We start from the raw sequence: 54,447 nt of genomic DNA on the forward strand, positions 1-54,447 counted from the left end.
CATGTGCCTGGAACGGGCCTGATTTGCAGAATTCTGCTGCAACTGCAAAATCGTATGCGCAATATTATTGCGCATACGCGGCAAATTCAGTAACAGGATTTCAAACGTATCTGATTTGAGGGGGAATCATGTCCAGAACAGCACTTGTCACCGGTGGGTCGCGCGGCATCGGCGCGGCGATCTCGGTCGCGCTCAAGACCGCTGGCTACAATGTTGCGGCAAATTATGCCGGCAATGACGAAGCGGCCGCGAAATTCACCGCCGAAACCGGCATCCCCACCTACAAATGGTCGGTGGCCGATTACGACGCATGCGCCGCCGGGATCGCGAAGGTTGAGGCCGATCTGGGCCCCATCGACGTGCTGGTGAATAACGCGGGCATCACCCGCGATGCGCCCTTTCACAAGATGACCCGCCAGCAGTGGCAAGAGGTCATGGACACCAACCTGTCGGGTGTCTTCAACATGACCCATCCGATTTGGCCGGGCATGCGTGATCGCAAGTTCGGCCGCGTGATCACGATTTCCTCGATCAACGGCCAAAAGGGTCAATTCGGCCAGGCGAACTATTCCGCCGCGAAGGCGGGCGATCTTGGCTTCACCAAGGCGCTTGCCCAGGAAGGCGCGCGCGCCGGGATCACCGTAAACGCGATCTGCCCGGGCTATATCGGCACCGACATGGTGATGGCGGTGCCGGAAAAGGTCCGCGAATCGATCATCGCGCAGATTCCGGTCGGCCGTCTGGGCGAACCCGAGGAAATTGCCCGCTGCGTGGTCTTCCTGGCCTCGAACGATGCCGGTTTCATCACCGGATCGACGATCACGGCAAATGGCGGTCAGTTCTTCGTCTGACCTCTTCCAAATTTCTCGAAAGGCCCGCATGGTGCGGGCCTTTCCTGTTTGGGGATACTCATGACCAAAACCCGCGCCACGGCAATCGGCTTTACCGCCATCCTGATGTGGGCCTTGCTGGCGCTGTTCACCGTCGGCGCGTCCGACGTGCCGCCGCTACAACTGAACGCGATCTGTTTCGCCATCGGCGGACTTATCGGCATTGTCTGGATCGCGCGCACCGACGGCTTTGCCGTGCTGCGCCATATCCCGCTGTCTGTCTATGCCTTCGGCACAGCGGCGCTGTTCGGCTATCACCTGCTTTATTTCTGGGCGCTGCGACTGGCCCCGGCGGCCGAGGCAAGCCTGATCGCCTATCTCTGGCCACTGTTCATCGTGGTGTTTTCCGGCCTGTTGCCGGGCGAGCGCTTGACGGGCCAGCATGTTCTGGGCGCGCTGACGGCCTTTGCCGGGGCGGCGCTGATCGTGACCGGGGGCGGTATCGGGCCTTCGGCCGCATCGCTTCCGGGTTATGGGCTTGCCTTCCTTTGCGCGCTGACCTGGTCGGGATATTCGCTGATTTCACGGCGCCTGGGTTCGGTGCCGACCGCGGCGGTGGCGGTCTATTGCCTGGCGACCGCAGCCCTGTCCGGCGTGGCACATATGGCCCTGGAACAGACGGTCTGGCCCGCCGATGCGATGGGTTGGGGCGCGGTGCTGGCGCTGGGGCTGGGGCCGGTCGGCCTTGCCTTCTACACATGGGACGTTGGCGTGAAACGCGGTGACATCCAGTTGCTGGGAACCGCGTCCTATGCCGCGCCGCTGTTGTCGACGCTGGCGCTGGTTCTGGCGGGGGTGACTGCTGCCAGCCTGAAACTGGGTCTGGCAGCAGCACTGATCACTGCAGGCGCGCTATTGGCCGCGCGGGCAAGTCGATCCGGTCAGGGAGTCAGGCAGTCTCGGACAGCCGGCTGATTTCTTCCTTGAGACGGAGCTTTTGCTTCTTCATCTCGGCGATCTGCAGGTCATCGAAGCCCGGGGTACGCTGCGCGCGTTCCACCGCCTCAGACAACGCTTCATGCTTCTTGCGCAGTTCGGTGATATGCGAACCAAGCGACATGGCAGTCTCCTCTTCTGTTGATGTTATCTGATCCCACCACAAGTTTCCCCACTTGTCACGGGATTGTCGCATCCCTGCGACACGATTGCAGTTTGCTGCGCGAAAAGCTGCGAAAGCGTTAACGGGGCATGGGCAAATCGGCGCCTTCGCGCAGAATCGCGCGGGCCTCGGGGGTCAGATCCTCACGGTCGCCATCATGGCGGGGGGCGGCGTGAATCACCAACGGCGCCAGCAGGCGGAATGGCCCGCGCCCGCCCTTGCGGCCCTGCACGATGACCCGCCCCGCTGCCCGCCCCTGCCGCGCCGCGATCGGCAGAACGGCGATGCTGCCGGCACCCACGGCCAGCGCGGTCAGCGCCTCGGGCAGGCGATCGGCATTCTGGATCAGGGTCAGCCAGCCCCCCGGGCGCAGCCGCTTCAGCCCCTGCTGCACCCAAAGCGAAAGCGGCGTCGCCTCACGCTGGGCGGTTTCGCGCCCCGGATCGGCGGCGGCGGTGCCCCCGCCGGGGGCGAAATAGGGCGGGTTGGCAATGACGTGATCAAAGCTGCGCGCACGCAAATCCGTCGGCATCCGCGCCAGATCGCCGGCCATCACCTCAAGCCCGATCCCGTTCGCCGCCGCATTGGCGCGCGCCAGATCGGCATAGGCGGGCTGCAGTTCAAGCCCCGTCAGCTGCAGCCCCGCCACCCGCGCCCCAAGGCACAGGCTTGCCACCCCGACCCCGCAGCCCAGTTCCAGCACGCTGTCGCCCGCTGCGGCCGGGCAGGCCGCAGCCAGCAGAACCGGGTCCATCGCCGCGCGATACCCCCGGCGCGGTTGGGCGATCTGAAGGCGACCACCTAGAAACCCGTCCCGGGTCAGATCTTCGGGGGCAAACATCAGTCGGACCCGATGCCATTATCGCCCAGAACCACGCGCGCCAGGAACAGATCGGCATCGCGCACCATCAAACGGCGCGGCAAAATGCCAAGGCTGCCTTCCAGCACGCTCATGTGGACGTCGATCTGAAAGGCGTCTATACCCTCGCCCTCAAGAAGGGCGGTGGCAAGGGCCAGTTTCACCGGGTCCGTGCTGCGCAAAAGCTCTTTCATGGGTCGAGACTTACGGGCATCTGTCGCGCCTGTCGAGACGAAGGGAATGGGGACGCGTGATGAGCCTGGATGACAAGGCAGTGAAACCGCACGACCGGCTGGCGCAGGCGCTGGCCGCGGATATGGAGGCCGTGAACGCGCTTATCCGCGACCGGATGGCCAGCGAACACGCCCCGCGCATCCCCGAGGTGACCGCGCATCTGATCGAGGCGGGCGGCAAGCGGCTGCGCCCGATGCTGACGCTGGCGGCGGCGCGGCTGTGCGGCTATGGCGGCCCCTATCATGTGCATCTGGCCGCGACGGTCGAGTTCATCCACACTGCGACGCTGCTGCATGACGATGTGGTGGATGAAAGCCGCCAGCGGCGGGGGCGGCCCACGGCGAACCTGCTGTGGGACAACAAATCCTCGGTCCTGGTGGGCGATTATCTGTTTGCCCGCAGCTTCCAGCTGATGACCGAGGCGGACAACATGCGGGTGCTGAACATCCTGGCCAATGCCTCGGCGGTGATTGCCGAGGGCGAGGTACTGCAGCTGACCGCGGCGCAGGATCTAGGCACGACCGAGGGGGTCTATCTGCAGGTGATCCGCGGCAAGACGGCGGCGCTGTTTTCGGCGGCGACCGAGGTGGGCGGCGTTCTGGCCGGCGCGCCCGAGGATCAGGTGCGCGCGTTGTTCGACTATGGCGATGCGCTTGGGATCGCGTTCCAGATGGTCGATGACCTGCTGGATTACGGCGGCACGGCCGAGGTGATCGGCAAGAATACCGGCGACGATTTCCGCGAACGCAAGCTGACGCTGCCGGTGATCAAGGCGGTGGCCCTGGCCGATACCGAAGAACGCGCCTTCTGGACCCGCGTGATCGAGAAGGGTGATCAGCGTGACGGCGATCTGAACCATGCGCTGGATCTGATGCGCAAGCATGGCACACTGGAGGCAACGCGGACCGAATCCGTGGCCTGGGCCGACCGGGCGCGCGCTGCGCTGGCGCCGTTGCCGGACCATCCGCTGCGCGGGATGCTGGACGATCTGGCCGATTACGTCGTGGCCCGCGTGCGGTAAGCGCGCGCCGGGGGTTTCACACCCCCGGACCCCCGTGGAGTATTTCCGCCAAGAAGAAGATCAGAGGACCGCAGTGTCGCGGACCCACCAGTCAGGCTGGGCGACCGACAGGGCATGCGCGGCGGCTGCGGCGGATTGCGGATCGGCGAAGAGGCCGAAGCAGGTGGCGCCCGAGCCCGACATCCGCGCGATCCGGCAGCCGGGCTGGGCGCCCAGCGCGGCAAGGGTTGTGCCGATGACGGGGGCCAGCTGGCGGGCAGGGGTTTCAAGGTCGTTGCGCTGGGTCCCAAGGAAGGCGGCCAGATCCCCCACCGTGGCACAGCGCGGTAGCGTCGCGGGCATCGGCGGGCCATCGCGGCGGGTCAGCGCGGCAAAGACCGCCGGGGTGGACAGAGGAACGCCGGGGTTTGCCAGCACCAGCCAGATCGGCGGCAGGGGCGGCACATCGGCCAGAACCTCGCCCAGGCCGGCCATGCGGCGGGGTGTCGGGGCCAGACAGACCGGCACATCGGCGCCAAGCCGGGCCGTATCGGCGGCGGGCGGCAGGCTGCGCCCCGTCATCCGCACCAGCGCGCGCAGGGTGGCCGCCGCATCCGACGACCCGCCCCCGATGCCCGAAGCGATGGGCAGGTTCTTGTCCAGAGTGATCGCCGCGCCGTTGACGCCCAGATATCGCGCCGCGCGCAGCACGAGGTTGGATTCATCGACCGGGATGCCCTGCGCGAAGGGGCCGGTGACCGTCAGCGTCAGGTCATCGGCAGGACGGGTCGTGATGCGGTCGCCCAGATCGGTGAAGACCACCAAACTGTCTAGCAGGTGGTAGCCATCGGCCCGCCGACCGGTGACATGCAGGGTCAGGTTGATCTTGGCCGGTGCGGGTTCAGTTTCCATTCGCGGACAGCGCCGGTTTCAGGGGTTCTGCCCCCTCTTCGCGCAGGACCTGGTCCAGCCCCACCTCGAGCTTGCGGCGAACACGGTCCATGTCGAGGTCTTCGCCGGGACCGAAGCTGATGGCGCGTTTCCACTGGAATTCCGCCTCGCGCTGGCGGCCCACGGCCCAGTAGACGTCGCCCAGGTGGTCGTTGACCAGCGGATCGACCGCCATCAGTTCCACCGCGCGTTCCATCTGAACCACCGCCTCATCATAGCGGCCAAGGCGGTAAAGAACCCAGCCCAGGCTGTCGATGATATAGCCGTCCTCGGGCCGGGCGGCGACGGCGCGTTCGATCATCGACAGCGCCTCATCCAGGTTCTGCTTCTTCTCAACGTAAGAATAGCCAAGATAGTTCAGAACCGCGGGCTGATCGGGGGACAGGTCCAGCGCCTTGCGAAAGCCGGGTTCGGCCTTGTCCCATGCGCCCGACCGTTCATGGGCAATGGCGCGGGCATACCAAACGAACCAATGCGCCGGGCGCGGTTCCCCCAGCAGATCAATGGCCTTGTCATAGGCGGTGGCGGCGTCGGAATAGCTTTCCTGACGGCGCAACGTATCACCAAGCGAGATCCAGCCGCCGGCCAGGTCGGGGCGGGTGCGGGTCAGTTGCCGCAGCACCTCGATCGCGGCATCGGGGCGGTCAGCGGCCACCAGCGCATCGGCGCGGCCGATTTCGGCCGCGGGGAACGAGGGGTGATCCTGCGGCACGCGGGCATAGGATTCGGTCGCAAGGTCGTGCTGTTCCTGCTGTTCCAGGATCGCGGCGCCAAGCAGGATCGCATCGACCAGATCGGGGCGCAGATATTCCGCCAGCCGGGCGTGCAGCAGGGTGAACACTTCGGGCGTATCGCCCTGCAGCGCGCTGGCAACCGACAGATAGACCTCGGCGATGCCGTCACGGGCGCTGGGGGCGATGGTGAAGGGCAGCAGCGCCCCGGTCTGCAGCGCGGCGCGCGCCTGCGCGAATTCTGGATCGACATCGGGACCAAGCGCCTGATCGAGCAGCGCCAGCGCATCAGCCGGGCGTTCCAGCTGGCTAAGGATCTGGACATGCGCCAGCAGGCCCCGACGCGTTGCACGCAGGGGCGCGCCGGACTTGTCGGCGAAGATCGCATCGGCGCCTTCGTAATCGCCCACCATCGCCAGCGCGAGCGCCTTGTGATAAAGGCCAAAGGCCCCAAGGCCGGATTCCGAAATTACCGTGTCAAAGGCGCGCATCGCCTGCGACATGTCGCCCTGCCCGGCCAGCGCCCAGGCGCGGAACAGCCCCGTGACCAGAACGCCCGCCTCGGCACCGGCGTCAATCCGCGCCAGGCCGCCCGCGAAATCCCCCGCCTGCGCATCCGCCGCCAACAGCGTCAGCGCCGCGATCTGGCTTTCATTGCCAGCACTGGCCATGGTCCCGGCCACCACCTTCGCACGGTCGAAATCCCCCAGCCCGAGATAGGAAATCAGCGCCGATTCCTGCAGGAACGGGTTGGCGGGATCGGCCAGCAACGCGCGGGCGTAATAGGCCGCAGCATTGCGATAATCGCTTTGCGCCCCGGCGATGCGGGCTGCCAGATAGGGCCCGGCCACATCCGCCTGCGCGGGGGCGGGTGCCTGCAGACCGATGGCAGCCAGCAACAGATACAGCGGACGCAGGGGCCGGAGGGAAAACACCACGGATCAGTTCCTTCTGTCAGTCCACCCGAAGGTAGCCGCGCGCCCCCGCCAAGGCAATGCGGGGGACGCAAGCCGCGCCCCCCGCCCGCCGCGTTACACGCGGATGTGACACCCCCGGCGTGGCCGGATCACATGTTGGGATAATTCGGCCCGTCGCCCCCCTGCGGCGTGGTCCAGTTGATGTTCTGGCTGGGGTCCTTGATGTCGCAGGTCTTGCAGTGCACGCAGTTCTGGAAGTTGATCTGGAAGCGGGGACCATCCTCGCCTTCCAGCACCTCATAGACGCCGGCGGGGCAATAGCGCTGCGCGGGCTCGGCATATTTGGGCAGGTTCACCGCGATCGGGATCGAGGCATCCTTCAGTTGCAGGTGGCAGGGCTGACTTTCCTCGTGGTTGGTGAAGGAAAACGCCACGTTGGTCAGACGGTCGAAGGACAGCTTGCCATCGGGTTTCGGATAGTCGATCGGCTTGAACTTGGCGGCCTCGCCGGTGGATGCGGCGTCGCTCTTGCCGTGGCGGATCGTGCCCAGCGGGTTCCAGCCGGTCAGGTTGGCGACCCACATGTCAAACCCGCCCAGCGCCAGGCTGGCCCACATGCCCATCTTGGACCACAGCGGCTTGACGTTGCGCACGCGTTTCAGGTCCTTGGCGATCGGGCCGGAACGCAAGTCGGCCTCATAGTCCACCAGATCGTCGCCCGCACGGCCCGCGGCGATCGCCTTGGCCGCCGCCTCGGCCGCGGCGATGCCCGACAGCATGGCGTTGTGGTTGCCCTTGATCCGCGGCACGTTCACCAGACCCGCCGAACAGCCCAGCAGCACACCGCCCGGGAAGGACACCTTCGGGATCGACTGCCAGCCGCCTTCGGAAATCGCCCGCGCGCCATAGGCCACGCGCTTGCCGCCCTCCAGCAGGTCAGCGACCATCGGGTGGTGCTTGAAGCGCTGGAATTCCATGTAGGGATACAGGTGCGGGTTTTCATAGTTCAGGTGCACCACGAAGCCGACATAGACCTGATTGTTTTCCAGGTGATAGATGAACGACCCGCCACCCGCGTTGCCGCCTAGCGGCCAGCCCATCGTATGGGTGACGGTGCCCTCGCGGTGCTTCTTGGGGTCGATCTCCCAGATTTCCTTCATGCCAAGGCCGAACTTCTGCGGGCACTTGCCCTTGGACAATTCGTATTTCGCCATCACCTCTTTCGCGAGACTGCCGCGCACACCTTCGGACAGGAAGACATATTTGCCGCGCAGCTCCATCCCCGGCTCATAGCCCTCGCCGATGCTGCCATCGGGGTTCTTGCCGAATTCGCCCGCGACAACGCCCGCGACCCGGTCGCCGTCATAAACCAGCTGGCTGGCCGACATGCCGGGGAAGATTTCCACGCCCAGCGCCTCGGCCTGCTCAGCCATCCAGCGGCAGACATTGGCCATCGAGACGATGTATTTGCCGTGGTTGTTCATCAGGGGCGGCATCGGCCAGTTCGGGATGCGCATCTGCCCGGCTTCGCCCAGGATGTAGAAGTTGTCCTGCTTGACCTCGGTCTTGATCGGCGCGCCCTTGTCTTTCCAGTCGGGGATCAGCGCATCCAGCCCGCAGGTGTCCAGCACCGCGCCCGACAGGATATGCGCGCCGACCTCGGACCCCTTTTCCAACACGACGACCGACAGATCCGCATCGATCTGCTTGAGCCGAATCGCGGCGGAAAGACCCGCAGGGCCGGCGCCCACGATCACCACATCATATTCCATCGACTCGCGTTCGATTTCGGCCATGTCCTCGTCCCTCCTGCTGGCGGTATGCGCGCTCTCAGGACGGTTCACTAGCCCACCTGCGCGCATGAGGCAATTGAAACGCCGCACTGCCGCGCAATTTTCTTGCGTCAAAAGGGGGGTCTTGCGACACATGCCTTGACCGGGCACAGGCATCACCCCGCCACCACCGGCAAGGAAAATCCGCCCCGCCCTTGACTTTGGGGGGGGAAGGCGGATTTACACAAGCATCCGTTGAATTTTACCAGTCACCGCGATCAAGGGCCTCCATGGAAAAGATACCAATGACGCGCGCAGGATATGACGCGCTGGATGAGGAACTGAAATCCCTCAAGACGGTGGAACGCCCCGCCGTGATCAAGGCGATTGCCGAGGCGCGCGAACATGGCGACCTGTCGGAAAACGCCGAATATCACGCCGCCCGCGAAAAGCAGAGCTTCGTGGAAGGCCGGATCAAGGAACTGGAATCGATCCTGGGCCGGGCCGAGGTGATTGACCCGTCACGCCTGTCGGGGGCGGTGAAATTCGGCGCCACCGTCACCCTGGTGGACGAAGACACCGAGGATGAGCGCACCTATCAGATCGTCGGCGAGGCCGAGGCCGATCTGGAACGCGGCCTGCTGAACATGAAATCCCCACTGGCCCGCGCGCTGATCGGCAAGGAAGCAGGCGACAGCGTCGAGGTCCGGACCCCCGGCGGCGACAAAAGTTACGAAATCCTCGCTGTTCGCTTCATCTGACGGGGGCGCGCGATGCCTGTCGTGAAACCGGCCAGCAAGCCCCCGGCGGACCCGGCGATCTCCCCGCGCGCCCGGCCCCTGCCGGGGTCGCGGCTTAGCGGTGTGGAACGCATCGCGCTGGCGCTGACGCTGGTCTGGTTCGCGCTGGTCCTTGTGTTCTTCCTGCTGATCCCCGACAGCGGCAGCGGCTTTGACGCGCTCTCGCTGACCATGGCGCTGGTGGGCATCTTTCTGCCCGTGGCGATGATCTGGGTGGCCGCCGTCACCGCCCGCACCGCGCGCGAAATGCGCGCCGAGGCGCAGGATCTCAAGCGCGCGGTCGAGGCGATGCGCAGCGCCTGGGTGTCCCAGCAGACGGTGCGCAGCGGGCAAACGGTCGAACGCAAGCTTGATGAAATCGCCGCCGCCGCCCGCCAGGCCGAAAGCGCCATCGTCACCTTCACCTCGCGCCGCGATGCCCAGGCCACGCAACCCTCGGCCGACCGCAAGGCGGCGCTGGCCGCCCCGCGCCCCGCCCCCCCGGGCGAGGATCAGCCCGCGCTTGCCCTTGGCACCCCGGCCGAGGATCTGCGCGCCCCGGTATCGGTGGCCGATTTCATCCTGGCGCTGAATTTCCCCGACAGCCCCGATGACCGCGAAGGCTTCCGTGCGCTGCGCCGCGCGCTGGAAGACCGCACCATGGCCAAGCTGATCCGCGCCGCGCAAGATGTGCTGAACCTTCTGGCGCAGGACGGCATCTACATGGATGACCTGAAACCCGACCGCGCCCGCCCCGAACTGTGGCGTCGCTTCGCCCGCGGCGAACGCGGTCGCGAGGTGGCGGCCCTTGGCGGCGTGCGCGACCGCTCGTCGCTGGCGCTGACCTCCGGGCGCATGCGCGGCGACACGATTTTCCGCGATGCCGCACATCACTTCCTGCGCCAATTCGACAAGACCTTCACCGAATTCGAAAAGAACGCCACCGATCAGGATGTGATCGACCTGGCCGACACCCGCACCGCGCGCGCCTTCATGCTGCTCGGCCGCGTCACCGGCACCTTCGACTGATCTTCTTCTTGGCCCCAATACTCCGGGGGTGAATTGGCCGGCACGGCCAAGAGGGGGCAGCGCCCCCGCGCCGCCACGCTGCGCGCTACAGCCGTCGCGCCATGACCAGTGCCGATCGGAAATCGAACATCACGCGCGTCAGCCAGCGGTCTGACCGGCGCAGCACCACAAAGCCCAGCCGGTCATACAGCGCGCGGGCGCGGATGTTTTCGTCCACCACATCCAGCCGCACCTCGGCATAGCCGCGCGCCGCCGCCTCGGCGCACAGCGCCCGCACCAGCGCCGCGCCAATCCCCTCGCCGCGCCGCGCCTGATCCACCGCCAACCCATCGACCAGCAGCACACCTTGCGGCAGATCCTCGGCGATCAGCGACAGGCATGTGGCCCGCCAGGCCGCACCAAAGCGGCCATAGATGGCGACCAGATCCGATCTTGTGCCCCCGACGAAAGCCCCCGCGCGGGTGCGAAATCCGATCACCCCCAGAACCTGGCCCGCGGGGTCGACCGCCGCCAGCGCGTGATCGGGGGCCAGAACCCGCTCGACATAGCGCATCGCCTTGCGTTCAGGGCCCAGGACACGGCCCAGCTTGCCGCCGAAGGCACGCCAGTAAAGCTGTGCGGCCTGCGCCCTTTGGCCCGGCGCGATGCCGCGGCTGATCCGAATTGACATGCCGCCCCCTCTGCGCGCGCCGGGACACGCCCCGATGACTTGCATCCGCGCGCCCATCCCGTATCACTGGCGCAGAATTCAAGTCCGGGCAAGGCCATGCAAACCCCCTCAGCAAACCGATCCGCCTTCTGGCGCGGCTTCCGTCAGGGGCTGCCGTTCCTGCTGGTGATCATTCCCTTCGGCCTGCTGTTCGGCGTGGCCGCGGCCGAGGCCGGCCTGCACATCACCGCGGTCATGGGCTTTTCCGTTCTGGTCCTTGCCGGCGCCTCGCAATTCACCGCCGTGCAGCTGATCGGGGAAAACGCCCCGGCCGTGCTGGTAGTGGTGACCGCGCTGGCCGTGAACCTGCGCATGGCTATGTATTCGGCCTCGCTTGCGCCACATCTGGGCCCGGCGCCGGCATGGAAGCGCGCACTGGTGGCCTATTGCATGATCGATCAGTCCTACACGCTGGCCGCGCAGGATTACGACCGCGCCCCGGATCAGACGGTTGCGGAAAAGCTGGCCTATTATGGCGGGGCCTGCTCGCATGTCTGCCCGGCCTGGGTTGCGGCCACTTGGGTCGGTGCCACGGTTGGCCAGGCCATCCCGCCCGAATTCGCGCTGGATTTCGCCATTCCGATCACCTTCCTGGCGATGCTGGCCCCGGCGATGCGCACACTGGCCCATGTCGCCGCGGCGACGGTATCGGTCGCGCTGGCGCTGGTCCTGGCCTTCCTGCCATCCGGGCTGGGGCTTTTGGTGGCGGCGGTAGCGGCGATGGCCACGGGGGCGCAGGTGGAACTTTGGGTCGCGCGGCGCCGCGCAGCGGGGAACGCATGAACTATTCAACAATCGAGATCTGGCTGATCATCGCCGCCCTTGGCGCGGGCACCTTCCTGCTGCGCTATTCCTTTCTGGGGCTGATCGGCAACCGCCCCCTGCCGGAATGGGCGCTGCGCTGTCTGCGCTATACGCCGGTTGCGGTGCTGCCGGGCCTGGTGGCGCCCCTGGTGCTGTGGCCGCAGGCCACCGGCGGCGCGTTTGATCCGGCACGGATGCTGGCGGCGGGCGCGACCCTTGCGGTGGGGCTTGCCACGCGCAACACGCTGGCCGCGATCGTGGCCGGCCTTGTAGCGCTTTACCTGGGGCTGTTCCTGTTCAGTTGAACGCCTCGTCCGGCACGCGGGCAGGTTGCTGCGCCTGGATCATCAGCACACCGGAATTGTTCGCCGGATCGCCGTCATAATGATCCTTGCTGGTCACACCCGGCAAATTCCCGAACGCCCGCGACAACCGCAGCGGCGAGAACGTGCCCGGAATCGATTCGAACCCCGGCGCCCCGCGCAGGATGGACGCGCTGGATGTGGCGCACAGCATCTTGCCCACGGCGCCATTCGCCTCGGCCCGGGCGCGCAGCAATTCGGCCACCTCCAGGCTGACGGGAACGGTCTGTTCGCGGACAAACCAGGTCTCACGCGCGTGGTAGTCGATGTAGAACTTCCGCATCCGCTCGGTGATGCCATAGTGGACATCGTTGCGTTCCGGAATCCAGGGGTGACGCCAGCTGCCGGCGGGGTCGAACATGATCCGTTCGCGCCCGTCGATCATCAGCGCCGAATGCCCGCCTTCGCCGGTGCGGGTGCCGATCACGGTGTAAAGCGTGACCGAGGGCGGCAGCCCGGTGGAATAGGACGCCTTTTCGACGGCCTCATCGCTGGCCCAGACGGATTCCGGCCCCAGGCCACAACCCGCAAGCGCGATGGGCACCATCAGTGCCAGGACAAATCCGCGAACCCGCCGCGCTGTTCTTCGCATGCCGCCGCCCACCACCGATCAGGCGTTTGCCAGCGCCAGGAACACCAGCGCCCCAATCAGGACGATCACCGACCAGGTGACGAATTTCGTGAAACCCGCAAAGGTCTTTTCCTGGGCACGGATGTCCATTTCGCCCGGCTTGTAGTCGGCCATAGCCTTCTCCCTACGCTATTCTCCCGCTTTCGGATACCCGATCCCGCGGGCAGTGTCACGCCCCCTCGGCATCCTGAAGCGCGCGGGCCAGATGAAAGCCGATGCGACGGGGTTCTTCGCGTTCCGGCGCCTTGGGCAGGGCCACAAGCATCACGTTCAGCTGGCTGACATGCTGGATCAGCTGGGTCCGCGCGCCATTGTCGTCGGTGCCGTAAAAGGTCAGCATGTCCGGCGCGAAATAGCCCAGGCCTTCAATCCGCAGCACGCCTGCTTCGGCGCCGGTCAGGCCCAGCGCCACCTCTTGATCCGGGTTCAGCTGGTCTTCAAAGTTGCGGATATACAGCAGCAGCCGTTCATAGGCCCATTGCGCGGGGCTTTTGGATTCGACCGACGCCCGCGCGATCTGGGGTGGCAGGGGCATCGTTTCGGGCGTGGGGGGCGCGCCCGCGGTGGTGTGGACGACCCCGGCGCAGGGGATGGCGCTTTCCTCATGCGCCTCGGCGGTGGTGCGGATATCGGTCATGCCAGCCCCCAAAGCCAAGGCTCATCCCCGGCGCGCCGGGTGCGGGTGACCTCGCCCCGGTGCAGCAGGTGGTTAAGATGGGCCACGGCCTCTACCAGCGCCAAGCCATAGTCCGCTTCGCCGATGGGACGCTTGAACAGCGGCGCAAAACATTGCGCCGCCGTGTGCGGCCCATGTGCCAGATGCCGGCGCAGCCGGTCCAGCGCGCCCAGATGGTTGTCGATCATCTGGCCCAGCCGCAGCGGCAGGCCGTTGAAGGGCAGCTTGTGCCCCGGCAGCACCAGGTGGCGCGGTTCGGCGATCTGCGCGAATCGGGCGCAGCTGGTCAGCCATTCGCCCACCGGATCGGCCAGCGGCTCGGTCGCATAGACCCCCAGGTTGGCCGAAATGCCGGGCAGCAGCTGATCGCCGCCAATCACAAGATCGTCCGACAGGCTCCAGAAGGTGGCATGTTCGGGGGCATGGCCATCGCCCATATGCACGCGCCATTCGCGCCCGCCCATCGCAAAAACCTCGCCCTCGACGATGCGGCGAAAGCCAAGCGGCATCGGGTGGACGACATCGGCAAAGTTGAACGGCCGCTCGGCCGCGCGCTTGTCGTAAAGGGCCGGGTCCATGCCGGCCGCGCGCCAGAAATCCAGCGTTTCGGCCAGGGGCTGATGCTGTTCATCCAGCACCAGCATCCGCGCGAACAGCCAAGCGGTGCGCGTCGTCCACAGCTCGGCCCCGCGGGTCTGGAACCAGCCGGCCATGCCGATGTGATCGGGGTGATGATGGGTCACGATGACCCGGCGCACCGGCTTGCCCGCCAGGGGGCCCGCCAGCAGATCCTGCCACAGCGCGCGGGCCTTGCGCGTATCCATCCCCGGATCGACCAAGGTCCAGCTGTCGCCGTCGTCAAAGGCGTAACAATTGACGTGATCCAGCGCCATCGGCAGCGGCAGGCGCAGCCACAGCACACCCGGCGCGATCTGCTGCACCCCACCGGGCGCGGGCGGTTCGGGCCAGGGCATCCGAATGGGGCTGCGATCCTGAACCGTCATGCGACCAGGTCTTCCACGCTCAGGTCATAAAGCCCCGCGGCACCCGCCTTCGCCTCGGCCAGGGCGGCGGCATATTGCGGCAGCAGACGACGGATATAGACCCCGGCCAGCGCGCTGCGCGGCCCGCCGCCGCCTTCGGCAATCGCCGCCTTCAGGTGGAAATGCGCGCCCAGCACGCGGGCAAAGGCCCGCAGATAGGCCACCGCGCCGGCATTGCGATCCTGCGCGCCCTGGGCCACCAGCCATTCGGTCGCCTCGCGCAGGGTTTCGGCGGCGGTCCAGACATCTTCGGCCAGATCGGGCAGCACATCGCGGGCAGCGGCGGCGTCATCCTCGATTTCTTGCAGCAGGCGGCATGCGGCGGCCCCACCATCCATCATCTTGCGCCCGACCAGATCCATCGCCTGAATGCCGTTGGTGCCTTCATAGATCGCGGCCACGCGAACATCGCGATAGAACTGCGCGGCGCCGGTTTCCTCGACATAGCCCATGCCGCCATGCACCTGCACGCAGGTTTCGGCGACGTTCATCCCGACATCGGTGCCGTAGGCCTTGGCAATCGGCGTCAGCAGCGCGGCGCGCGCCTGCCAGTCGGCTTCACCCGTGGCGCGGCCCATGTCCAGCGCCACCGCGCAGGCCAAGGATATGGCGCGGGCGGCAAAGACCTCGGCCTTCATCGTGGCCAGCATCCGACGCACGTCGGCATGATCGATGATCGCGCCCATCTGGTTGCGGTCGCGGGCATATTCGGCGGCTTTCTGATAGGCGCCCTCGGCGATGCCCACGCCTTGCACCCCCACGCCCAGACGAGCGTTGTTCATCATCGTGAACATCGCCGCCATGCCCTTGTGCGGTCCGCCCACCATCCAGCCGGTCGCGCCCTCAAAGCTCATGACGCAAGTGGGCGATCCGTGCAGGCCCATCTTGTGTTCCAGGCTGACCACGCGCAGATCATTGGCCACACCGGGGTTGCCCGCCGCATCGGGGATGTATTTGGGCACCAGGAACAGGCTGATCCCCTTGGTGGCCGGCGCCCCATCGGGCAGGCGGGCCAGCACCAGGTGGCAGACATTGCCCACGAAATCGCAATCCCCCCAGGTGATGAAGATCTTTTGCCCGGTGATCGCATAGGTGCCATCGCCCTTCGGTTCCGCCTTGGTGCGCAGCGCCCCCACATCGGACCCCGCCTGCGGTTCGGTCAGGTTCATCGTGCCCGACCATTCCCCCGAAATCAGCTTGGGCAGATACAGTGCCTTGATCTCATCGCTGGCGTGATGTTCCAGCGCCTCGATCTGCCCCTGCGTCAGCAGCGGGTTCAGCTGCAGCGACATACAGGCCGCCGACATCATGTCATGCACCGCAATATTGAGCGTTTGCGGCAGCCCCATGCCGCCATGCGCCGGATCGGCGGCCAGCGCCACCCAACCGCCTTCGGCAATGGCGCGAAACCCCTCGGCAAACCCGGGCGAGCTGCGCAGAACCCCGTTTTCCAGCCGCGCCGGGGCCATGTCCCCTGCCCGGTTCAGCGGTGCAAGCACCTCTTCGCACAGCCGGCCGGCCTCGGTCAGGATCGCCTCGGCGGTTTCGGGCGTCGCCTCGGCAAAGCGCGCGGTGGCCGCGACCGGGGCCAGCGGCACGACATGGTCAAGGATAAAGCGAAGCTCGGCAACGGGGGAACGGAACGGCATGGCACTCTCCTTTGCGCGCTGCCTTGGCAAGGGGGCGGGCGGCGCGTATGTCTGCAAAACGGTCAGGCTGCAGGTTACCGCAAGGTCATGCGCCTTCAACATCAACGCTGCGTCACGAATATCCGATGGATCTGGAAACCGAAACCCTTTGTCCCGATGCGGCCGGTCTGGCCCGGGCCGCAGCCCTGCTGCGCACCGGCGCGCTGGTCGCCTTCCCGACCGAGACGGTCTATGGCCTGGGCGGGGATGCGCGGTCCGATCTGGCCGTGGCGCGGATCTTTGAGGCGAAGGGCCGACCCCGATTCAACCCGCTGATCGTGCATCTGCCCGATCTGGCCGCAGCCCGGGCGATCGCGCGGTTCGATGACCACGCGTTGCGGCTGGCGGCGGCGTTCTGGCCGGGGCCGCTGACGCTGGTGCTGCCGCTGCGGCCCGATGCGGGCATATCCGAGCTGGTGACCGCGGGGCTGGACACGGTGGCGATCCGCGTGCCGGCGCATCCGGTGGCGCAGGCGCTGTTGCGCGCCTTTGGTGGCCCGCTGGCGGCGCCTTCGGCCAACCCCTCGGGCCGGGTCAGCCCGACGTGCGCCGCCCATGTGATTGAAGGGTTGGGCGGCCGGATCGCGGCGGTGGTCGATGGGGGGGCCTGTGGCGTCGGGGTGGAATCGACGATCCTGGCGCTGAACCCGCCCACCCTGTTGCGGCCCGGTGGCCTGCCGGCCGAGGCGCTGGAACAGGCACTGGGACAGCCGCTGGCCACGGGCGGAGATGCGGCCCGGCCCTCGGCCCCGGGGCAGCTGGAATCGCATTACGCGCCCGGCGCGACGGTGCAACTGGCCATGACGCAGGCCAGTGCCGATGCGGTGTGGATCGGTTTCGGCCCCGATTGCGCGGGCGCGGATCTGAACCTGTCGGCCACCGGCGATCTGGTCGAGGCGGCCGCGAACCTGTTTGCCATGCTGCGCAATGCCGACCGCATCGCCAAGGCCACGGGCAAGGCACGGATCGCGCTGGCCCCGGTGCCCGATCACGGCCTTGGCCGCGCCATCAACGACCGGCTGCGCCGCGCCGCGGCGCCGCGCCCCTGATCCCGATCAGGCGCGCCCCGCCGCCGCCGACAGCGTCTGCGGATCAACCCCGATCTTGCGCAAGGCGCGGGCCCATTTCGTCGCATGGTCCCGGTCCAGCGTCAGGGCGGCATCGCCCTCGGTAGTCAGCCAGCCATTGTCCAGGATTTCCCGCTCCAGCTGGCCCGGCCCCCAGCCGGCATAGCCCAGCGCCAACAGCGCCTGCGCCGGGCCACGGCCCTCGGCCATTGCATCCAGAATGTCGCGCGTGGCGGTCATCGACAGATCGGGCGTGACCGCCATCGACGCGGTCTGACCGGACCAGTCGGGCGAATGCAGCACGAACCCGCGTGAGGTTTCGACCGGCCCGCCGAACAGAACCGCGGGCGCGGGCATGTCACCCGCCGCCCCCGCCTCGGGGCGCAGGCGCAGCTGTTCCAACAATTCCGCGAAACTGGGCCGCGGCAGGGGCTTGTTCACGATCAGGCCCATCGCGCCTTCTGACCCATGGGCGCAGATGAAGACGACGCCGTGTTCGAATCGCGGATCGCCCATGCCGGGCATCGCAATCAGCAGCTTTCCGGTCAGGTCCATCGGCAACGCCCCCCTTTACCCCTATGTCGCGCGCCGGGCGGCCCGGCGCAAGCCCCGGGGCTGTGGCAAAGCCGCCCCACCCCCCGGCGCTGGCGCTTTTGTGACTTTGCCCGCGTCGCGCGGAGCGTTATCCGAAGATCATGAACCGGACGTTTATCATCGCATCCCTTGGCCTGCTGCTGGCCACGCCCTTGGCCGCGCAGGCGAACGACCCCCTGCCCCCGGGCATGGAGCGGGCAGAGCTGCTGGACGGCTGGCAAACGCCGTCGGGGGCACGCATGGCCGCCTTGCGCATCGCGCTGGACGATGGCTGGAAGACCTACTGGCGCGCGCCCGGCGATGCGGGCATCCCGCCGCAATTCGATTTTGCCGGATCGCAGAACGTGGCCGACATCACCGTGCACTGGCCCACCCCCGAGGTCTTTGACCAGAACGGAATGCGATCGGTGGGCTATGACAACGAACTGATCCTGCCGCTGGAAATCACGCCCGCCGACCCCGCCCAGCCGATCGCGCTGGCCGCCGGGGTGGATTTCGGCATCTGCCACGATGTCTGTGTGCCGGTGTCAGTGTCGCTGCAGGCCGATCTGGCGGGCCCCGGCGCCCCCGACCCGGCGATCCGGGCCGCGCTGACCGAACGGCCCCAGGCGTTTTCGGGCCAGGCGCGCTGCACGGTCGAACCCATTGCCGATGGCATGCGCGTGACCGCCGCGATCGACCTGCCCGAGACCGGGGCCACGCCGGGCGGCGAGGATATCGCGCTGTTCGAGCTGGCGAGCACGCCGGTCTGGATCTCTGATTCGGTGTCGCGCCGCGAAGGCGCCCTGCTGGTGGCGATGGCCGAATTCGTGCCGGCCGAGGCGCGCCCCTTCGCGCTGAACCCCGCCGATCTGCGCATCACCATCCTTAGCCCCGCGCGCGCGCTGGAAATCACCGGCTGCGGCGACTGACCCCCGGTCAGACCGCGTCCAGCCGCGCCCGCAGGTCAAGCAGATCGGCCCAGGCCTCGCGCTTGGCCAGTGGCATGCGCAGCAGATAGGCAGGATGGGTCATCGGCAAGGCGGGGCGCCCGAAGGCCTCGGCCCATTGGCCGCGCAGTTTTGCGATTCCGGTCTGGCCCAGCGCCGCCTGACAGGCCGGATTGCCCATCAGCACCAGAAAATCCGGATCGGCCAGTTCCACGTGTCGCGCCAGGAACGGGCGCATCATGTCGATTTCCGCCGCGTTCGGCGCACGGTTGCCCGGCGGGCGCCAGGGCAGGACATTTGTGATGTAAAGCGCCGCGCCCGCATCAGGGGCAGCGCGCGACAGGCCGATGGCCGCGAACATCCGGTCCAGCAAATGGCCGGCCGGGCCGACAAAGGGCTTGCCGGCCAGATCTTCCTCGCGGCCCGGGGCCTCGCCGATGACCATGACGCGCGCCGCCGGATTGCCATCGGCAAAGACCATGGACCGCGCGCCCTTCTTCAGATCGCACAGATCGAAATCGGCGATCGCCTGTGCCAGCGCGGGCAGATCGGCCGCCGCCCCCGCCGCCGCGCGGGCCAGCGCCACCGGGTCGGCCGCCGCCTGATCCAGGACCGCGGGCATCGCGGCGGCGGGGGCAGACGGGGACTGTGGCCGGGGCGCGGCAGCCGGGGCGCTGTCGGGCAGATCATACCGGTTCAGGGGGGCATCCAGAATCGCCTCATCCGCGCCCATTTCCAGCTGCCATTCCAGCGCGGCCAGGGCGGCAAAGTAATCCATCTCGGGGGCGGGCTCTGTCTGCATTGCGCCAAGCTAGGGCCGCGCCCCGCGAAGGTAAAGCCTTCGTGCTGGACGCCAGCCCCCCCTTTTGCGATAAGCGCGCCAAACCACGATAGGAGAGGCGGCGATGGCATTCCGCGCAAGGCACCTTCTGGGGATCGAGCACCTGACCCCCGAGGATATCCGCACCGTTCTGGACCTTGCCGACCGTTACGTCGACCTCAACCGCCGCACGGTGAAACGCACCGATGCGCTGGCGGGCATGACACAGATCAACATGTTCTTTGAAAACTCGACCCGCACCCAGGCCAGCTTTGAACTGGCCGGCAAGCGTCTGGGCGCGGATGTGATGAACATGGCGGTGGCGCAGTCATCGGTGAAGAAGGGCGAGACGCTGATCGACACCGCGCTGACGCTGAATGCGATGCACCCCGACCTGCTGGTCGTGCGCCACCCGAATTCCGGCGCGGTCAACCTGCTGGCGGAAAAGGTGAATTGCGCCGTGCTGAACGCGGGCGACGGCAAGCACGAACATCCCACGCAGGCGTTGCTGGATGCGCTGACCATCCGCCGCGCCAAGGGCCGCATCCAGCGCCTGACCGTCGCGATCTGCGGCGACATCGCGCACAGCCGGGTGGCGCGGTCGAACCTGCTGCTGCTGGGCAAGATGGAAAACCGCGTGCGCCTGATCGGGCCGCCGACGCTGATGCCCGCGGGCGTGGCCGAATTCGGATGTGAGGTGTTTGACGACATGCGCGCGGGCCTGGACGGCGCCGATGTGGTGATGATGCTGCGCCTGCAGAAGGAACGGATGGACGGCGGCTTTATCCCGTCGGAACGCGAATATTTCCACCGCTACGGGCTGGATGCCGAAAAGCTGGCCTTTGCCAAGCCCGACGCCATCGTCATGCACCCCGGCCCGATGAACCGGGGCGTGGAAATCGACGGCACCATCGCCGATGACATCAACCGATCCGTCATTCAGGAACAGGTGGAAATGGGCGTCGCGGTGCGGATGGCCTGCATGGACCTGCTGGCGCAGAACCTGCGGGCCGATCGCGGCCGCCAGGCGACCGAGGGCACCTATGTCTGAAATCCGGCGCGACGACGTTCACGACTATCGCCCCGGCCCCGCCGCGGAACGCCCGCTGGAAGACGGGGAACCGGTCAATGCCGTTTTCCTGGCCGACCGCCGCCGCTACTGGACCGATCATGCCGCGATGGCCGCGATCGGGGTGGCGGCGCTTCTGGCAATCCTGCCCTGGGTGGGCAAGGCCGACCAGATCCCAGTGGCGGCGCTGGCTGTGGTTCTGGGGCTGGGCCTGCGCGGGCTTTACTTCCGGTCCGAGGCTTTCGCCCGGCGCTGGCAGCTGACCGACCGGCGGCTGATCGGGCCGCAGGGGCGGCAGGTGATGCTGCTGGAAATCGCCGCCGTCCGCCGCCTGTTCGGCGACGTGCAGATCGTCACCAACGGCGGCGCCAAACATCTGATCAAGCATCTGGCCGATGCCGAGGCCGTCATGCGCCAGATCGAGGCGGCCAAGGCGGCGCGCGCGCTTGTGGCGCGATAGGACAACGGGGGACCCATGACGATCTTTCTCGAAAACGCCCGCCTGATCGACCCCGAGGCGCAGACCCAGACCCTGGGCAATGTGATCCTCGACAATGGCCTGATCGCCGCCATCGGCGAAATGTCCGCCCCCGCCGATGCCCAGGTGATCGAATGCCACGGAAAGTGCCTTGCGCCGGGTATCGTCGACATGGGCGTCAAGATCGGTGAACCGGGCGAACGACACCGCGAATCCTTCCGCTCGGCGGGCCTTGCGGCGGCGGCGGGGGGCGTCACCACGATCATCGCGCGCCCCGACACCAACCCCGCCATCGACACACCCGAGGTGCTGGAATTCGTCACGCGCCGCGCCGCGGAATCCGCCCCCGTCCACATCCGCCATATGGCCGCCCTGACCAAGGGCCGCGAGGGACGCGAGATGACGGAAATCGGCTTTCTTCTGGATGCCGGCGCCGTCGCCTTCACCGATTTTGACCATGTCGTGACCGATACCAAGGTGCTGTCGCGCGCGCTGGCCTACGCCCGCAGCCTGGGCGCGCTGGTGATCGGCCACCCGCAAGACCCCGGCCTGTCCAAGGGCGCGGCCGTCACCTCGGGTAAATTCGCCTCGCTGCGCGGTCTGCCCGGCGTCAGCCCGATGGCCGAACGGATGGGCCTTGACCGCGACTTGGCCTTGATCGAGATGACGGGCGCGCGCTATCACGCCGATCAGATCACCTGCGCCCGCACCCTGCCCGCGCTAGAACGCGCCAAGAAAAACGGGCTGGACGTGACTGCGGGCGTCTCGATCCACCATCTGACGCTGAACGAATTCGACGTGGGCGATTATCGCACCTTCTTCAAGCTGACCCCACCGCTGCGCGCCGAAGAAGACCGCCTTGCCGTGCTTGATGCCGTGGCCAGCGGCCTGATCGACGTGATCTGCTCGATGCACACCCCCGCGGATGAGGAATCCAAGCGCCTGCCGTATGAAGAGGCCGCCGCGGGCGCTGTGGCGCTGGAAACCTTCCTGCCGGCAGCGATGCGGCTTTACCATGCCGGCGCGCTGACCCTGCCGCAGCTGTTCCGGGCCATGGCGCTGAACCCCGCCAAGCGCCTTGGCCTGCCGCAGGGCCGCCTGGCCGAAGGCGCGCCCGCCGATCTGGTGCTGTTCGATCCGGACGCGCCCTTCCTGCTGGATCGGTTCAAACTGCATTCAAAATCGAAAAATACCCCCTTCGACGGACAGCGGATGGAAGGCAAAGTTCTTGCCACATTCGTCGCAGGGGTGCAGGTTTACCGCGCGGGCGAATAACCGCGAACGAATAACAAGAATACGGGGGCAGACATGCCGGTTTTGGATAGCGGGGCGCTGATCCTCGGGCTGGTGGCGGTGTTGGGCTACCTGCTCGGGTCCATCCCCTTCGGTGTCGTGATCACCAAGGCACTGGGCCTGGGTGATCTGCGCGCCATCGGATCGGGCAATATCGGGGCCACCAATGTGCTGCGCACCGGCAACAAGGCCGCCGCCGCCGCGACGCTGGTTCTGGACGGGGCCAAGGGCGCGGTGGCGGTTCTGATCGCCCGCGCGGTCATGGCCGAAGATACCGCCGCCCAGATCGCGGGTGGCGCGGCCTTTCTGGGCCATCTCTATCCGGTCTGGCTGGGCTTTCGGGGCGGCAAGGGGGTGGCGACCTTTCTGGGCACCATCCTGGCACTGGCTTGGCCCGTGGGCCTTGCGGCCTGCGCGACCTGGCTTTTAACAGCGGCGATCAGCCGGATCTCATCGCTTTCGGCGCTGGCGGCGGCCGCCGCCTCGGTGCCGCTGGCCTGGGCCCTTGGCCGGCCGCAGGTGATGCTGATCTGCGCCGTGATGGCGGTCATGGTCTTCTGGCGCCACCGCGCCAATATAGCCCGCCTGGCCGCAGGGACCGAACCGCGCATCGGCCGCAAGACCGCCTGATCTTCTTCTTGGAAAAATACTCCGCGGGGTCCGGGGGCGCGCAGCCCCCGGCGCCTGTCACGGGCGCACCGATCAGTAACTGTATTCGGCGTAGATCCGGCTCAGATCGCCTTGCCATTCGCCGTGATATTTCGCCAAAAGCTCATCCGCCGGCACATGGCCGCTGGCCACGCTTTCGGCAAGCGCGTCCAGGAAATGCGTCTCATCGGGGATCAGCCCGCCCGCACCGGGGCGCGCGCGCGCCTTCAGCCCGGCCTGCGCGATCGCCACCGCCTCACGCGCCAGATCGTGCAGGCGGATGCCGTTCGCCTCGCCCTGAAGCGCATCGCGCCCCGCCGCCACACGCAGCGCATCACGGGTTTGCGCATCCCAGCCTTTGACCAGATCCCAGGCCGCATCCAGCGCGCCCTGATCATAGATCAGCCCGACCCAGAAGGCCGGCAGCGCACACAGCCGCCGCCAAGGGCCACCATCGGCGCCGCGCATCTCGATGTATTTCTTGACCCGCGCCTCGGGGAACACGGTGGTCATGTGATCGGCCCAATCCGACAGGGTGGGCTTTTCCCCCGGCAGCGCAGGCAGCTCACCCTTCAGGAAATCACGGAACGACTGGCCCAGCGCGTTGATGTATTTGCCGTCGCGGTAGACGAAATACATCGGCACATCCAGGACGTAATCGACCCAGCGTTCATAGCCCATGCCGTCTTCAAAGACGAAGGGCAGCATGCCGGTGCGCGCGCCATCCAGGTTCTGCCAGATATGGCTGCGCCAGCTTTTCATGCCGTTGGGCTTGCCATCCAGGAAGGGCGAATTGGCAAACAGCGCGGTCGCCACCGGCTGCAGCGCCAGCGCCACGCGCAGTTTCTTGACCATGTCGGCTTCGGACGCGAAGTCCAGGTTCACCTGCACCGTGCAGGTGCGATACATCATCTGCTTGCCCAGCGTGCCGACGCTGTCCATGTAATCGGTCATCAACCGATAGCGCCCCTTGGGCATCATCGGCATCTGGTCCTGCGACCATTCCGGCGCCGCCCCCAGCCCGATGAATCGCACGCCGATGTCATCGGCCACGGCCTGAACCTCACGCAGGTGTTCATGCACCTCGTCGCAGGTCTGGTGGATGGTTTCCAGCGGCGCGCCCGACAATTCCAGCTGCCCGCCCGGTTCCAGGCTGACATTGGCGCCATTGCGCGTCAGGCCGATGATGTTGTCCTGCTCCAGCACCGGGGTCCAGCCAAAGCGGTCACGCAGGCCTTCCAGCATCGCCTTGATCGACCGCGGGCCGTCATAGGGCAACGGCTGCAACGTGTCCTTGCAATAGCCGAATTTCTCATGCTCGGTGCCAATGCGCCACTGATCCTTCGGCTTTTCACCCGAGGCGATATATTCAGCCAGCTGCTCATGGCGCTCGATCGGGCCACCGCCCTGTTGTGGAATAGACATGGGCCGCCCCTCGCGCGCTTCGGTTCCGGGGCAACAGGTGGCGCGCTGCGACGGTCAAGTCAAGGGCAGATGGGCGGGCCGCTGCCACAGGCTTTGTGCAGCCATGCGCTGATCCAGCGCTGCGGACAGGCGCGCCATGTCGATCCCGGGCAGGGTGGCGAAGGCATCATACAGCGCCGCCGCCCCCGCCGCCGCGACCGGAATCAAAAGCGCCTGGCCATCGGCCTGCTTCAACCGCCAATAGTGCTGGCCCTGCAGCACAAGCAGGCGGATTTCGGTCAGGTCGCGCAGCGCGACATAGCCGCCAAGACCCTGGGCCGCGCCGAAATAGCCGATCTGGCCTTCATCCACCTCGACCAGGCCCGGCGCGCTGATGTCGCGCGCGAAACGCAATCGGCGCAGCGCAATCACCCCCCAGGCCAGCGCCACCCCCGCGACGATCAGTCCCAGCGCCTGCATCAGCCAGCCACCCAGCGCAAACAGCCAGATCCCGGCGGCCAGCGCGCCCGCTGCCGCCGCAACCTCGCGCCAGCGCATCAGGGTCGCGCGCGCCGCGGGACGGATCACCGCCAATCCCCCAGCGCGGCCTGCCACAGCGTCAGCGCCGCACAGGCCGCCGTGTCGGCCCGCAGGATGCGCGGCCCGAGGCTGACCGGCGTGACAAAAGGCAGGCCGCGCAGGCGGGCGCGTTCGGGTTCGGAAAAGCCGCCCTCGGGGCCGATCAGAATGGCCCAGGGACCGGGGGCCAGACCCGCCAGCGTTTCGGCGGGGCCAGCCAGGCTTTCATCGGCCCACAGGATGCGGCGCGCCCCATCCCAACCCGCCAGCACCTTGGCCAGCGGCACCAGATCGCTGACCTCGGGGACAAAGGTGCCGCCGCATTGTTCGGCGGCCTCAACCGCGTGGGCCTGCAGCCGGTCCTGCCGGATGCGTTCGGAATTGGTGAAATCGGTCTGCACGGGGATGATCCGCGCCGCCCCCAGTTCCGCCGCCTTTTCCACGATGAAATCGGTGCGCGCCTTCTTGATCGGCGCAAAGACCAGCCACAGGTCGGGCGGGTTCAGCTGTGGCGCGGCCTGTTCGATACAGGCCAGATCGCCGCCGCGCTTGGCCGCGCGCGCCACCTCGGCCGTCCATTCGCCGTCACGCCCGTTGAACAGCGCGACCCGCGCGCCGGCGCCCAGCCGCATCACCCCGAACAGGTAATGCGCCTGCGCCTCGGTCAGGGGCACGGCTTGCCCCGGACCCAAAGGGTGCTCTACATGAAGTCTGATCCTGGCGCGTTCCATGAGGCGAAATCTATGACCCAAAAGACCGAATTGCCAGAGAAGACCGATGTGCCCGAGACGACCAATGCAGCCCGGGCAGATCAGCCCGGCACCTGCGGGACGGTTGCGGATGCGCCGCCCGACAACTGGGTCGACCGTTGGGCGCCTGCGGCCACGCGCCCCTATCTGCGGCTGTCGCGCGCCGACCGGCCCATCGGCACCTGGCTGTTGCTGCTGCCGTGCTGGTGGGGGCTGGCGCTGGCCGCCGCCGCCGATGCCCCACGCTGGGGCGATCTGTGGATCGCCATTGGCTGCACCATCGGCGCGGTGCTGATGCGCGGTGCGGGCTGCACCTGGAACGACATCACCGACCGCGATTTCGATGGACGAGTGGCGCGCACCCGATCGCGCCCGATCCCGTCGGGGCAGGTCACGGTGCGCGGCGCGCTGATCTGGATGGCGGCGCAGGTGGCGGTTTCGGCGCTGATCCTGTTGACCTTCCCCCCCGCGGCGATCGTGCTGGGGCTGGTCGCGCTGATCCCCGTGGCGATCTATCCCTTTGCCAAGCGGTTCACCTGGTGGCCGCAGGTCTTTCTGGGCATCGCCTTCAACTGGGGCGCGCTGCTGGCCTGGGCCGCGCATACGGGCAGCCTGTCGGTGGCGCCGGTGCTGCTGTATCTGTCGGGGCTGGTCTGGACGCTGTTCTACGACACGATCTATGCCCACCAGGACAAGGAAGATGACGCGCTGATCGGCATCCGGTCCACCGCGCGGCTGTTCGCCGATCAGACGGGGCGCTGGCTGAACGGGTTTCTGATCGGATCGGTCGCGTTGATGACGGGGGCGGTGCTGGCGGCGCTTTTGCCCCAGACCCCGCCGCACAGCCTGGTTCTGGCGCTGATCGCGCCCTGGGCCTTTGGCTGGCACATGATCTGGCAGCTGCGCCAGCTGGACATCGACGACCCCGGCGCCTGCCTGCGCCTGTTCCGCAGCAATCGCGACACCGGGCTGATCGTTGCGCTGTTTCTTGCCGCAGCGGCGCTGGTTTGATTGATCCCCGCCCCCCCTGCCCTTAAGGAGAGTGCGAGGCAACAACCAAAGGCTCTGCCGATATGCGCTTGCGCTCTACACTGATGACGGGCACCGCCTTCGTTTCGGCGCTGATCCTGTCGGCCTTCATCGCCGGCGGATCGGCCACGATCATCGAAAAGCGGTCCCGGTCTGATGTGCGGGTCGCGCTGGAAACCGCCGGCCACAGCTGGGCCCGGATCGAGGCGGACGGGCTGCAGGTGATCGTGATGGGCACCGCGCCATCCGAAGCGGCCCGGTTCCGGGCGATTTCCCTGGCCGGAACCGTGGTCGAGGCGACGCGCGTGGTCGATGCCACCGATGTCGCCCAGGCCCAGGACATCGCCCCCCCGGCCTTCAGCCTGGAAATCCTGCGCAATGACGATGGCATCTCGCTGATCGGGCTGGTCCCGGCGGGAACCGACCGCGCGGCGCTGGTGCGCGACCTGACCGACCTTGCCGCGGATGGCAAGGTCACCGACATGCTGGAAACCGCCGATTACCCCGTCCCCGACGGCTGGCAACAGGCCTATGACTTTGGCCTGACCACGCTGCGCAGCCTGCCGCGGTCCAAGATCTCGATCGCGGCGGGTGAGGTCGCGGTGACCGCAATCACCGATTCCGCCACCGAAAAGGCGCGCATCGAAACCAGCCTGGCGCGGCGCAACACCGGCGGACTGAAGCTGACGCGCGACATTTCCGCGCCGCGCCCGGTGATCACGCCCTTCACGCTGCGCTTCCTGATCGATGCCGAAGGCGCGCGCTTTGATGCCTGTTCGGCCGATACCGACCGCGCGCGCACCCGCATCCTGGCCGCGGCACGCGCCGCCGGGGCCACGGGCGATCTGGGCTGCACGGTGGGCATGGGCGTGCCCTCGCCCGATTGGGCCGAGGCGGTCGCCATGGCGCTGGCGGCGATGAAGGAACTGGGTGAAGGATCAGTCACCTTTTCGGATGCCGATATCGCGCTGATCGCCGGCGACAACGTCAGCCAGGCGGTGTTCGACAAGGTGGTTGGGGAACTGGAATCGAACCTGCCCGAGGTCTTTTCGCTGAAGGCCGAACTGACGCGCAAACCCGAAGCGGGCAGCGCGGCGCCGGAATTTTCCGCGACGCTGGCCAAATCCGGCCAGATCCAGCTGCGCGGGCGGCTGACCGATGAACGCCAGCGCGAGGCGGTCGAGAATTTTGCCCGCGCGCGCTTTGGCAATGCCCAGGTCTATGGCGCCACGCGTCTGGATGACACCCTGCCGCTGGGCTGGCCGATGCGCGTTCTGGCCGCGCTGGAAGCGCTGGATGAACTGGCCGAGGGCGCGGTGGTGGTCAGCCCCGACATGATCCGCCTGTCCGGGGTGACGGGAAACCCGCAAGCCTCGGACGCGGTGGCGCGCATCCTTGCCGCCCGGCTGGGCGAAGGGGTGCGGATGGATCTGTCGATCCGCTATGACAAACGGCTGGACCCGGTGCTGGGCCTGCCCACCGGCCCGGAATGCGTGGCGCAGCTGAACGCGGTGCTGCGCGACGACAAGCTGAGTTTCGAACCCGGCTCGGCGGTGATCGCGGCGGATGAGGGGGCGGCGCTGGACCAACTGGCGCAAATCATGAAGACCTGCGCCGATTTCCGCATGGAACTGGCCGGTCACACCGACAGCCAGGGGTCCGAGGAATTCAACGAACGGCTGTCGCAGGAACGCGCCGATGCGGTGCGCGCGGCGCTGATGGAACGCCGGGTTCTGGTCGGCAACCTGACCGCGAAAGGCTATGGCGAATCGCAGCCGATCGCCGACAACGGCACCGAGGCGGGGCGCGAGGCGAACCGGCGGATCGAATTCGTCCTGCTGGATGAAACACCCGTCGAGGGCAGCCCCACCGCCACCGTGCTGGATGCCGCGGGTGGGGCGCCAGCGCCCGACAGCGCCGCGCCCGAACTGGCCGACACGCCACCGCAAGCGGCCGAGACCGAGGATGCCGGGGCACAGGACGAAACGCAGGACCAGCCGGGCGCAACGGATACGGCAGAGGCTGAGGCTGAGGCTGAGGAGCCTGACGCACAGACCGAGGAACCGGAAGGCGACCCGGACGGGATCGTGATCGAGGCGGTGCCGGCCACCGCGGACACGCCGCGCCCGCGCGCGCGCCCGGAAGGCCTGGGCGGAACGGAACGGAATTGAGGCGACAGGGACAGACATGAACAGAACCGAATTCGTTTTCGCCACGGCGATCATCCTGTTTCTGGCCTTCAGCCTGGGTTGGTTCGCCTCATGGCTGATCCACCGGCTGACGCGGGTGACGCGCGCGGACATGGGCGAGCTGGAGCAGATGGCCCAGGCCCTGCACGAAGCCGAGGAAACCCGCGACGAGGCGCTGCGGTTTCTGGAAACGCGCGAGGCCGAGTTGATGAACCAGATCTCGCAAACCGAGGCGGAACTGCGCGCGGCAATGGACGGCCTGCGCGATGCCCGCCACGAGGCCGAGGAGCTGCGCGCCTATATCGAGCGGATGAACGCGAACCGGTAGAAAAGGGGGCTGTCTGCCCCCTCTTGGCCTGATGGCCAATTCACCCCCGAGGATATTTTGGCAAAGCCGAAGCCAGACCCGGGGGATGGCAGCGAATTTCGCGGAAATCGGGTAGGCGCGCTTGTTACGGCGGCCAGTTGCCCCTACATCGCAGGCCATGCGTATTCCGGTTCGCCTGCCCTTCGTGAAAACCGTCCCGCAAGTTGCGGTGATCCGCCTGCAAGGGCCGATCGGGGCCGTGCGCCCCGGTGGCACAGGCCTGACAGATGCGGCCCTTGCGCCGCTGATTGAACGCGCGTTCCGGCGCGGAAAGCCGGTGGCGGTTGCGCTTGTGGTGAATTCGCCGGGCGGATCGCCGGTGCAATCGTCGTTGATCGCGGCGCGTATCCGGCGGCTGGCCGAGGAAAAAGGCATTCCCGTTCACGCCTTCGTCGAGGATGTGGCGGCCTCGGGCGGCTATTGGCTGGCCTGTTCGGCCGATGACATCTGGGCGGATGCGACCTCGGTGATCGGATCGATCGGCGTGATCTCGGCCGGGTTCGGATTTGCCGGGCTGATCGACCGTTACGGTGTGGAACGGCGGGTGCATACGGCGGGCGGGGCGAAAAGCTTCCTTGACCCGTTTCGCCCCGAAAAGCCCGAGGATATCGAACGCCTGCGTGCCATACTGGAGCCGATGCATGACGCCTTCAAGGCGCATGTCACCGCGCGGCGCGGGGTACGCCTGAGCGCCGGGCGTGATCTGTTCACCGGCGACATCTGGGCCGGGCAGCAGGCGGTGGAACTGGGCCTGATCGACGGGATCGCCCACATTGTGCCCAAGCTGAAAGCGCTATACGGCGACAAGGTGCGGCTTGTGCCCTATGGGCTGCGCCGGCCCTGGTTCCGCCGGATCGGCATGGACGCCGCCGGTGCCGTGATCGCAGCGGCAGAGGAGCGCGCCCTATGGGCCCGCTATGGGCTGTAGCCGATGCTGATCAAGATGATGATCCTGTTTCTGCTGGCGATGGCCGTCTTGGCCATGATCGGCAAGCTGCGCCTGCCCGGGCGCACGGGCAAGCGGCGCGGCAAGCTGACGGCGGTGCGCTGCAAGCGCTGTGGCCGGCCAAGGATCGGCAAGGGGCCCTGTCCTTGCGAAACAAAGACATCTGGGGGGTGATCAATTGATCTGGGATCTGGCGCATATCGGCGCGGGGCTTGTCTTGCTGATCCTGGCGGGGGATGTGCTGGTGCGCGGCGCGGTCGCGCTGGCGCTTCGGCTGGGGATACCTGCGCTGATCGTCGGGCTGACGATAGTGGCCTTCGGAACATCGGCGCCCGAAATGATGGTGTCGGTGGCGGCGGTGCTTGGAAACGCGCCGGGCATCGCATTGGGCAATGTGGTCGGGTCCAACACCGCCAATATCCTGCTGGTGCTTGGGTTGCCCGCGCTGATCGCCAATATTCCCACCGATGAACATGACATGCGCAAAAGCTATCTGACGATGCTGGCGGGTAGTGTTCTGTTCATCCTTCTGGCCTTCATGGGGCCGTTCCGATGGCCCCATGCGCTGGTGCTTCTGATCGGGCTGGCGCTTGTGATGGGCGATCAGATCCGCGACGCGCTGGTGCATCGGGCCAGGCGCGCCGAGGTTGAAGCCGACGCCCCCGAGATTGCCACGGCCGATGCGGCGCTGTCCCCCCTGCGCATCGGCCTTTACATCCTGGCGGGCCTGATCGGTCTGCCGCTGGCCGCGGATCTGCTGGTCACCGGGGCCAGCAACATGGCCCGCGCCTTCGGAATTTCCGAAGCCGTGATCGGGCTGACGCTGGTGGCGGTGGGCACATCGCTGCCCGAACTTGCGACCTCGGTCACAGCCGCGATCAAGGGGCGCGCCGATGTGGCGCTTGGCAATGTGGTGGGGTCGAACATCTTCAACCTGCTGGGCATCATCGGCGTGGCGGGGTTGGTCGGCACCCTGCCGGTGCCGCCGGAAATGCTGCGGCTGGACCTTTGGGTGATGCTGGGGGTTTCGGTGCTGATTGCGCCCTTCATCTTCTATCGCTGGCCCTTCCGCCGGTTGGTCGGCCTTGGGTTCCTGGGGATCTATGCGGGCTATGTGGTGATTCTGATGACGGGGGCCGCGGCATGAACGGGCGGGCACTGGTGACCGGCGCAGGGCGTCGGCTGGGGCGGGAAATGGCGCTGTATCTGGCGCGGCGCGGCCATGACGTGGCGGTGCATTACGCCACCTCGCAACCCGAGGCAGAGGCAGTCGCGCAGGAGATCCGGGCGATGGGGCGGCGGGCAGTCACCCTGCAGGCCGATCTTTTGGCAGAGGCCGATACCCAGGGCCTGGTCGCGCGCGCGGCCGAGGGCCTGGGCGGGCCGCTGGATGTGCTGGTCAACAACGCCTCGATTTTTGAATATGACAATATTCACACCGCCACGCGCGACAGCTGGGACCGGCATTTCGAATCCAACCTGCGCGCGCCTTTCGTTTTGACGCAGGCCTTTGCCGCGCAGGCCCCCAAGGCCGACCGAAGCCGGGGCGAACCCAGGGCGCGGGCGCTGGTGGTCAACATGCTTGACCAAAGAATGCGCAAGCTGACACCGGAATTCATGACCTATTCGCTAGCCAAGATGGGGCTGTGGGCGCTGACCCGGACCGCCGCACAGGCGCTTGCGCCGGACATCCGTGTCAACGCGATCGGCCCCGGCCCGACCCTTCAGGGCGCGCGCCAGACAGAGGACCACTTTGCCCGCCAGCGCGCCGCGACGATCCTGGAACGCGGCGCCGATCCGGAAGATATCTGTGCTGCTTTGGGTTACTTTCTGGATGCTCTTTCGGTTACCGGACAGCTGATCTGTGTCGATGGCGGGCAGCATCTGGCGTGGAAAACGCCCGATGTGCTGGGCCCGGAATAGGCCGCGCAGCGCCGGGGGGGCTGCAACTTGTCCACTTTGCCCGACGTCTTCACAAACCCGTTAAGAATCCTTTATTCTTTTCAGTAACTTGCCAGACGTTCAAATTATTTCATTTGAAAATCAAGGCGTTATATCTATGCCTAATTTTTAGGCAAACTGATGAACCCGCCCGAAAACAAGGGAGATTCCGCTGCCCGCGCGCTTTGCCAACAGAGTTATCCACAGAAACCGTGGACAGCTTTACCCTTGATTTTGGCACCCGGACACGGCAACCGGGACAGAGAATCGAAAGATTAACATGACCGAGGACACCGAAGCCCCCCTGCCGCCCGAAGGCGCCGCGACCGAGGCCGCGCTGACCGGCCACGCGCTGGTGCAAAGTTACCTGAAAACGCTGGACGGCTCGCCCGGCGTCTATCGGATGCTGAACGCCCAGAATGAGGTGCTTTACGTCGGAAAGGCGCGCAACCTGCGCGCACGGGTGTCGAACTATGCCCGACCCTCGGGGCATTCCGGGCGCATCGCCCGGATGATCCGCGAAACCGCGCGGATGATGTTTCTGACCACCCGGACCGAAACCGAGGCGCTGCTGCTGGAGCAGAACCTGATCAAGCAGCTGAAGCCGCGCTACAACGTGCTGCTGCGCGACGACAAAAGCTTTCCGAATATTCTCGTTTCGAAAACCCACGCCTATCCGCAGATCAAGAAGCATCGCGGCGCCAAGACGGAAAAGGGCAGCTACTATGGCCCCTTTGCCAGCGCGGGCGCGGTGAACCGGACGCTGAACCAGTTGCAGCGCGTCTTCCTGCTGCGCAACTGTTCGGATGCGATGTTCGAAAGCCGCACCCGGCCCTGCCTGCTGTATCAGATCAAGCGCTGTGCGGGGCCTTGCGTGGGGCGGATTTCGGAAAGCGACTATGCCGCGCTGGTGGCCGACGCCGAACGCTTCCTGCAGGGCAAGTCGACCGACATCCAGAAACACCTTGCCGCCGAAATGGCCGAGGCGTCCGAGGCGATGGAGTTTGAGCGCGCCGCCGCCCTGCGCGACCGCATCCGCGCGCTGACCAATGTGCAATCGGCCCAAGGCATCAACCCGCGCAGCGTGGCCGAGGCGGATGTGATCGCGCTGCACATGGAAGGCGGGCAGGCCTGCGTGCAGGTGTTTTTCATCCGTGCGCATCAAAGCTGGGGCAACCGCGACTATTACCCCCGCACCGGATCGGGGGCCGAGGCGCCCGAGGTGCTGGAGGCGTTTCTGGCCCAGTTCTATGACGACAAGACCCCGCCCCGGCTGATCCTTCTGTCGCATCCGATCGGGGATGAGGATCTGATGGTCAACCTGCTGTCCGACCGCGCCGGCCGGCGGATCGAGATTGCCGTGCCGCAGCGGGGCGAAAAGGCGGAACTGGTGGAAAACGCCGCCCGCAACGCCCGCGAAAGCCTGGCCCGCAAGATGAGCGAAAGCGCGACCCAGGCACGCCTGCTGGAAGGCCTGGCCGAGGCCTTTGGCCTGGACGCCCCGCCCCTTCGGATCGAGGTTTACGACAACAGCCACATCCAGGGCACCAATGCCGTGGGCGGCATGATCGTGGCCGGGGCCGAGGGATTTTTGAAAAGCCAGTATCGCAAGTTCAACATCAAGGGCACTGACATCACCCCCGGCGATGACTTTGGCATGATGAAAGAGGTGCTGACCCGCCGCTTTGCTCGCCTGCTGAAGGAAGACCCCGACCGCGAAACCGAAAGCTGGCCCGACCTTCTGCTGATTGACGGCGGGGCCGGGCAAGTCTCGGCCGTGGCGGAAATCATGGAGGAGATGGGCGTCGAGGACATCCCGATGGTCGGCGTGGCAAAGGGCGTGGACCGCGACCACGGCAAAGAGGAATTCCACCGGCCCGGCCAGCGCCCCTTTGCGCTGCGGATGAATGATCCGGTGCTGTATTTCATCCAGCGCTTGCGCGATGAGGCGCACCGCTGGGCGATCGGCGCGCATCGGGCGAAACGGGCCAAGGCCGTGGGGGCGACGCCGCTGGATGAAATTCCGGGGGTGGGGGCCACGCGCAAACGCGCGCTTCTGGCGCATTTCGGATCGGCCAAGGCGGTCAGCCGCGCCGGGCTGTCGGACCTGCAGGCCGTGCCCGGAATTTCCGCGGCGATGGCCCAGACGATCTACGATTTCTTCAACACCAAGGGCTGAAGACGCCCCGGCCGGCGGACCGGCCGGGGCATTGGATCAGATCACACCCATCATGCGCATCGCTTCGGCCACGCGGACAAAGCCCGCGATATTGGCGCCCAGCACATAATCGCTGGGTGCGCCATATTCATCGGCGGTTTCGAAGCAGGCGTCGTGGATCGAATGCATGATCGTGGCCAGCTTTGCCTCGGTCTGCTCAAAGGACCAGCTGTCGCGCGAGGCGTTCTGCTGCATCTCCAGCGCCGAGGTGGCCACGCCACCGGCGTTCGCGGCCTTGCCCGGCGCGAACAGCACGCCGGCGGTCTGGAAGGTGCGGACCGCATCCGGGGTCGAGGGCATGTTGGCACCTTCACCCACCGCGATCACGCCGTTCTTCACCAGCGTCTGGGCATCCTTGCCGGTCAGTTCGTTCTGCGTGGCGCAGGGCAGTGCCACATCGCACGGAACATCCCAGATCGAACCCTTGGCGATGAAATGCGACCCCACGCCCTTGATCCGGGCATATTCCGAAATCCGTTCACGCCGGACTTCCTTGATCTGTTTCACCAGATCCAGGTCGATGCCGTTTTCATCCACCACATAGCCCGAGCTGTCCGAGCAAGCCACGATGGTCGCGCCGTATTCGATCGCCTTTTCCATCGCATAGATGGCGACGTTGCCCGAACCCGACACGGTAACGCGCTTGCCCTCAAAGCTCTGGCCCTTGGTGCCCAGCATGCGCTGCACGAAATAGACGGTGCCATAGCCGGTCGCCTCGGTGCGCGCGCGCGAGCCGCCATAGACCAGGCCCTTGCCGGTCAGCACGCCCGCCTCATAACGGTTGGTCAGGCGCTTGTACTGGCCGAACATGTAACCGATCTCACGCCCGCCCACGCCGATGTCGCCGGCCGGAACGTCGGTATATTCGCCGATGTGACGGTGCAGTTCGGTCATGAACGACTGGCAGAACCGCATGATCTCGCCATCGGAACGGCCCTTGGGGTCAAAGTCCGAACCGCCCTTGCCGCCGCCGATCGGCATGCCGGTCAGCGCGTTCTTGAAGGTCTGTTCAAAACCCAGGAACTTGATGATCCCCACGTTGACCGAGGGGTGGAAACGGATGCCGCCCTTGTACGGGCCCAGCGCCGAGTTGAATTGCACCCGGAAACCGCGGTTGATCTGCACCTGATTCTTGTCATCCACCCACGGCACGCGGAAGATGATCTGGCGTTCGGGTTCGCAGATCCGCTCGATCAGCGCGTCATGGGCGTAGTCGGGGCGCTTGGCGATCACCCGGCCCAGGCTTTCCAGCACTTCGTGAACCGCCTGATGGAATTCCAGCTCGCCCGCGTTGCGGCGCAGAACTTCATTCAGCACCGGTCTCAGTTTGTCGTCGATATTTTGCACTCAGGGCCCCCAATTCGGTGACGAATTGCCCAAGGCTTGGGCATTGTGCCTGCGAAATGGCCGATTTTTCGGGCAAAGTGAAGTGTAAATCCGATTCCAGGCCCCAACTGCGGTCCCAGACCGCGGCACGGGGCCGCGATCCGCCCTCTTCCCTCGGCACGGATCAGAAGCTAGGGTGCCAACATGAAATGGAATTTGCCCAATATCCTGACGGTCTTGCGACTGATCGCCGCGCCCGGCGTCGCGGTCATGTTCCTGTATTTTCAGCGGCCTTGGGCAGACTGGTTCGCGCTTGCGCTGTTCATCACCGCGGCGGTGACCGACTGGTTCGATGGCTACCTCGCCCGCGCCTGGAAGCAGGAATCACGATTCGGCGCCATGCTGGACCCGATCGCCGACAAGGCGATGGTGGTGATCGCGCTGGTAATCATCACTGGCTATTCCGGCATGAACCCCTGGCTGATCCTGCCGGTCACCGTGATCCTGTTCCGTGAGGTGTTCGTGGCCGGCCTGCGTGAATTTCTTGGCGCGGATTCGGGCAAGCTCAAGGTTACGAAACTGGCGAAATGGAAGACCACCGCGCAGATGGTGGCGATTGCGGTCCTGTTCCTCGGCACCGGGCTGGCCTTTCTGGAACGCCGCCCCCCCCGGGCGGGCGAGGGCGACCTGCCGACCGGCGCCAGCCTGGCCGATCTGGCAACCCATTTCGGACTGGCCCTGATCTGGATCGCCGCGATTCTGACCGCGATCACCGGCTGGGATTACTTCCGCAAGTCGCTGCCACTGCTGAAGGAGCCCAAGGATGGTTGAGGTTCTGTATTTCGCCTGGGTCCGCGAACGCATCGGCCTTGCCCGCGAAACCGTGCAGACCGACGCCGCGACGGTCGCCGACCTAATCGAACAGCTCAAGGCGCGCGATCCCCGCTATGCCGCCGCCTTCGCCGATGTGGCGGCGCTGCGCGTCGCGCTTGACCAGGATCTGGCCGATTTCGCGGCCCCCCTGGCGGGCGTGCGCGAGATTGCCTTCTTCCCACCCATGACCGGGGGCTGACCCATGCGCATCACCCTTCAGCAAGCCGCCTTCGATCCGGGCCAGGAAACCGCGGGCTTTGGCCAGGGCCGGGCCGATGTCGGCGCGGTGGTCACCTTCACCGGGCTGGTGCGCGATGACAGCGGCAAGATGCAGGCGCTGGATATTGAACATTACCCCGGCATGACCGAACGCGCCATCACCGCGATCGCCGAACAGGCCATCAGCCGCTGGTCCCTGGCCGATTGCCTGGTGATCCACCGCTACGGCCATCTTGCGGTGGGCGAACCGATCATGATGGTGGCCACCGCCGCGCGCCACCGCGCCGATGCCTTCGCCGCGGCCGAATTCCTGATGGATTACCTGAAATCCCGCGCGCCGTTCTGGAAAAAGGAAATCGGCCCCGATGGTGAAAGCTGGGTCGCGGCCAAGGACAGCGACGAAGTCGCCCTGACGCGCTGGTAACCCGCCCGGCGCCAAAGCCCGCCAAAGCCCTCGGTGGTCCTTCGGCTTTGCGAAAATATCCCGGGGTGAATGGGCCGACAGGCCCAGAGGGGCAGCGCCCCTAAAGGCTGTCCTCGACCCGGAACCCCGCCGGAATGGCATCGCGCCCCGCAAGCACCAGATCGGCCATCACCTCGGCCACCTTCGGCGCCATGCCAAAGCCGATCTTGAAGCCGCCATTGGCGATGAAATGCCCCGGGCGTCCCGGCCAGGGCCCCAGCATCGGCGCGCGCGACCGCGCCCGCGGGCGCAACCCGGCCCAACGGTCCACCACCTCGGCCCCCGCCAGCGCGGGGCACAGGGCGCAGGCCTGAGTGATCAGCGACTCCAGTTGCGCATCCACCGTGTCGGGCGCATCGAACACCCGTTCCGATGTTGACCCGATCGCCACCGTGCCATCGGCATGGGGCACGATATGGACCCCATCGGCATAGATCTGTGGCACTGCCCCCGCATCATGGCACAGCAGCGCCGACTGTCCCTTGATCCCGCCGCCCACCGGCCTGCCCAACGCGCCCGACAACGCCGCCAGCCCCGCCGCACCGGTGGCGTGGATCACGGCACCTTCCTCGGCCGCCTCACCCATCACAACCTCGGCGCCCAGTGCCCGCAGCGCCGCCACCAGCGCGGCCCCCGCCCTACGGGGGTTTGCCCGCGCGCTCAGCGTATCATGCACGACAAGCCCCGTCGGCGACACCGGCGCAAAGGCCCCGAAGCCCGCCACCGGCACCACCTGCCAGACCGCCTGATCCAGCCAATGAACCGCCGCCCCTGCCGCGCGCGCCTGCGCCCGCGCAACCGCCGCATCATCAGCCAGCGGCTGAATCCGGCCCAGCCGCGCATAGCCCGGATCGCCGCCCCCCACCGCCGCCACATCGGCCCAGAAAGCCTCGGCCATCAGCAGGCTTTCCAGCTGAAACTGTTTCTTGGGGTTCCACTGTTCGGGCACATGCGGCGCCAGCGCCCCCACATGCCCGCCCGAGGCACCCGCGCCGATCCGCGCCACCTCGATCAGCCGCACCTTCGCGCCCCGCCGCGCCAGAACAAAGGCGCAGGCCAGACCAAAGACCCCGCCCCCCCGCACCGTCACATCCATCCGTTTGCCCGTTGCCATTGCCCGCCCCTTTCGCCATGGTCGCAGCCGAACCAAGGGCTATCCGCAATGCGCGACACAGACCAGACCGACCCCGGCCTTTCCTGGCGCGACGACGCGATTCCCGTCTCGACCCGCTTTGACGATCCCTATTTCAGCCTAGCCAATGGCCTGGCCGAAACGCGCCATGTGTTTCTGGCCGGAAACGACCTGCCCGCGCGCCTGCGTCCCGGGTTTCACATCGCGGAACTGGGCTTTGGCACCGGGCTGAACCTGTTGGCCACCTGCATCGCCGCCGGCAACACGCCGATCTGCTTCACCAGCTTTGAGGCCTTCCCCCTGCCCGCCGCAGATATCGCCCGCGCCCTGCAGGCCTTCCCCGAGGCGCTGGCCATCGCGGACCCGTTCCTGACGGCTTGGGCCCGGGGGGAACGCCGCTTCCAGCTTGGCCCCGTCGCCGTTCAGGTGATCGTTGGCGATGCCCGCGACACCCTGCCCCACTGGGACGGGCGCGCGGATGCCTGGTTCCTTGACGGCTTTTCCCCCGCCAAGAACCCCGAGCTGTGGGGCGAGGCGCTGATGGCCGAGGTCGCCCGCCATACCGCGCCCGGCGGCAGCTTTGCCACCTATACCGCCGCGGGCTTCGTGCGCCGCGCGCTGGCGCAGGCGGGCTTTGCCGTGACCCGCGCGCCCGGCCACGGCCACAAGCGCCACATGAGCCGCGGCCAGCTGGGGGCGCAGCAATGACCGCACAGAACCAACGCACCGGCATCCTGCTGATGATCGCCACCACCCTGATCTTCGCGATCCAGGACGGCATCTCGCGCCATCTGTCGGAAAGCTACAACGTCTACATGGTGGTGATGATCCGCTACTGGTTCTTCGCCCTTTTCGTCGTCGCACTGGCCAGCCGGCAGACCGGCGGGCTGCGCCGGGCGGTCGCCACCCGTCAGCCCTTGTTGCAGGTATCCCGCGCGGTCCTGCTGATCGTTCAGAACCTGATCATCATTCAGGGCTTTGTCATCCTTGGTTTGGTCGAAAGCCACGCGGTCTTTGCCTGCTATCCGCTGCTGATCGTGGCGCTGTCCGGGCCGGTGCTGGGCGAAAAGGTCGGCTGGCGGCGCTGGACGGCGGTTGCGATCGGCTTTGCCGGAATTTTGGTGATCCTTCAGCCCGGCATTGGCGTCTTCCAACCCGCGGCCATGATCCCGTTGCTGGGCGCCCTTCTGTTCGCGCTTTATGGTGTGCTGACCCGCTTTGCGGCGCGCAAGGACAGCACGTCGGTATCCTTCTTCTGGACCGGCGTTCTGGGGGCTGTGATCGCCACCGCGATCGGCATCTGGTTCTGGGAACCGATGATCGCCCCCGACTGGGGCTGGATGGCTGTTCTGTGCCTGACCTCGGCCAGCGCGCATTGGCTGCTGATCCGCGCCTATGAGGTCGCCGAAGCCTCGGCGATCCAGCCCTTTGCCTATCTGCAGCTGGTCTTTATCGCGATCCTTGGCGTCACGGTCTTTGACGAGGTGGTCCGCCCCAATGTCGCGCTGGGGGCGGTGATCGTGGTGGGATCGGGGCTGTTTGCGCTGTGGCGCGAACGGATGCGCAGCCAGGTCAGCGCGCCGGCGGCAGACCCCGCAGCTCGGCGCTGAAGCGCAGCGGCCCCGCATCGGCCTGGCCCAGCCGGGCGCGATAGATCGGCAGGCTTTCGGCCACGCGCATCACATAGTTGCGGGTTTCGGTAAAGGGGATCATCTCGATCCAGTCCACCACATCCACCGTCGGGTTACGCGGATCGCCGCGTTCCTCAACCCAGCGGCGCGGGCGGCCCGGCCCCGCGTTGTAGCCCGCCGCCACCAGCACCGGCGAGGTGCCGAATTCCGCGCGCAGAACGCCCAGATAGGCCGCCCCCAGCCGCGCGTTATAGCCCGGATCACGTGTCAGCCGATCCGCTTCATAGGCGATGCCCAGCCGGTCGGCCATCATCTTGGCGGTGCCCGGCATCACCTGCATCAGCCCGCGCGCGCCCGCCGGCGACACCACTGCCGGGTCGAATTCGCTTTCGCGCCGGGCAATCGCCAGCGCAAGTTCGGCCGGAACGCCCAGGTCCAGCGTCTCGATGCCCGACAGCGGGTAATAGGCCGCCACCAGCATCGCCCCGGTTTCCGCCGCCCGCTTGCCCAGGCCCAGCGCCAGATGCGGATCGTTCCATTCCAGCGCCAACCGCGCCAGCCGCGCCACATCCTCGGCGCCAAGACCTTCGGACAGATGCAGGATGAACCGTTGGGCCAGTTCATCGTGCCCGGCGGCTTTCAGCAGCACCGCCGCCTGAAACACCGAAGCCTCGGCAAAGCCTGCCCCGCGCCAATCCGGCAAAGGCGGCGGCGCGGCAAAGGCCGGGTCCAGCGGCAGGCCCGCCCGCTCCGCCGCCAAAAGCCCGTAGAACGCCGTCTGATAGCGTGCCGCGTCGCGATAGGCCGCTTGGGCCGCCTCGGCCTTGCCCATCGCCTCCAGCGCGCGGCCCTTCCAGTACCCGGCCCGCGACAGGCTGATCGGGCTTTGCACCACGGCCCCCAGCGCCTCAAAATGGCGCAGCGCGGTGGGCCCATCGCCCAGCTTCAGCGCGGCATAACCGGCCAGCCATTCCAGATCGGCATAATCCGCGCCCTCGGCCGGCAGCCGGTGGCGCGCGGCAATCATATAGGCGCGCCGCGCATCGCCCTGACGCAGATCCCACCGCGCAAGCGAGGCACGCAGCCCCGCCCACAGATGCGGCGCGCCCAGACGATCGGCATCGACGGACCGTTCCAGCAAAAGCTCGGCCGCCGCCGCCTCGGCCCCGTTGCGCCAGCGCCACTTGGCCCGGTCCAGCGCCAGCCCGGCCGATCCCAGCATCCGCTCGGGCACCGCCGCGATCAGCGAATCCACGCCCCCCCGGTTGGCCTGCAAGGCAATGCGCGCCTCGGCGACCGCCCGCGTGCCGGGCGTGGCAAAGGGCAGGATGCGCTGCGCCTGATCGCGCTGACCGCGCTCCAGCATGGCCGCGATCCGCCCGCCATGATGCGGCGCCACCAGGTCGGGATAGCGCTGCAGGAACGCCTCCTGATCGCGCGCCTCCATCACCAGCCCGCGCCAGGCAGCCTCGGCCACGGTCGCGGCCTTGCCCGCCTCGCCGCGGGCCTGATGGGCGGCCACCAGCGCCAACGCCCCCGCCCCGGTCAGCGGCGCCCGGTTTGCGAAATAGCCCACCACCTGATCGGCGGCCACACCGTCAAGCTTTGCTTCCCCGCGCCGCCGCAACAGATCCATCCCCGGCCAGTCGCCCCGGCGGGTGACAAAATCGGCATAGTCGGCAAATGTCCCCTCGCCCGCGCGCAGCCGGTGCCATTCAACGATGTCGAATGACAAAGGCCCCGATCCGCGCGCGACATCCTGCGCCGTGGCCCAGTCCTTCGCCCCCGCCGCCTGCAACGCACGCGCCAGCGCCGCCGCATCCTCGGCCCGGGCCGCAGCGATCGGCGCCAGAACCATCGCCGCCGCCACGACAACCGCCCGGAACATTCCCTGGATCATCACCTGCCCGCCCCCATCTTTTTCCTCTTCCTGCCCGCCAGCACCCCCCAGTGCAATTCACAAACTTGGCAAGGCCGCGCGGCTCGCATAAGGTCCGCCCGATTTCAACCGGGCGAATCCGCCCCGACGCAAGGAGCGTGTCATGTTCAAAGGGTCCATTCCCGCACTGATCACGCCGTTCAAGGACGGCGAGCTGGATCTGGACGCGCTCAAGAAACTTGTGGAATGGCACGTGGCCGAAGGCAGCCACGGCCTTGTGCCCATGGGCACCACGGGCGAAAGCCCCACGGTCAGCCACGAAGAACACATGCGCGTCGTCTCCGAGGTGGTGAAGGCCGCGGCAGGCCGCATCCCGGTGATCGCGGGCGCGGGCTCGAACTCGACGACCGAAGGTGTGAACCTGATCCGCCACGCCGAGGCCACCGGCGCCAATGCCGCCCTTGTCGTGACGCCCTATTACAACAAGCCCACCCAGCGCGGCATGATCGCCCATTTCACCGCGATGCACGATGCCTGCACCCTGCCGATCATCATCTACAACATCCCCGGCCGCTCGGTCGTGGACATGATGCCCGAAACCATGGGCGAACTGGCGAAACTGCCGCGCATCATCGGCGTCAAGGACGCCACCGGCAAGATTGAGCGCGTCAGCCTGCAGCGCGAAACCTGCGGCCCCGATTTCATCCAGCTGTCGGGCGAGGACGCGACCGCCCTTGGTTTCAACGCACATGGCGGCGTCGGCTGCATCTCGGTCACCGCCAACGTCGCGCCGCGCCTCTGCTCGGAATTCCAGGAAGCCACCCTGCGCGGCGATTATGCCAAGGCGCTGGAATACCAGGACCGGCTGATGCCGCTGCACACGGCGATCTTCGTCGAACCGGGCGTTGCGGGCGCGAAATACGCCCTCTCGCGCCTTGGCCTCTGCCGCGAAGAGGTCCGCCTGCCGCTGACCCCGTTGCTGGACAGCACCAAAGCCCAGATCGACGCGGCGATGAAACACGCAGGCCTTCTCTAAGGCGCCTTGCTTCTTCTTGGTCGAAATACTCCGGGGGTCCGGGGGCAGCGCCCCCGGCCCTTTTCGTTTCACACCGCGTGCAGATACAGATCGTAATCCACATCAGCGATCGTCCGCGCCACCCGCTGATATTCGGCAGCCTTGATCGCGGTGAAGGTGCGGTGCATGTCCGCGCCCAGCGCCTCTTTCAGAAAGGCCGAGTCCGTCGCCGCCCGGATCGCCTCGCGCCAGTCGCCCGGGATTGGCAGGTCATCCTTGCCCTGATAGCCGTTCCCCGTCGTCTCGGGGCCGGGGTCGATCCGGTGGCGCAGCCCGTGCCGGATGCCCGCCAGCACCGTCGCAGCCACCAGATAGGGGTTGGCATCCACGCCCGAGGGACGATGCTCGATCCGCCGCGCCTTCACATCGCCCGCCGGGATGCGCAGCGCGACGGATCGGTTGTTCACCCCCCAGCTGGGCGACACGGGCGCATAGCTTTGCCCCACGAACCGCCGCCAGCTGTTGGCATGGGGCGCGAAGACCAGCATCGATTCCCCCATCGTGGCGCGCAGGCCACCGATCGCGTGGCGGATCGTGTCGGTCCACTGGCCCTCGATTTCCTCGGCAAAGATGTTGCGGCCTTTGGCGTCTTGCAGGCTGACGTGGAAATGCATGCCCGATCCTGCGTATTTCTCAACCGGCTTGGCCATGAAGCAGGCCACCACGCCGTGCCGACGCGCCTGCAGCCGCACGATCCGCTTCAGCCGCACCAGATCATCGGCGGCCTGCATCACTTCGGTGCGATAGTGCAGCGTCAGCTCATACTGCCCCGGCGCATATTCGGAAATCACGGTTTCCGCCTTGATCCCCATCGCTTCCGCCGCGCGGTAGATGTCGGAAAACAGGGGCTCCATCCCGTGCAGGTGATCGACGGAATACACTTCGGTCCAGTTCGACCGCCGACCGTCCAGCACCGCCGCCGCGGGGCGGGGATAGCCGTCCTCGCCAAATTTGGGGTCCAGCAGGAAGAACTCCAGCTCGAATGCGCCCGCGGGGTGCAGGCCTTCGGCCGCCATCGCCTTGACCTGACGGGACAGCGCGTGGCGCGGGTCGGATGTCATCTCGCCCCCGTCCAGATGATACATGCTCATCAACACCTCGCCGCGCGGCGGGTTGGTGCCATAAAGCGGCTTCAATGTGCCGGGGATCGGCCAGGCGCGCAGGTCGCCGTCGCCCTGATCCCAGATCAGGCCGGTTTCATGCACATCCTCGCCCACGATATCGAGGCCGAGGATCGAGATCGGCAGGTGCCGCCCCCCGGTGTAAAGGCCCATCAGCTCATGCCGACGGATGATCTTGCCGCGCCCGATGCCATTGGCGTCATGCAGGACAATGTCGAAGGCCTCGATCTCGGGGTGGGCCTCCAGGAAGGTTTCGGCCTCTTGCCACGAGGAACCGGAAGGGGATTGGGTCATGTCAGATCTCGAACAATTCGGTCAGGGTGGCGGCGAAGGCGGCGATCAGGCGGTCGATCTGGGCCTTGGTGGTCGCGGGGCTGACGAGCATCATATTATGGAAGGGCGCGATCAGGCAGCCCCGCTTCAGCAGGCATTGGTGGATGGCGGCTTCCAGCATAGGGGCATGGGCGGCCTCAGCCTGCGATCCGTTGCGCAGGGGGCCGGGGGCGCAAATGAATTCCACCCGCGCGCCCACGCGCACCACATGCCAGGGCGCGCCCGCCGCCGCAATCGCCTTGGTCAGGCCCGCCTGCAAGCGGGCGGCGCCCGCCTCCATCCGGGCATAGTTTTCGGGGGTCATTACTTCGGCAAGGGTTGCGCGCAGACAGGCGAATTGCATCGGGTTGGCCGAAAGCGTGGTGCCCATGCCGCTGTGCCCGGGGGGGCGCGTCGCGTCATAGGCGGCAAAGCGGGCCGCCACGGCCTCGGTCAGGCCCCAGACTGCGGTGGGCATGCCGCCCGCCACGCATTTGCCGACCACGAAGATGTCGGGCCGCAACCCGTGCACGCGCGTGTAGCCGCCAAGGCCAGACGAGATCGTATGCGTCTCATCCACGATCAGCAGCGCGCCGTAGCGCGTCGCCAGATCGCGGAGGCCCGCGTGGAAGCCCGGATCAGGCAGGACCATGCAGGAATTGGTCATCACGGGCTCGGTCAGGATCGCAGCGATGTCGCCCTGGGCCAAAGCGGCCTCAACGCCCGCCAGATCGTTGAATTCACAGGCCACAGCGGTCGCGGTCAGGTCGGCCACCTGACCAACAAGACCGGGGCGGGCCGCGGTCCCCTGCGGGCCAAGGCGGACCATCGCGTCATCCACGGTGCCGTGATAGCAGCCGTTGAAGACCAGCACCTTGCGCCGCCCGGTCACCGCACGCGCCACGCGCAGGGCAAAACGGTTGGCATCGGTCGCGGTGGTCGCCACCTGCCAACGCATCGGGCCAAACCGGTCGCACAGCAGACGCCCCACCGCCAGCGCATCCTCGGTCGGCAGCATATAGGTCAGGCCACGGCCCGCCTGCGCGCGGATCTCGCGGGCAACGGGGCTGGGCGAATGGCCAAACATCGACCCGGTATCGCCCAGACAGAAATCGTCAATGTGGTGGCCGTCGATGTCGGTCAGAACGGCGCCCTTCGCCTGCGCCACCAGCATCGGAAAGGGCTGCGGCCAGTCCTTCATCCAATGCATCGGCACATCGTCCAGCCACCCCGTGGCCCCATCCGCAAGCGCCGCCCGTGTGCGCGGGCGCGCCGCCGCATAGGCCGCGGCGGCGGCATGCGAAACCGCGTCGATGCGCGAAACGGGAACGCCCCCGATGCGGTCCTGCGCCATGATTTACCCGCCCCCTACACCCGGTCGGCCGAGACAATCACGCCCCGCGCGACAGGTCAACGCCGGCCGCGGCGGCAAGGATCAGCGCGCATCCTCGCGCAGTTCCTCGGCCGAGGTGTCGGACTGTTCCTGATACAGCGCCCATTCGGCCTCACCCTCGGGTCGGGGCAGTTGTTCGCGGTCCCAGTCGCGATACAGATTGGCCTTGGCGATGAAATGCGCGGTGATCGGCGCAGTCAGGAACAAGAACAGCGTGATCATCAGTTCATGCAGCGTCAGATCGCGTTGAATGGCCCCGAAATACAGCATCGAGGAAATCAGCACACTGCCCACCCCGACGGTCGTGGCCTTGGTCGGCGCATGCAGCCGGGTCATCGGATCGGGCAACTTGACCAGCCCGTACGACCCGACCAGACCGAAGATGCCGGCAATCACCAGCAGCGCCGAGATGAGGATTTCCCAGAAAATTTCCATCACGCCCTCACTCGATGATATCGCCGCGCAGGATGAATTTGGCATAGGCCACGGTCGACACAAAGCCCACCATCGCGAACAGGACCGAGGCCTCGAAGAAGATCGCCGTGCCCTCGGCAATGCCGAAGAGCACCAGCAGCGCGATCGCATTCACCACCATCGTGTCCAGCGCCAGGATCCGGTCGGTGACGCCCGGGGCATGCACGACGCGATACAGGTTCAGCAAAAGCGCCAGCGTGAAGCAGCCGATACAGAAATACAGCGCATAGAGGATCATTCGAAAATCTCCTTCAGGCGGCGTTCATAGCGGCTTTTGATCTCATCGCGGACGGAATCGGGATCGGGGGCGTGCAGGCAATGCACCAGAATGCTGCGTCCGTCGGTGGACAGTTCCGCGGAAACCGTGCCCGGCGTCATCGTGATGGTGCCGGCCAGCACGGTGACCGCCTCGGGCGAGGTCAGATCGGTGGGCACGGTGATCCAGGCCGGGCGCATGTCCTTGTTGCGCATGAACAGCACGATCCGGGCGACCGCGATATTCGCCACGACGATATCATACAGCACCAGCAGGACATATTCGATGATCATCGGGATGTTGCGCACCGTCGGACGATCGGACCAGTAGGGCGCGGTCAGGATCGGGATGATGATGCCCAGGATCAGGCCAAAGACCAGCGAGGTCGCGGTATAGGCATTGGCCAGCATCAGCCAGACGATGGTCAGCGTCAGCGTCAGGTAAGGGTGCGGGAAGATCCGTTTCAACATTGCTCAGCCCCCCTGCTCCGTTTCCGCGCTCTGGGGCTCAGCCCCAGGCTCTGATCCCGGCTCCGGCGCGGGCAGGGTCGTATCCGGCAGAGCCTCGGCCGGCGCCGCCTGCGCCGTCCCCGGGGGCCAGTCGGCCCGTTCCGCCGCGCCGGCCATGACCGCCTCGACATAGCCGCCGGGCGCGTGGATCTGATCCGCCGTGGCCTGCAGCCAGACCGTCACCGGCCCGGCGAAGATGGTCATGCCCACCAGCACCGCCAGCAGCCCGCCCACCGCGACAAAGGCCAGACCATGTGACGGCGCCTCGGGCAGGTCCGTGGCCGGCGCGTCGGTGGCATGGGCCTTCCAGAACACCTCGGACCCGGCGCGGCCAAAGCCCACGATCGCCAAAAGCGAGGTGACCAGGATCGCCGCCCAGATCCCCCACTGGCCCTGCGTCGCATCCAGGATCATCAGCTTGCCCAGGAACCCCGACAGCGGGGGCATCCCGGCCATCGCGATCGCCGCCGCAAAGAACAGCGCCGCGATCAGCCCGCCCTGCGCGATCGGCGCCGCCGCCACAAGGCGCAGCCCCGCCATGCCGCGCCGCTGCGCGACCAGATCGACGATCAGAAACAGCGCCGCCGCGGCAAATGTCGAATGGACCATGTAATACAGCCCCGCCCCGGTCGCCGCCGCGTCGAACTGCGCGAAGGCCAGCATCATCGTGCCGACCGAACCGATCACCGCATAGGCCGCCACCCGGCCCAGATCGCGCGCGCCCAGAACGCCCACCATCCCGATGATCAGCGAGGCCAGCGCCGCAGGCATCAGGATCTGCGCCGCCAGCCCGCCAATCGTGCCGGCTTCGGGGAAGACCAGCGTGTAGATGCGCACGATGGCATAGACCCCGACCTTGGTCATGATCGCGAACAGCGCCGCCACCGGGCCCGGCGCATTGGCATAGGTCGCCGGCAGCCAGAATTGCAGCGGCACCAGCGCGGCCTTGACCGCGAAGACCAGCATCAGAAGGATCGCCCCCACCCGGATCAGCGCGGTATCATCGGCGGGCAATTGCGCCACCTTGCCCGCCAGATCGGCCATGTTCAGCGTGCCGGTGACCGAATAGATCGTGCCCAGCGCGAACAGGAACAGGGTCGAACCGGCCAGGTTATAGACCACATATTGCACGCCCGCCTTCAACCGCGCCTCGCCGCCCGAATGGATCATCAGGCCGTAAGAGGCGATCAGCAGCACCTCGAAGAAGACGAACAGGTTGAAGGCATCGCCCGTCAGGAAGGCGCCGTTGATCCCCATCAGCTGGAATTGCAGCAGCGAATGGAAATGCCAGCCGCGCTTGTCCCAGCCCGACCCGATGGCGTAAAGCGCCACCGCCAGCCCCAGGCCGGCCGTCAGGATCAGCATCAGCGCCGACAGCCGGTCCAGCACCAGAACGATGCCAAAGGGAGCCTCCCAGTTGCCAAGGCGATAGACGATGGCCTGACCGGCCGAGGCATCGACCGCCAGCTTCACCGCGATCGCCAGCAGCACCGTCATCCCGGCAATCGAAAAGATCCGCTGGCTGCGCAGGTCATAGCGCATCCACAGCACGATCAATGGCGCAAGGAAAGCCGGCAGGACGACCGGCGCGATGATCCAGTGGCTCACGTGTTCTTCTCCTCGTCCCCGAGGTCGATCTTGTCATTCCCCGCCTCGATGAAGGCGCCCAGCGACAGCATCACCACCACCGCCGTCATCCCGAAGGAAATGACGATCGCGGTCAGCACCAGCGCCTGGGGGATCGGATCGGTATATCCGGGGGTGTTTTCGCCCAGATGGTTCAGGATTGGCGGCATGTTGACCACAAGCCGCCCGGTGGCGAACAGAAAGACGTTCACCGCATAGGACAGCATCGTCATGCCCAGCACCACCGGGAAGGTGCGGAACCGCAGGATCAGATAGATCCCGGCAGCGGTCAGCACGCCAATGCCGCTTGCAACCAGCGCTTCCATTACTTGTCCTCCTCGGCGCCAAGGCGCGCGCTGCGCCGCCATTCGCCGGCAAGCCCCACCTCTAGCGGGCCGGTCTGTTCGGCCAGCGCGCGGGCATCGGGTTTTTCGGCGACGACGTGGAAGCCCTCATCCCCCACGGCGGCGCGCCGCGCCAGCCGCGACAGCCCGCCCAGCGCCAGCATGACCGACCCCACAACCCCCAGGAACACGCCCAGGTCAAAGCCCATCGCGGTCGCCAGTTCGAACTTTTCGAAGGGCGGGATGCGGAAATAGCCGAAATCTGACGTCAGGAAGGGCACGCCATTGAACCAGGCGCCGATGCCGGTGATCCCGGCGGCCAGCACGCCCAGCGCGATCAGGACGTGGTAATAGACCCGCTGGCGCGCCTGCGTCCAGGCATAGCCCGAGGCCATGTATTGCATCACCAGCGCGACCGCCGCGATCAGCCCGGCGATGAAGCCGCCGCCCGGCAGGTTGTGCCCCCGCAGGAAGATGAACACCGCCATCATCAGCGCGATCGGCATCATCACCCGCGTTGCCACCAGCAACATCAACGGATGCTTGTCGCCCGCGCGCACCACATCGGGCCGCCAGGCAATCAGCTTGCGCGAGGACGCCCCCGTCAGCAGCGCCTCGGTCAGGGCAAAGATCACCAGCGCGGCGATGCCCAGCACGATCACCTCGCCATAGGTGTCGTAGCCGCGGAAATCGACCAGGATCACGTTGACCACATTGGTGCCACCGCCGCCGGTATAGCTATTGGCCAGGTGGTATTCCGACATCGACGGAAAGGCGAAATCACGCAGCATCAGGGCATAAATCAGAAGGCCCGCGCCCAGGCCGCCCACGACCGCGACCACCGCGTCAAAGCGGCGCTTCAGCACGCTTGTTTCCGGCACGGTGACCTTGGGCAGGAAGTTCAGCGCCAGCAGCATCAGAACCGCCGTCACGACCTCGACCGAGATCTGCGTCAGCGCCAGGTCGGGGGCCGATAGATAGATGAAGCTCATCGACACGATCAGCCCGACGATCGAGATCAACACCAACGCCAGCAGGCGGTTGCGATGGAAGGCGACAACACAGCCCGTCGCCACGATCAGCATGATCCAGGCGGCAAAGGCCACAGGCGTCGCGGGCGTCAGCGCGCGGGTTGGCGCGCCCTGCTGGCCGGTGGTCCAGGCCCAGTAGCCCGCGCCCAGCGCCGCGATCACGAAGATCAGCAGATAGCGCGACATCGAGCCATTATGCAGCCGCCCGGTCAGCGCCTGCGCGCCGCGCGCGGCGGCGGCGATGATGGCGTCAAAGATCACCTTCGCCTCGGGGCGCGGCATGGCAAGCCAGATCGCGTTCAGCCGCGGATGCAGCGACAGCAGCAACAGACCGCCGACCACCGCGACGACCGACATCCACAGTGCCGGGGTCAGCCCGTGCCAATGCTTGATCGGATACATCTCCAGCCCGCCGCCGACGACGGCATTGGCGGCGGTGCGCACGATCTCACCAGCGAAGGTCATCGGCATCAGGCCGATCGCCACCACCAGCACCACCAGGAACGCGGGCGCGGCCCACATGCCAAAGCCCGGATCATGCGGATGATGGGGATAGTCGTCGCGCACCGGGCCCAGGAAGGCATGGGCGATATAGCGGAAGGAATAGGCGGCCGAGAACAGCGCCGCCAGCGCCGCCACCGCCGGCACGATCCAGGCATTGCCGGCCCAAAGCGTGTGCGAGGCCTCTTCCAGCATCATTTCCTTGGACAGGAAGCCGTTCAGCAGTGGAATGCCCGCCATCGATAGCGCCGCGATGGTGGCGATGGTGAAGGTGATCGGCATCAGATGGCGCAGCCCGCCAAGGCGTTTCAGGTCGCGGGTATGGGTTTCGTGATCGACGATCCCCGCAGACATGAACAGCGCCGCCTTGAAGGTGGCGTGGTTGATGATGTGGAACACCGCCGCCACCGCCGCGGCCTTGGTGCCAAGGCCCAGCAGGAAGGTGATCAACCCCAGGTGTGACACGGTGGAAAACGCCAGCAGCGCCTTGAGGTCATCCTTGAAGATCGCGATCTTGGCGCCGACCAGCATGGTGATCAGGCCCACGGTCGCCACGATGTAGAACCATTCGGGCGTGCCCGCCAGCACCGGCCACAGCCGCGCCATCAGGAACAGCCCCGCCTTCACCATCGTCGCCGAATGCAGATAGGCCGATACCGGCGTGGGCGCGGCCATCGCATGCGGCAGCCAGAAGTGGAACGGGAACTGCGCCGATTTGGTGAAGGCCCCGATCAGGATCAGGATCAGCGCGGGCAGATAGAACGGGCTGGCCTGGATGGCTTCCTTGGCCTGCAGGATCGCGCTGATGTCATGGCTGCCGGCGATATTGCCCAAGATCAGCATGCCCGCGATCATCGCAAGCCCGCCCATGCCGGTGACCGTCAGCGCCATCCGCGCGCCCTGACGCCCCTCGGGCAGGTGTTTCCAATAGCCGATCAGCAGGAAGGACGACAGCGAGGTCAGTTCCCAGAAGATCAGCAAAAGCAGGATGTTGTCGGACAGAACGATGCCCACCATCGCGCCCTGGAACAGCAGCAGATAGGTGTAGAACTGCCCCGCCGGATCATCCTTGGACAGGTAAAACCGCGCATACAGGATGATCAGCAGGCCGATCCCCAGGATCAGCGTGGCAAACAGCAGGCCCAGCCCGTCGATCATGAAATTCGCGTTCAGGCCCAGCCAGGGCAGCCAGTCATAGCGCGCGGTGATGACCTCGCCGCGCATCACGGCGGGGGCGTGCAGCAACAGGCCCAACAGCGCCAGCCCCGAGGTCGCGGCGGCGGCAACGGCGGCATTGGTGCGGCCGGTGCGGATCAGAAGGGCGGGAAGCAGGGCCCCGAGGAAGGGAAGGGCGGCAATAAGGGCAGGCGACATGCGTCTTCTCTGGTCCGTTCTTGTTCTCTGGTCCGTTCTTCGGCGGGCCTTCGGGCGCGTGCGATGGGATGCGGGCCTTCGGCGCGGATGACCCCTTAACTGTGACAGCCCCCATTGGGTGTCAAGCGAAACCGGGCGCGAATCGGTGAAACCGGGATGCCGCGGACAGCCGCGGAACCATGCAGCCGCAGAATAGCTGCCATGAAATTTTGCCATAGCAGCCGGGGAACCGGCGCAATTCCGCCCGTTTGCGCCATGCCGATGGCGGGAAATGGACAAAGCCGATCGGGTCACGCGGCTTTGAGCAAATCCACATCAAAGCCCGCTTGAAAGACTCGGGCCGGTGTGAATATGCATCGCCGCAATGAAACTGTCACATCGCCGGAACTGTCTGGCACGGTTTGGAAAATAGATGCGCCCCGCCCGGCCCCTTGCCCCCGCTTCCCTGACCCGACGCAGCCTGATCGCCAGCCTGTCGGCGGGTGCCGTTCTGATGGGCGCGACCGCCCTTCCACGCATCGCACGCGCGCAGGAGGCCGCCGCCCCGATGGCTGCCCCGGTAGCCGATGCCGCAGCGCAGCAATTCTCCTTCGACCTTCTGGCCGAGGAAATGCGCGCATTGGCCGCGGCCGCGCCTCAAACCGCCGATCTGCCCGCCAGCTTTCTGGACGGGCTGACCTATGACGATTACCGCCTGATCCGCTTTAACCCCGATCGGGCCCGCTGGGCCGAGCTCGATGGCAGCGCCTTCCGGCTGCATGCGTTCCACATGGGCTGGCTGTTCAAGGAACCCGTTCTGATCCATGAGGTGACCGAGGGCCAGGCCCGGCTGATGGCCTTTGACACCGACGATTTCATCTATGAACGCGAGGCGCGGGACCGTGTGCCCGAACATGCGCCGCTGCCGGGGGTCGCGGGCTTTCGCCTGCACCATCCGCTGAACCGCCCCGACGTGTTTGACGAACTGGTGGCGTTTCAGGGCGCGTCCTATTTCCGCGCGTTGGGGCGTGGGTCGGCCTATGGCATCTCGGCCCGGGGTCTTGCGGTGAACACCGGCCTGCCGGTGGCCGAGGAATTCCCCCGCTTCACCCGCTTCTACATCGAACGCCCCGTGCCCGGTGCGCGCACGATCACGGTGCACGCCGCGCTGGAAAGCGCCTCGCTGACCGGGGCCTATCGGTTCGTCATAACGCCCGGCGCCGAAACGGTGATGGAGGTGACGGCGCGACTGTTCCTGCGCACCGATGTGCAGCAGCTGGGCATCGCGCCGTTGACCTCGATGTTCCTGTTTGCCGAACGCAACCGCCATCTGTTCGACGATTTCCGCCCGAATGTGCATGACAGCGACGGGCTGGCGATCGAACGCGGCGATGGCGACCGGCTTTGGCGGCCGCTGGCGAACCCGCCGCATCTGGCCTCCAGCTATTTCGTGGAAACCGCGCCGCGCCGCTTTGGCCTGTATCAGCGCGACCGCGATTTCGACCATTACCAGGACGCCGCCGCGCATTATGAACGCCGCCCCTCGGTTGCGGTCGAACCCATCGGCGATTGGGGCCGGGGGTCGGTGCGCCTGGTCGAGATCCCTTCGGATCTTGAGGTGAACGACAATATCGTCGCCTTCTGGGTGCCCGAGGCCCCCGCCAAGGCCGGCGAGATGCGCGAATTCAGCTATCGCCTGCGCTGGGGCGATCTGCCGCCCGACCCGGCCGACGACCGCGCCCATGTTCTGGAAACCCGCGCCGGTGTCGGCGGCGTTTCCGGCGTGGAAAACACCGAAGGCACGCGCAAGTTCGTCATCGATTTCACGGGGGGCCTGCTGGGCCGGCTGCCCGGCGACAAGGTCGATGACCTGACCATCGCCGCGACCGCCGCCGGCGGCAAGATCGTCACCCAGACCCTGTCCGCCATTCCCGGCGAAGGCGTCTGGCGGCTGGTGCTGGATGTCAGCGCGCCTAATGGCGCGACGGTGGAACTGTCGGCCCATGTCGCGGGTTACGGGCGCAAGCTGACCGAAACCTGGCTTTATCAATGGATCAAGGCATGACTGCTTCATTCCCCACGGTGGCGGGGTCGCTTTCACCCGCTGATCTGATTGCCGGGCCCTGCGCCCTGCCCGAGGCGCCGCTGGCCATGCCGTGCCAGATGCTGGAACCCGAAACCGGCATGCTGCGCCGGATATTGTCGGCCCTGCTGCCCCGCCCGCACGCGCCCAAAGGCGCCGAGGGCTGATCCCGTGACCCCGCCCCGCCCTTCCCGCGCGGCCCTGACGGGGCTGCGCGCGCTGGCATTGGGCCTAAGCGCGCTTGCCGGCATCGGCGCCTTCATCCTGTTCTTGCAGTTCGGCGAGGCCGACGGGCTGGATGCGCTGGATATCCTGCGCGCCGCGTTGATCCTGATCTCGACCCTGTGGCTGG

General features: G+C 66.7%; 59 protein-coding genes (2 of these 59 running past the window's edge). 31 read left to right on the forward strand and 28 right to left on the reverse strand.

What is annotated here, in order from left to right; all coding sequences use genetic code 11:
- From MXB90_RS01920 to yddG, 3 genes are all read left to right on the forward strand, one after another.
- Positions 1–22 carry the 3' portion of an acetyl-CoA C-acetyltransferase gene (locus MXB90_RS01920; RefSeq protein ID WP_250040316.1) on the forward strand. It extends 1,154 nt beyond the left edge of the window, so only the last 22 of its 1,176 coding nucleotides appear in the window; its start codon lies off the left edge, out of view; it ends in the stop codon at positions 20–22.
- Positions 23–128: 106 nt separating this feature from the next.
- On the forward strand, positions 129–851 hold the full coding sequence (gene phbB, locus MXB90_RS01925) for a beta-ketoacyl-ACP reductase (protein WP_250040319.1): 723 nt from the start codon (positions 129–131) through the stop codon (positions 849–851).
- Between the two features lie 60 nt (positions 852–911).
- Positions 912–1,805, forward strand: a complete 894-nt coding sequence (gene yddG / locus MXB90_RS01930; RefSeq protein ID WP_250040322.1) for an aromatic amino acid exporter YddG — start codon at positions 912–914, stop codon at positions 1,803–1,805.
- Here yddG and MXB90_RS01935 read toward each other — a convergent pair.
- The 3 genes from MXB90_RS01935 to MXB90_RS01945 form a co-directional block, all read right to left on the reverse strand.
- The gene (locus tag MXB90_RS01935; RefSeq protein WP_250040323.1) at positions 1,780–1,950 is read right to left on the reverse strand and encodes a YdcH family protein; all 171 of its coding nucleotides are present in this window, start codon (positions 1,948–1,950) and stop codon (positions 1,780–1,782) included. The genes yddG and MXB90_RS01935 overlap by 26 nt on opposite strands.
- Positions 1,951–2,068: 118 nt before the next feature.
- Entirely contained in the window at positions 2,069–2,830 is a 762-nt protein-coding gene (locus MXB90_RS01940) for a tRNA1(Val) (adenine(37)-N6)-methyltransferase (RefSeq protein ID WP_250040324.1), read from the reverse strand.
- Positions 2,830–3,042, reverse strand: a complete 213-nt coding sequence (locus MXB90_RS01945; protein WP_250040325.1) for a putative signal transducing protein — start codon at positions 3,040–3,042, stop codon at positions 2,830–2,832. The genes MXB90_RS01940 and MXB90_RS01945 overlap by 1 nt, the downstream gene beginning before the upstream one ends.
- Positions 3,043–3,101: 59 nt before the next feature.
- Between MXB90_RS01945 and MXB90_RS01950 the strand changes: the two genes are divergently transcribed.
- Positions 3,102–4,103: a polyprenyl synthetase family protein gene (locus MXB90_RS01950; RefSeq protein ID WP_250040326.1), complete on the forward strand. Its 1,002-nt coding sequence runs from the start codon at positions 3,102–3,104 to the stop codon at positions 4,101–4,103.
- A gap of 60 nt (positions 4,104–4,163) precedes the next feature.
- Here MXB90_RS01950 and MXB90_RS01955 read toward each other — a convergent pair whose 3' ends face one another.
- From MXB90_RS01955 to MXB90_RS01965, 3 genes are all read right to left on the reverse strand, one after another.
- Positions 4,164–4,994 carry a 4-(cytidine 5'-diphospho)-2-C-methyl-D-erythritol kinase gene (locus MXB90_RS01955; RefSeq protein WP_250040327.1) on the reverse strand — a complete coding sequence of 277 codons (831 nt, stop codon included), beginning with the start codon at positions 4,992–4,994 and terminating at the stop codon, positions 4,164–4,166.
- Positions 4,984–6,702 (reverse strand): tetratricopeptide repeat protein, encoded by a 1,719-nt coding sequence (locus MXB90_RS01960; RefSeq protein ID WP_250040329.1) that lies wholly within the window; start codon positions 6,700–6,702, stop codon positions 4,984–4,986. The genes MXB90_RS01955 and MXB90_RS01960 overlap by 11 nt, the downstream gene beginning before the upstream one ends.
- 128 nt (positions 6,703–6,830) lie before the next feature.
- Positions 6,831–8,477, reverse strand: coding sequence for an electron transfer flavoprotein-ubiquinone oxidoreductase (locus MXB90_RS01965; protein ID WP_250040331.1), 1,647 nt, complete (start codon positions 8,475–8,477; stop codon positions 6,831–6,833).
- 266 nt (positions 8,478–8,743) lie between these two features.
- Here MXB90_RS01965 and greA point away from each other — a divergent pair, with 266 nt between their 5' ends.
- Positions 8,744–9,214, forward strand: a complete 471-nt coding sequence (gene greA / locus MXB90_RS01970; RefSeq protein WP_250040333.1) for a transcription elongation factor GreA — start codon at positions 8,744–8,746, stop codon at positions 9,212–9,214.
- 12 nt (positions 9,215–9,226) lie between these two features.
- Entirely contained in the window at positions 9,227–10,261 is a 1,035-nt protein-coding gene (locus MXB90_RS01975) for a hypothetical protein (protein ID WP_250040335.1), read from the forward strand.
- 85 nt (positions 10,262–10,346) lie between these two features.
- Here MXB90_RS01975 and MXB90_RS01980 read toward each other — a convergent pair whose 3' ends face one another.
- The gene (locus MXB90_RS01980) at positions 10,347–10,931 is read right to left on the reverse strand and encodes a GNAT family N-acetyltransferase (RefSeq protein ID WP_250040337.1); all 585 of its coding nucleotides are present in this window, start codon (positions 10,929–10,931) and stop codon (positions 10,347–10,349) included.
- A gap of 96 nt (positions 10,932–11,027) precedes the next feature.
- Here MXB90_RS01980 and MXB90_RS01985 point away from each other — a divergent pair, with 96 nt between their 5' ends.
- On the forward strand, positions 11,028–11,753 hold the full coding sequence (locus MXB90_RS01985; protein ID WP_250040340.1) for an AzlC family ABC transporter permease: 726 nt from the start codon (positions 11,028–11,030) through the stop codon (positions 11,751–11,753).
- Complete coding sequence (locus MXB90_RS01990) at positions 11,750–12,079, forward strand: AzlD domain-containing protein (protein WP_250040342.1); 330 nt, start codon at positions 11,750–11,752, stop codon at positions 12,077–12,079. Before MXB90_RS01985 ends, MXB90_RS01990 begins: the two co-directional genes overlap by 4 nt.
- Here the strand turns inward: MXB90_RS01990 and MXB90_RS01995 are convergent.
- The 5 genes from MXB90_RS01995 to MXB90_RS02015 form a co-directional block, all read right to left on the reverse strand.
- Positions 12,072–12,683, reverse strand: a complete 612-nt coding sequence (locus MXB90_RS01995) for a hypothetical protein (RefSeq protein WP_250040344.1) — start codon at positions 12,681–12,683, stop codon at positions 12,072–12,074. The genes MXB90_RS01990 and MXB90_RS01995 overlap by 8 nt on opposite strands.
- Before the next feature lie 63 nt (positions 12,684–12,746).
- Positions 12,747–12,881, reverse strand: coding sequence for an aa3-type cytochrome c oxidase subunit IV (locus MXB90_RS02000; protein ID WP_250040345.1), 135 nt, complete (start codon positions 12,879–12,881; stop codon positions 12,747–12,749).
- A gap of 55 nt (positions 12,882–12,936) precedes the next feature.
- Positions 12,937–13,404 (reverse strand): DUF6173 family protein, encoded by a 468-nt coding sequence (locus tag MXB90_RS02005; RefSeq protein WP_250040346.1) that lies wholly within the window; start codon positions 13,402–13,404, stop codon positions 12,937–12,939.
- A complete protein-coding gene (locus MXB90_RS02010; protein WP_462982190.1) occupies positions 13,401–14,447 on the reverse strand; it encodes an MBL fold metallo-hydrolase in 1,047 nt (348 codons plus the stop codon). Before MXB90_RS02010 ends, MXB90_RS02005 begins: the two co-directional genes overlap by 4 nt.
- Entirely contained in the window at positions 14,444–16,135 is a 1,692-nt protein-coding gene (locus MXB90_RS02015; protein ID WP_250040347.1) for an acyl-CoA dehydrogenase, read from the reverse strand. Before MXB90_RS02015 ends, MXB90_RS02010 begins: the two co-directional genes overlap by 4 nt.
- 125 nt (positions 16,136–16,260) lie before the next feature.
- Between MXB90_RS02015 and MXB90_RS02020 the strand changes: the two genes are divergently transcribed.
- A complete protein-coding gene (locus MXB90_RS02020) occupies positions 16,261–17,223 on the forward strand; it encodes an L-threonylcarbamoyladenylate synthase (RefSeq protein ID WP_250040349.1) in 963 nt (320 codons plus the stop codon).
- 6 nt (positions 17,224–17,229) lie between these two features.
- On the opposite strand, the gene MXB90_RS02025 is transcribed toward MXB90_RS02020, so the two are convergent.
- Positions 17,230–17,796 carry a YqgE/AlgH family protein gene (locus tag MXB90_RS02025; protein ID WP_250040350.1) on the reverse strand — a complete coding sequence of 189 codons (567 nt, stop codon included), beginning with the start codon at positions 17,794–17,796 and terminating at the stop codon, positions 17,230–17,232.
- Between the two features lie 140 nt (positions 17,797–17,936).
- Between MXB90_RS02025 and MXB90_RS02030 the strand changes: the two genes are divergently transcribed.
- Entirely contained in the window at positions 17,937–18,746 is an 810-nt protein-coding gene (locus MXB90_RS02030) for a protein-disulfide reductase DsbD domain-containing protein (protein WP_250040351.1), read from the forward strand.
- Positions 18,747–18,753: 7 nt separating this feature from the next.
- Here MXB90_RS02030 and MXB90_RS02035 read toward each other — a convergent pair whose 3' ends face one another.
- On the reverse strand, positions 18,754–19,566 hold the full coding sequence (locus tag MXB90_RS02035; RefSeq protein WP_250040352.1) for a uracil-DNA glycosylase: 813 nt from the start codon (positions 19,564–19,566) through the stop codon (positions 18,754–18,756).
- A 103-nt stretch (positions 19,567–19,669) separates the two neighbouring features.
- Here MXB90_RS02035 and MXB90_RS02040 point away from each other — a divergent pair, with 103 nt between their 5' ends.
- From MXB90_RS02040 to plsY, 4 genes are read left to right on the forward strand one after another with little or no spacing between them, the layout of a single operon-like run.
- Complete coding sequence (locus MXB90_RS02040) at positions 19,670–20,635, forward strand: aspartate carbamoyltransferase catalytic subunit (RefSeq protein ID WP_250040354.1); 966 nt, start codon at positions 19,670–19,672, stop codon at positions 20,633–20,635.
- Positions 20,628–21,113 carry a hypothetical protein gene (locus MXB90_RS02045; RefSeq protein ID WP_250040357.1) on the forward strand — a complete coding sequence of 162 codons (486 nt, stop codon included), beginning with the start codon at positions 20,628–20,630 and terminating at the stop codon, positions 21,111–21,113. Before MXB90_RS02040 ends, MXB90_RS02045 begins: the two co-directional genes overlap by 8 nt.
- Positions 21,114–21,128: 15 nt before the next feature.
- A complete protein-coding gene (gene pyrC, locus MXB90_RS02050; protein ID WP_250040360.1) occupies positions 21,129–22,406 on the forward strand; it encodes a dihydroorotase in 1,278 nt (425 codons plus the stop codon).
- 33 nt (positions 22,407–22,439) lie between these two features.
- Entirely contained in the window at positions 22,440–23,054 is a 615-nt protein-coding gene (plsY, locus tag MXB90_RS02055; protein WP_250040377.1) for a glycerol-3-phosphate 1-O-acyltransferase PlsY, read from the forward strand.
- A 72-nt stretch (positions 23,055–23,126) separates the two neighbouring features.
- On the opposite strand, the gene MXB90_RS02060 is transcribed toward plsY, so the two are convergent.
- Genes MXB90_RS02060 through MXB90_RS02070 form a run of 3 tightly spaced genes read right to left on the reverse strand, consistent with a single transcriptional unit; the run spans position 23,127 to position 25,786 of the window.
- Positions 23,127–24,497 carry a glutamate--cysteine ligase gene (locus MXB90_RS02060; protein WP_250040379.1) on the reverse strand — a complete coding sequence of 457 codons (1,371 nt, stop codon included), beginning with the start codon at positions 24,495–24,497 and terminating at the stop codon, positions 23,127–23,129.
- A 54-nt stretch (positions 24,498–24,551) separates the two neighbouring features.
- Positions 24,552–25,064 carry a hypothetical protein gene (locus MXB90_RS02065; protein WP_250040380.1) on the reverse strand — a complete coding sequence of 171 codons (513 nt, stop codon included), beginning with the start codon at positions 25,062–25,064 and terminating at the stop codon, positions 24,552–24,554.
- Positions 25,061–25,786, reverse strand: coding sequence for a 16S rRNA (uracil(1498)-N(3))-methyltransferase (locus tag MXB90_RS02070; RefSeq protein WP_250040382.1), 726 nt, complete (start codon positions 25,784–25,786; stop codon positions 25,061–25,063). Before MXB90_RS02070 ends, MXB90_RS02065 begins: the two co-directional genes overlap by 4 nt.
- A gap of 12 nt (positions 25,787–25,798) precedes the next feature.
- Here MXB90_RS02070 and ubiA point away from each other — a divergent pair, with 12 nt between their 5' ends.
- From ubiA to uvrC, 8 genes are all read left to right on the forward strand, one after another.
- Entirely contained in the window at positions 25,799–26,815 is a 1,017-nt protein-coding gene (ubiA, locus tag MXB90_RS02075) for a 4-hydroxybenzoate octaprenyltransferase (RefSeq protein WP_250040384.1), read from the forward strand.
- 83 nt (positions 26,816–26,898) lie between these two features.
- Entirely contained in the window at positions 26,899–29,004 is a 2,106-nt protein-coding gene (locus MXB90_RS02080; protein ID WP_250040387.1) for an OmpA family protein, read from the forward strand.
- 16 nt (positions 29,005–29,020) lie between these two features.
- Entirely contained in the window at positions 29,021–29,350 is a 330-nt protein-coding gene (locus MXB90_RS02085) for a hypothetical protein (protein WP_250040389.1), read from the forward strand.
- Positions 29,351–29,507: 157 nt separating this feature from the next.
- Positions 29,508–30,317: a S49 family peptidase gene (locus MXB90_RS02090; RefSeq protein ID WP_284040690.1), complete on the forward strand. Its 810-nt coding sequence runs from the start codon at positions 29,508–29,510 to the stop codon at positions 30,315–30,317.
- 3 nt (positions 30,318–30,320) lie between these two features.
- Complete coding sequence (locus MXB90_RS02095) at positions 30,321–30,509, forward strand: hypothetical protein (RefSeq protein WP_250040391.1); 189 nt, start codon at positions 30,321–30,323, stop codon at positions 30,507–30,509.
- Between the two features lie 4 nt (positions 30,510–30,513).
- Positions 30,514–31,482 (forward strand): calcium/sodium antiporter, encoded by a 969-nt coding sequence (locus MXB90_RS02100; protein ID WP_250040393.1) that lies wholly within the window; start codon positions 30,514–30,516, stop codon positions 31,480–31,482.
- Positions 31,479–32,258 carry an SDR family oxidoreductase gene (locus tag MXB90_RS02105; protein WP_250040396.1) on the forward strand — a complete coding sequence of 260 codons (780 nt, stop codon included), beginning with the start codon at positions 31,479–31,481 and terminating at the stop codon, positions 32,256–32,258. The genes MXB90_RS02100 and MXB90_RS02105 overlap by 4 nt, the downstream gene beginning before the upstream one ends.
- A 298-nt stretch (positions 32,259–32,556) precedes the next feature.
- Positions 32,557–34,455 (forward strand): excinuclease ABC subunit UvrC, encoded by a 1,899-nt coding sequence (uvrC, locus tag MXB90_RS02110; protein WP_250040398.1) that lies wholly within the window; start codon positions 32,557–32,559, stop codon positions 34,453–34,455.
- Between the two features lie 36 nt (positions 34,456–34,491).
- Here uvrC and gdhA read toward each other — a convergent pair whose 3' ends face one another.
- Positions 34,492–35,841, reverse strand: coding sequence for an NADP-specific glutamate dehydrogenase (gdhA, locus tag MXB90_RS02115; protein ID WP_250040400.1), 1,350 nt, complete (start codon positions 35,839–35,841; stop codon positions 34,492–34,494).
- A 183-nt stretch (positions 35,842–36,024) separates the two neighbouring features.
- On the opposite strand from gdhA, the gene pgsA reads away from it, so the two are divergent.
- The 3 genes from pgsA to MXB90_RS02130 are packed head-to-tail and all read left to right on the forward strand — an operon-like array spanning position 36,025 to position 37,336.
- Positions 36,025–36,651 carry a CDP-diacylglycerol--glycerol-3-phosphate 3-phosphatidyltransferase gene (gene pgsA, locus MXB90_RS02120; protein WP_250040402.1) on the forward strand — a complete coding sequence of 209 codons (627 nt, stop codon included), beginning with the start codon at positions 36,025–36,027 and terminating at the stop codon, positions 36,649–36,651.
- Positions 36,644–36,892: a molybdopterin converting factor subunit 1 gene (gene moaD, locus MXB90_RS02125; protein WP_250040411.1), complete on the forward strand. Its 249-nt coding sequence runs from the start codon at positions 36,644–36,646 to the stop codon at positions 36,890–36,892. Before pgsA ends, moaD begins: the two co-directional genes overlap by 8 nt.
- 3 nt (positions 36,893–36,895) lie before the next feature.
- Entirely contained in the window at positions 36,896–37,336 is a 441-nt protein-coding gene (locus MXB90_RS02130) for a molybdenum cofactor biosynthesis protein MoaE (protein ID WP_250040414.1), read from the forward strand.
- Positions 37,337–37,436: 100 nt separating this feature from the next.
- Here MXB90_RS02130 and MXB90_RS02135 read toward each other — a convergent pair whose 3' ends face one another.
- Positions 37,437–38,489, reverse strand: a complete 1,053-nt coding sequence (locus MXB90_RS02135; RefSeq protein WP_250040416.1) for an NAD(P)/FAD-dependent oxidoreductase — start codon at positions 38,487–38,489, stop codon at positions 37,437–37,439.
- A 48-nt stretch (positions 38,490–38,537) separates the two neighbouring features.
- Between MXB90_RS02135 and mnmC2 the strand changes: the two genes are divergently transcribed.
- Together mnmC2 and MXB90_RS02145 are read left to right on the forward strand one after the other, a co-directional pair.
- Complete coding sequence (mnmC2, locus tag MXB90_RS02140; RefSeq protein ID WP_250040418.1) at positions 38,538–39,215, forward strand: tRNA (5-methylaminomethyl-2-thiouridine)(34)-methyltransferase MnmC2; 678 nt, start codon at positions 38,538–38,540, stop codon at positions 39,213–39,215.
- Entirely contained in the window at positions 39,212–40,117 is a 906-nt protein-coding gene (locus tag MXB90_RS02145) for a DMT family transporter (RefSeq protein WP_250040420.1), read from the forward strand. Before mnmC2 ends, MXB90_RS02145 begins: the two co-directional genes overlap by 4 nt.
- Here the strand turns inward: MXB90_RS02145 and MXB90_RS02150 are convergent.
- Complete coding sequence (locus tag MXB90_RS02150; RefSeq protein ID WP_284040711.1) at positions 40,080–42,038, reverse strand: lytic transglycosylase domain-containing protein; 1,959 nt, start codon at positions 42,036–42,038, stop codon at positions 40,080–40,082. The genes MXB90_RS02145 and MXB90_RS02150 overlap by 38 nt on opposite strands.
- Positions 42,039–42,180: 142 nt before the next feature.
- Here MXB90_RS02150 and dapA point away from each other — a divergent pair, with 142 nt between their 5' ends.
- Positions 42,181–43,053 carry a 4-hydroxy-tetrahydrodipicolinate synthase gene (gene dapA, locus MXB90_RS02160; RefSeq protein ID WP_250040425.1) on the forward strand — a complete coding sequence of 291 codons (873 nt, stop codon included), beginning with the start codon at positions 42,181–42,183 and terminating at the stop codon, positions 43,051–43,053.
- A 68-nt stretch (positions 43,054–43,121) separates the two neighbouring features.
- On the opposite strand, the gene MXB90_RS02165 is transcribed toward dapA, so the two are convergent.
- From MXB90_RS02165 to MXB90_RS02200, 8 genes are all read right to left on the reverse strand, one after another.
- Positions 43,122–44,507: a glutamine synthetase family protein gene (locus MXB90_RS02165; RefSeq protein ID WP_250040427.1), complete on the reverse strand. Its 1,386-nt coding sequence runs from the start codon at positions 44,505–44,507 to the stop codon at positions 43,122–43,124.
- 1 nt (position 44,508) lies between these two features.
- Positions 44,509–45,879: an aspartate aminotransferase family protein gene (locus tag MXB90_RS02170; protein WP_250040429.1), complete on the reverse strand. Its 1,371-nt coding sequence runs from the start codon at positions 45,877–45,879 to the stop codon at positions 44,509–44,511.
- 81 nt (positions 45,880–45,960) lie between these two features.
- Entirely contained in the window at positions 45,961–46,353 is a 393-nt protein-coding gene (locus MXB90_RS02175) for a Na+/H+ antiporter subunit G (RefSeq protein ID WP_250040430.1), read from the reverse strand.
- Positions 46,354–46,360: 7 nt separating this feature from the next.
- Positions 46,361–46,630, reverse strand: a complete 270-nt coding sequence (locus tag MXB90_RS02180; protein WP_250040432.1) for a K+/H+ antiporter subunit F — start codon at positions 46,628–46,630, stop codon at positions 46,361–46,363.
- Complete coding sequence (locus MXB90_RS02185) at positions 46,627–47,118, reverse strand: Na+/H+ antiporter subunit E (RefSeq protein WP_250040434.1); 492 nt, start codon at positions 47,116–47,118, stop codon at positions 46,627–46,629. The genes MXB90_RS02180 and MXB90_RS02185 overlap by 4 nt, the downstream gene beginning before the upstream one ends.
- A 3-nt stretch (positions 47,119–47,121) precedes the next feature.
- A complete protein-coding gene (locus MXB90_RS02190; RefSeq protein ID WP_250040436.1) occupies positions 47,122–48,765 on the reverse strand; it encodes a monovalent cation/H+ antiporter subunit D in 1,644 nt (547 codons plus the stop codon).
- Positions 48,762–49,109, reverse strand: a complete 348-nt coding sequence (locus MXB90_RS02195; protein ID WP_250040438.1) for a Na+/H+ antiporter subunit C — start codon at positions 49,107–49,109, stop codon at positions 48,762–48,764. Before MXB90_RS02195 ends, MXB90_RS02190 begins: the two co-directional genes overlap by 4 nt.
- Positions 49,109–52,033, reverse strand: coding sequence for a monovalent cation/H+ antiporter subunit A (locus MXB90_RS02200; RefSeq protein ID WP_250040440.1), 2,925 nt, complete (start codon positions 52,031–52,033; stop codon positions 49,109–49,111). Before MXB90_RS02200 ends, MXB90_RS02195 begins: the two co-directional genes overlap by 1 nt.
- A 412-nt stretch (positions 52,034–52,445) precedes the next feature.
- Between MXB90_RS02200 and MXB90_RS02205 the strand changes: the two genes are divergently transcribed.
- The 3 genes in view from MXB90_RS02205 to mdoH are tightly spaced (at most 4 nt apart) and all read left to right on the forward strand, a layout consistent with a single transcriptional unit that may run on beyond the window.
- Entirely contained in the window at positions 52,446–54,077 is a 1,632-nt protein-coding gene (locus MXB90_RS02205; protein ID WP_250040442.1) for an OpgD/OpgG family glucan biosynthesis protein, read from the forward strand.
- Entirely contained in the window at positions 54,074–54,262 is a 189-nt protein-coding gene (locus MXB90_RS02210) for a hypothetical protein (protein WP_250040444.1), read from the forward strand. The genes MXB90_RS02205 and MXB90_RS02210 overlap by 4 nt, the downstream gene beginning before the upstream one ends.
- A 4-nt stretch (positions 54,263–54,266) precedes the next feature.
- Positions 54,267–54,447, forward strand: partial view of a glucans biosynthesis glucosyltransferase MdoH gene (gene mdoH, locus MXB90_RS02215; protein ID WP_349665891.1) — the beginning only. 1,610 nt of this gene lie beyond the right edge of the window; only the first 181 of its 1,791 coding nucleotides appear in the window; it begins with the start codon at positions 54,267–54,269; its stop codon lies off the right edge, out of view.

This window comes from Phaeovulum molybdatiresistens (assembly GCF_023544865.1).
Lineage (GTDB): Bacteria > Pseudomonadota > Alphaproteobacteria > Rhodobacterales > Rhodobacteraceae > Pontitalea.

Coding starts and splice junctions, on each gene's coding strand:
- phbB (WP_250040319.1), top strand. CDS start 129: ATGTCCAGAACAGCACTTGTCACCGGTGGGTCGCGCGGCATCGGCGCG.
- yddG (WP_250040322.1), top strand. CDS start 912: ATGACCAAAACCCGCGCCACGGCAATCGGCTTTACCGCCATCCTGATG.
- MXB90_RS01935 (WP_250040323.1), bottom strand. CDS start 1,950: ATGTCGCTTGGTTCGCATATCACCGAACTGCGCAAGAAGCATGAAGCG.
- MXB90_RS01940 (WP_250040324.1), bottom strand. CDS start 2,830: ATGTTTGCCCCCGAAGATCTGACCCGGGACGGGTTTCTAGGTGGTCGC.
- MXB90_RS01945 (WP_250040325.1), bottom strand. CDS start 3,042: ATGAAAGAGCTTTTGCGCAGCACGGACCCGGTGAAACTGGCCCTTGCC.
- MXB90_RS01950 (WP_250040326.1), top strand. CDS start 3,102: ATGAGCCTGGATGACAAGGCAGTGAAACCGCACGACCGGCTGGCGCAG.
- MXB90_RS01955 (WP_250040327.1), bottom strand. CDS start 4,994: ATGGAAACTGAACCCGCACCGGCCAAGATCAACCTGACCCTGCATGTC.
- MXB90_RS01965 (WP_250040331.1), bottom strand. CDS start 8,477: ATGGCCGAAATCGAACGCGAGTCGATGGAATATGATGTGGTGATCGTG.
- greA (WP_250040333.1), top strand. CDS start 8,744: ATGGAAAAGATACCAATGACGCGCGCAGGATATGACGCGCTGGATGAG.
- MXB90_RS01975 (WP_250040335.1), top strand. CDS start 9,227: ATGCCTGTCGTGAAACCGGCCAGCAAGCCCCCGGCGGACCCGGCGATC.
- MXB90_RS01980 (WP_250040337.1), bottom strand. CDS start 10,931: ATGTCAATTCGGATCAGCCGCGGCATCGCGCCGGGCCAAAGGGCGCAG.
- MXB90_RS01985 (WP_250040340.1), top strand. CDS start 11,028: ATGCAAACCCCCTCAGCAAACCGATCCGCCTTCTGGCGCGGCTTCCGT.
- MXB90_RS01990 (WP_250040342.1), top strand. CDS start 11,750: ATGAACTATTCAACAATCGAGATCTGGCTGATCATCGCCGCCCTTGGC.
- MXB90_RS01995 (WP_250040344.1), bottom strand. CDS start 12,683: ATGGTGCCCATCGCGCTTGCGGGTTGTGGCCTGGGGCCGGAATCCGTC.
- MXB90_RS02000 (WP_250040345.1), bottom strand. CDS start 12,881: ATGGCCGACTACAAGCCGGGCGAAATGGACATCCGTGCCCAGGAAAAG.
- MXB90_RS02005 (WP_250040346.1), bottom strand. CDS start 13,404: ATGACCGATATCCGCACCACCGCCGAGGCGCATGAGGAAAGCGCCATC.
- MXB90_RS02010 (WP_462982190.1), bottom strand. CDS start 14,447: ATGACGGTTCAGGATCGCAGCCCCATTCGGATGCCCTGGCCCGAACCG.
- MXB90_RS02015 (WP_250040347.1), bottom strand. CDS start 16,135: ATGCCGTTCCGTTCCCCCGTTGCCGAGCTTCGCTTTATCCTTGACCAT.
- MXB90_RS02020 (WP_250040349.1), top strand. CDS start 16,261: ATGGATCTGGAAACCGAAACCCTTTGTCCCGATGCGGCCGGTCTGGCC.
- MXB90_RS02025 (WP_250040350.1), bottom strand. CDS start 17,796: ATGGACCTGACCGGAAAGCTGCTGATTGCGATGCCCGGCATGGGCGAT.
- MXB90_RS02030 (WP_250040351.1), top strand. CDS start 17,937: ATGAACCGGACGTTTATCATCGCATCCCTTGGCCTGCTGCTGGCCACG.
- MXB90_RS02035 (WP_250040352.1), bottom strand. CDS start 19,566: ATGCAGACAGAGCCCGCCCCCGAGATGGATTACTTTGCCGCCCTGGCC.
- MXB90_RS02040 (WP_250040354.1), top strand. CDS start 19,670: ATGGCATTCCGCGCAAGGCACCTTCTGGGGATCGAGCACCTGACCCCC.
- MXB90_RS02045 (WP_250040357.1), top strand. CDS start 20,628: ATGTCTGAAATCCGGCGCGACGACGTTCACGACTATCGCCCCGGCCCC.
- pyrC (WP_250040360.1), top strand. CDS start 21,129: ATGACGATCTTTCTCGAAAACGCCCGCCTGATCGACCCCGAGGCGCAG.
- plsY (WP_250040377.1), top strand. CDS start 22,440: ATGCCGGTTTTGGATAGCGGGGCGCTGATCCTCGGGCTGGTGGCGGTG.
- MXB90_RS02060 (WP_250040379.1), bottom strand. CDS start 24,497: ATGTCTATTCCACAACAGGGCGGTGGCCCGATCGAGCGCCATGAGCAG.
- MXB90_RS02070 (WP_250040382.1), bottom strand. CDS start 25,786: ATGGAACGCGCCAGGATCAGACTTCATGTAGAGCACCCTTTGGGTCCG.
- ubiA (WP_250040384.1), top strand. CDS start 25,799: ATGACCCAAAAGACCGAATTGCCAGAGAAGACCGATGTGCCCGAGACG.
- MXB90_RS02080 (WP_250040387.1), top strand. CDS start 26,899: ATGACGGGCACCGCCTTCGTTTCGGCGCTGATCCTGTCGGCCTTCATC.
- MXB90_RS02085 (WP_250040389.1), top strand. CDS start 29,021: ATGAACAGAACCGAATTCGTTTTCGCCACGGCGATCATCCTGTTTCTG.
- MXB90_RS02090 (WP_284040690.1), top strand. CDS start 29,508: ATGCGTATTCCGGTTCGCCTGCCCTTCGTGAAAACCGTCCCGCAAGTT.
- MXB90_RS02095 (WP_250040391.1), top strand. CDS start 30,321: ATGCTGATCAAGATGATGATCCTGTTTCTGCTGGCGATGGCCGTCTTG.
- MXB90_RS02105 (WP_250040396.1), top strand. CDS start 31,479: ATGAACGGGCGGGCACTGGTGACCGGCGCAGGGCGTCGGCTGGGGCGG.
- uvrC (WP_250040398.1), top strand. CDS start 32,557: ATGACCGAGGACACCGAAGCCCCCCTGCCGCCCGAAGGCGCCGCGACC.
- pgsA (WP_250040402.1), top strand. CDS start 36,025: ATGAAATGGAATTTGCCCAATATCCTGACGGTCTTGCGACTGATCGCC.
- moaD (WP_250040411.1), top strand. CDS start 36,644: ATGGTTGAGGTTCTGTATTTCGCCTGGGTCCGCGAACGCATCGGCCTT.
- MXB90_RS02130 (WP_250040414.1), top strand. CDS start 36,896: ATGCGCATCACCCTTCAGCAAGCCGCCTTCGATCCGGGCCAGGAAACC.
- MXB90_RS02135 (WP_250040416.1), bottom strand. CDS start 38,489: ATGGCAACGGGCAAACGGATGGATGTGACGGTGCGGGGGGGCGGGGTC.
- mnmC2 (WP_250040418.1), top strand. CDS start 38,538: ATGCGCGACACAGACCAGACCGACCCCGGCCTTTCCTGGCGCGACGAC.
- MXB90_RS02145 (WP_250040420.1), top strand. CDS start 39,212: ATGACCGCACAGAACCAACGCACCGGCATCCTGCTGATGATCGCCACC.
- MXB90_RS02150 (WP_284040711.1), bottom strand. CDS start 42,038: ATGATCCAGGGAATGTTCCGGGCGGTTGTCGTGGCGGCGGCGATGGTT.
- dapA (WP_250040425.1), top strand. CDS start 42,181: ATGTTCAAAGGGTCCATTCCCGCACTGATCACGCCGTTCAAGGACGGC.
- MXB90_RS02165 (WP_250040427.1), bottom strand. CDS start 44,507: ATGACCCAATCCCCTTCCGGTTCCTCGTGGCAAGAGGCCGAAACCTTC.
- MXB90_RS02170 (WP_250040429.1), bottom strand. CDS start 45,879: ATGGCGCAGGACCGCATCGGGGGCGTTCCCGTTTCGCGCATCGACGCG.
- MXB90_RS02175 (WP_250040430.1), bottom strand. CDS start 46,353: ATGGAAATTTTCTGGGAAATCCTCATCTCGGCGCTGCTGGTGATTGCC.
- MXB90_RS02180 (WP_250040432.1), bottom strand. CDS start 46,630: ATGATCCTCTATGCGCTGTATTTCTGTATCGGCTGCTTCACGCTGGCG.
- MXB90_RS02185 (WP_250040434.1), bottom strand. CDS start 47,118: ATGTTGAAACGGATCTTCCCGCACCCTTACCTGACGCTGACGCTGACC.
- MXB90_RS02195 (WP_250040438.1), bottom strand. CDS start 49,109: ATGGAAGCGCTGGTTGCAAGCGGCATTGGCGTGCTGACCGCTGCCGGG.
- MXB90_RS02200 (WP_250040440.1), bottom strand. CDS start 52,033: ATGTCGCCTGCCCTTATTGCCGCCCTTCCCTTCCTCGGGGCCCTGCTT.
- MXB90_RS02205 (WP_250040442.1), top strand. CDS start 52,446: ATGCGCCCCGCCCGGCCCCTTGCCCCCGCTTCCCTGACCCGACGCAGC.
- MXB90_RS02210 (WP_250040444.1), top strand. CDS start 54,074: ATGACTGCTTCATTCCCCACGGTGGCGGGGTCGCTTTCACCCGCTGAT.